A 42,543-nucleotide genomic window follows, 5' to 3' on the forward strand; every position below is an offset into this window, starting at 1 on the left:
CTGGCGCGATGTTTTGTAAGCAGGCGCGATGTTTTTTAAGCAGGCGCGATGTTTTGTAAGCAGGCGCGATGTTTTGTAAGCAGGCGCGATGTTTTGTAAGCAGGCGCGTTGTTTTATTAGCAGGCGCGATGTTTTGTTGGCCGGCGCGATGTTTTGTTGGCAGGCGCGATGTTTTATTAGCGGGCGCGTGCGCATATATATAAGGTAGGGCCTCCGCATCCCCAGGTTCCGGCTTCTTCCTCGATCCCCGGCCCACCCTGAACTGCCAGTTCAGGAATCCTGACATTCAGTTCAGGGTACCCGTGGCGATCCTTCCCAGCGAAGAACCTAACTCGTTGATAAATATAGTTCGGCCAGACCCTGCCCCATTTGGCACGGCGGTTGCGTTATAGGAGCCCGCGAGACGTGATCTCGCAAAAACAAACTTCACAGAAAGAGGAAAAAAACATGGCTACAAAGTCGAAGATTCTGAAATTGAACATTGTTCATCCGTCCCCGAGAACGAAGGTCGCGGACTTGTTGTCCCGCGGTCACTCGGTTTTCACGGACATGGGCGTCAAGGTTGACGTGTTCGGGACCCCGCCCCTTCCCTTGACAACGCTGAAGCAGGACCTGGACAACCTGACCACGTCGTCTGCGGCTGCAAACGATGGCGGCAAGAAAGACATTGCGCAACGGGATAAGGACCGTCAGGTGGTCGAGCAGGATCTGGATCTGCTCTCCGCCTGGGTGCTGAAGATTGCCAATGGCGATCCGGCCATCGTCACATCCAGTGGCTTCATGCTGGCTTCGCCACGTGCGAAGTCCTCGCCTGAGCCGCTGCCGCAGCCGGTGGTGGATTCCGTCACTCAAGGGGTGAGCCGCCAGCTGCTGGCTGAGATTTCTCCCGTTCCGAAGGCGCACGGTTACGTTTTGCGTATTGCACCGCTGACAAACGGGGTCCCCGACACCTGGACCGAAGTCACCGTGACCTCCACCAAGGGCGCGGTGGCGTTCAACGACCTGACGCCGGGTACCATCTATGCATTCCAGGTTAAAGCGCTCGGTAAAGCGGGCTTTACGAACTGGAGTGATTCCGTTACACGCATGTGCATCTAGCGTGATGGCCTGGGCCTGCCGCGAAAGTGGCAGGCCCGCATTTCAACCTTTGCATTGTCCCAGCTTGACCACCCCGTCTGCTCGCAATAAGGTGGCTTCGCGACTATCTTATGGAGCTCGCATCCACCCCTCCTGTGTCAGGAGGGGAGTTGCAGAACTGCACTACATCTTGTGCCTTTTGTGCTTCTTGTGTTCCGTTCTTTGCTTGTTGCCAGATTTGTTCACACCTTATAAGATGCCCGCCCCATGGGCGCCAGACTTAGAGCGATTTCGGGACCGCTGGAAGGGAAGGAGTTTCCCTTCTTAGACAAGGAAACCACCGTCGGCAGAGGTGCGGAGAACCATATCGTCCTGAAGGATCCGTTGGTGTCCAAGCTGCATTTTGCGTTCTGGAGCGAGAGCGGGAAGTATTACTTCCGCCACGTCGGCACGCGGAATGGCGTCCGGGTCGACGGTGAGGTGAGCCTCCGCGGTCCGCTGAAGGAGGGCAGCCGGATCGAGTGCGGCACCACTATCTTTGTGGTTCTGATTCAAGACAGAGTGCCGCAGAAGTTTCTGACCGTGATCGACGGCGAGATCGCGAAAAACCAGGCTCTCGAAACCTTGCGCGTGGATTATTCCTCGATCGCGGACCTGACGTCCTACTATCGTGGGGGCATGGGGGCGGCTATCCAGATGGGCAGCTGTCTGAAGGCGATTCAAGATCCGCTCAAGCTGCTGGCGCACCTTCTCGATCTGATTTTCCGTATCATTCCTGCCAAATGCGGAGCGATCCTGATCAACGGCAAGCACATCGGGCCCGAGCCGGGCGATTTCGTTCTTCAGATCTATCGCGACTCCCGTTCCGGCCGCATAGAGCCCTTTCCTTTCAATACCCGGCTTGTGGCCGAAGTCCAGGCAACGCGCGAACCCCGCATGCCGAGCACGATCGTTCCTCCCACGATTTGCGTTCCCTTGCTTTCCGGCGAACAGCTCAAGGGCGTCCTTTATCTGGAAGGTGTCCGGGGCGCGGCCGCCTTCGAGCCGGAGCATCTGCAATGGGCCGAGCAACTCGCGGATATGCTGGTCACGGGGCTCGGTGAGTCGCGGCAGGTCGAAACCATCCGTCACGAAAGGGATGTGTTGAAAGCGGGGCAAGGGACCGGCCCCGAGCTGGTCGGAGAAAGCGAGGCCATCCAAAGCGTTCTCGAACGGATCGAAGTTGCAGCAGGCTCGGATATCCCGGCTCTGATCACAGGCGAGACCGGGACCGGTAAGGAGGTCGTCGCCCGGATGATTCATGCGAGGAGCAACCGTGCCGCTGAACCTTTTGTCGCTGTCAACTGTCCGGCCGTCCCCGAAACGCTCTTCGAAAGCGAGCTTTACGGGCACGTCAAAGGTGCCTTCACCGGCGCGACCGAATCCCGGGACGGCAAGTTCAAGCTGGCGGACCGCGGGACGCTGCTGCTGGACGAGATCGGCGAGCTGAAGATGGAGATGCAGCCGAAACTGCTCCGTGCCCTGGAGCAGTTCGAATTCGAGCCGGTCGGCTCTAAACGAACCGTGACAGTCGACGTCCGTGTGATCGCCTCCACGAACGTGGACCTGGAAGAGGCGGTCCGCCATCACCGCTTTCGCGAGGATCTGTATCAGCGCCTGAAGGACCTCATTATCGTCCTGCCGCCTTTACGCGAGCGGCGCGAAGATATCCCGCTGCTGCTCGATCATTTTCTGGGCCGCTTCGGGACCGGCGCCGGAGTCAGCGGGATCGCGCCGGACGCCCTGAAAGCCGTGCTGGCCTACGATTGGCCAGGCAATGTCCGGGACCTCCGCGGCATGGTCCGGTCCGGAGTGGCGTTCGCGAAGGCCGGCGGCTCGCCTGTTATCCGGATGAAAGATTTGCCTCCGGCACTGCTGGAGCCACGGAGCGCGGCTGCCGCAGCCGCCGCACCTGCACCTGCACAAAGTAACGTCCGAAAGAGCGCCCGCGAGATCGCGCTCGACATCGTGACGGCCGAGATCGAGAGGGTTTATGCCGAAACCCGCAATAAAGCGGAAACGGCGAGACGCCTCGGCTACAGCGAACGCTATGTGTACCGGAGGCTCGAGAGCGGAAATAAGGACCGATAGCTCGGTGGCGTGGACATTCCCCGCCTTTTCAAGGCGGGGTGCCCGAGCGATCAAACGTTAGAACGCTCGGGCGGGGCGGTTATCCACGAACCGCGCAGCGCACCTTATTTTGTTGGAAGTTACTAACCGCCCCGTCTGCGCCGCTAAGGAACGGAACCATTTTATTTGTGGCGCATCCACCCCGCCTTGAAAAGGCGGGGTATATACCTATACCGGACGCCGTATAATGCCGCTACTCGAAATGAAGAGATACAAGCTGGAACGGGAACTCGGGCAGGGAACCGCGGGCATCGTCTATAAGGCCTTAGATACACTCACGGAGCAGATCGTCGCGGTGAAAGTGTTTCACGATTTCCTCGGCGTCCCGGTACGCGAGCTGGAGATCGCCCGCCGGATCCGGCATCCCAACGTATGCTGCGTCCACGAATATCATGAAGAGGACGGAGTCAAATTGCTGTCGATGGAGTACATCGATGGCCTCACTCTGGCGGAGCGGCTCCCTGAAGGGGCGCTTTCCCGGAGCGAAATCCTGACCATCGCCGGCGAATTCCTCGACGGCCTTGAAGCGATCCATAAGATGGGTTCCATGCATCTCGACCTGAAGCCTGGAAACCTCATGCTCACGCGAGATGGCCACGTCAAAATCCTGGACTTCGGACAAGCCCGCCGGATCGATCCCGATGATTACGAAACCGGAAACGCCCCGGGCGGCACTCCCGCATACCGCGCTCCCGAACTGTCAACTGGCGCGCCGCGTGATCCGCGCGCAGATATCTATTCCTTCGGAGTGATTTTCGCCGAGATGCTTTGCGGCGAGCACCCCAGACCGCCGGTTCCGATCGATTTTCCCGCCGATGTGCGGGGCGAGGTCCGATCCACGATCGAATGCTGCGTCGAGATGGATCGCAACAAGCGCTTCAACTCGGTTGCGGATGTTCGCAACGCAGCGGCCCTGAACGCGCCACAGCTGCAGCCGTCCCGGGGCCGCACCGCGTTTCTAGCCGCCGCGGCCGCCGCATTAATTCTGATCGCAATCTACTTTTTCTCTTCTGTCGGCGCAGTAAAGAACGCCGCAACATCCGGACAAGGGACGAAAACGGTTGTGAAACGGGAGCAGAAGACGATTGACCGCGTCGCCGTCCTTAACTTCCACAACCTCAGCGGCGACGCCGCTCTCGAGTCTTACACGGCCGGCATTGCAGAAACCATCACCGCCGAGCTCGCGCAGGTCAGCGGGCTCATTGTCGTCGACCGCGATCGCGTGCTCAGCGCCGCCCACGATATCGACATCCCGAAGTTGGATATCATTCCAGCCGCCAACGCCGCAGAGATCGGCAAAGCCATCGGAGTCGACGCGCTGATTACCGGAAGCATCCAGAAATCCGGCACGGACGTGAGGCTCATCGGACGTATCATCGATTCCGCTACCGGCCAGGTGTTCGGCTCTACGCCCGCTATTGACGGCGCATTCCAGGACCTCTTTAAACTGCAGGCCGATCTCGCCGGGCAATTAGTCGCCCTCATTCACGGCACTCCCGTCGAGCGTTCCCAGAAAGCGCCTCGCGACGCGCACAGCAGCGAAGCCTTCCAGGCGTTCTCGAGCGGCGTCTACTACCTGGAGCACGATCTTCCCGCCGATGCCCTCAAAGCCTTCGACCGAACGCTCGCGATCGATCGGCAATATCCCGCCGCCAACCATTACCGCGGTCTGACGCTCGCGAAGCTGAACCGCCTCGATGACGCAAGCGATGCTTTCAAGCGTGCCCTTCCGCAATCGAAAGCCGAAGAAGACCGTCACCTGGAACTGGCGTCCGGCCTATTCCAGCTCCGTCAGCGGCATTGTCCGCGCCAATGACACGGTGTGGCGCCACTTGCAACGGGATCTGTTCGCTCCGCACCGGCCGACATCCCTGCAGCGTGCCGCCTACGGCGAAAGCAACGGCAAGTCGACCGTCCTGCAGTTCGTGGATCTCGCCAAGCGGGGGTTCCGCCGGGTGGAGGTCGCGGATGAACACATTCTTTTGAACGCGAATGCCTACGGCAACGACAACCTGACGATCGTGCCGTCGATCGATCCGAAGGCCTCGCCCGCGCAACAGAAGATCGGCTTATATGCCTTTTCAAAAGACGGCAGCCTGGCCTGGCATGCCGGACTCGCCGATTTCGGCAAGGACATGCCGCGCTACGCACCCATCGGCGGCGCCGTCTACATCTATTACCCGGCGTTGCGCCGCTTCGATCTGCTCGACGGCCGCACGGGTGATCGGCTGTGGGAGAGGGATGGTCTCGCATTGGACGGCGTCGAGGCGCCCTGGACCGCGAGCACGAAGGCTTACGGCGACATTTTCATATTGAGATCGGAAGGCGTCTATCACGCCATCCGGAAATCGAATGGAAGCGATGCCTGGACCGTGCGCGTTCAGTCGAAGCAACCGTCGGAGCTGCTGACGACCCGGGGTCTGGTGGTCTTCGAGCCCGAACGCCGGATCTTCATTGTCGATCTTGAAACCGGTAAGACGACGGGCGAAATCGCGATCGAGCAATTCGCGGATACGTTGCGGACGGCGGCCGGGCCGCAGTACCTGGTGAGCGCTATGGCGCGCGGCAGCGTCCTTTATATGATGGCCCGAAACCTCGATTTCTGCGCGATCGACCTGGCGAGGGCAGCCATCCTCTGGCGCACGCCTTTGAAAAGGACCGTGCAACATATTCGCGTCCTGGGCAACCGCCTTTACCTCGGTACGGCGCAGGGCGACATCGTGGTGCTCGATTCTGCCTCCGGCGCCGTGATTCGTACGATTCAGGTATCCGCCAAGGGCGTGCTGCTCGATAGTGTCGGCGATAATGGCCTGATCGTGCGGGCCGACAAGACACTCTACAGTCTGGCGCTTGACGGCACCAAAAACTGGGAATACCCCGGCGTGGACATGGGGCCTGCCGTGACGTTTGTCGATGGCGCCGCGGTTTTCTATCGGTCTCCGCTGCAGATTTCGGCCATCGATACCGCAACCGGAAACCAGCTCTGGCAATACCAGGGCACCGGAACGACGCCACCATCGGTCCTGTCCGACAGCGGCCGGCTGTTCATTATCGATGACACGGGCGTGAAGCAGTACCGGACTTCCGGACCCGCAACCGCCGTGACCGAGATGACCACGCTGACCGAGCTGGCGCGAACCTATCGCGCGAAGCACGACTTGAATCAGGCGCGTGCGTTTGCCGCGCAGGCGTCGGTGCTCGATCCGGATTATCCGCCGCTGGTGCTGCTCGAGGCGCGGCTGTCGCAGGCGGCGGGCAACGCGGCAGAGAGTGGAAGGGAACTGGCACGCTACGCCGATCTGGTCGGGCTCGATTCGAACGATGGGCGGCGGACGATCGACGAATTGAAGCGCGATCACGGGTTGTTATGGGTGACGCAGATCGGGACGGATGTCGCCGGCGAGCCGGTGCGAATTGGAGAGCGCCTCGTGAGCATCGGCCGGAAATCCGCGCAGGATTCGGAGGGTGTTCCCATCGATCGCACGATCATGGGCCTGGATCCCGAGACCGGCGCGATCGCCTGGCGCTTCGCCACCGAACGGTTCATCGCCTCGGTCGCCGTTCCGGAACCGCAACCTTGTATATATTACGTGGCCGGAAGTCAGGCCGACCTGAACAGCTTCTATCTCTACCGCGTCGATGTGCGCAGCGGTGACCGCAAGCAGGTCGCCGTGTGGAAAGGCAAACAGCGTATCGACCAGGCCTGGATCGCGTTTGTCGGGAGCCGCATCTTCGTAGCCAGTGTGGTGCCCGATATCAACACCCACACCGTTCAGGTCTTCGTCGACGCCTTCGACGCAGCCTCCGGCATGCATGCCTGGACGCACAACCAAACCCTGAAGATCGGCGACCGCGACGCCGGCGAACCGATCCGCATGTTTGTCGCGCGCGACAACCTGGCCGCGTACTCCGCCGGCGGGCAAACCTACGCGCTCCGCGTTGCGGATGGCTCGCTCCAGCCGGCGCCAACCTGGCCTATGCCTGCTGTCGAGTCCCGCGCACGCAGAGACTTACTCTGGCCGTCTTCAACGACGTTCATCGACGGCCGCCGGCTGTTCGCCTTCACGGCCCACGGCCACGCCTTCGCGATCCGGACCAGCGATTGAAAATGAACCCGAGCAGCCGCAGATGACGCGGATGACGCAGATGGGCTGTGCGCATTTTTACTTCCCATCACGCGCACTTCGGCGTCACACTCTTGGGCAGAACGTCGTTGGAGAAATGTGATGAGAAGAATTCACTGGGCGTTGTTGCTGGTGGCGACTGTGGGCAGCGTTGCTGCGACGAGAGTAAGGCCGGTTTCGGCTCAGGGTGCAGCTACCCCGAAATTCGATGTTGCTTCGGTGAAAGCGAACAAGTCCGGGACAACGCAGGCGAATATTACTTCACCGCCGGACGGCATCATCATCGTCAATCTTCCGTTGCGCGGCATCATCCAACTGTTTTTCCAGATTAACCAGCCATCGAAAGTGATCGGCATTCCCGATTGGACCATCACCGAGCGGTTCGATATCAACGCACGCGCGGCAGGACCGATCACGGCCGATGAGCGGCGCGCGATGGTGCAGGCGTTGCTCGCGGACCGATTCAAGCTCGTGGCGCGGCGCGAGAAGCGTGAAGTCACCGTTCTGGCGCTGATGCTCAATCGAGCCGACGGAAAGCTCGGCCCCAATTTGATCGAGAACAAGGTCTGCATTCAACCGGGCGCTGCGACCGCTCAGGGCGAAACGGCGGCGGGCGCTCCACCGCCTGTCTGCGGTCCGAAAACCGGCGGCGCCGGCAGATTGCTGCTGGTCGGCATGCCGATGCAGGGATTCACCAGCCTGCTTGCCCTGGTGCTTGGCGGCACGGTGGTCGACAAGACGGGGCTGACCGGCCGCTACGACATCGACCTCAATTACGCACCGGAGCGGCAGCTTCCCCGGGGTGCGGAGATCCCAGGGACGCCTGCCGATCCCAATGGACCTTCCATATATACCGCCGTTCGCGAGCAACTCGGACTGAAGCTTGAGCAGCAGCGGGATCAAGAGGAAGTCCTGGTGATCGATCACATCGAACGACCGGGCGAGAACTGACATGCGGGTTGCACCAATCCTGCTTGCCACGGGAATTGTCGTTCTGGCGCTGTGCCTGCAATACGCAGGCGCGCAATCCGCCCGCCCGCAATTTGAAGTGGCTTCGGTGAAGCCGAACAAGTCCGCGGCGACTTTCAGTGATGAAACGTGCCACGGAACGGATTCAAATTACAGTCCCGCAGCCGAGGTGCCGCCGTTGGGCCGCTGCAGGGTTATTCACTCGTCCCTCAAACGCATCATCAGCTATGCCTATTTAGGCAGGCTTTTACCCCCGCAAATGAAGCAAAGAATCATTGGTGGCCCGGGTTGGATGAGTAGCGACAGATTTGATATCGATGCAAAGGCTGAGGACGCCTCGGTAACAACCGGGCAACTTCGAGAGATGCTCCAGACTCTTTTGACCGACCGATTCAAGCTTCAGTCGCACTTTGAAACGAAAGAGACGCCGGGATTCGCTTTAACGCTGGCAAAAGGCGGCTCCAAACTTGTCGAATCGAAGTCTCAGGAGGAACGGTCCAGTACGATGGGTAGTCCGGGCCAATTATCTACAGAGAATACGAAACTCTCGGAATCGTTGGTGCGGTTCCTCAATTCCGGGACTGCCCTGGACGGCCCGGTCGTCGATCAGACAGGCTTGATCGGGAAATATACCTTCACCTTGAAATGGTCCCCGGAATCCGGCGCTCCAGCAGGTGCCGATCCGTCCGGCCCATCGTTGTTCACCGCATTGCAGGAGCAGCTTGGCCTCAGGCTGCAGCCAATAAAAACGACGATTGAAATTCTAGTCATCGACCACGCTGAAAAGCCTGGCGAGAATTAAGTCCCGCGATGCTGCTGCCTGCCGGATAACCTTCGGAAGAATCCTGCTCCCATTAGCGTGCAGATCACGCCGGCGATGTTCCCGCTGAAGGCAATCAGCCATGTTGGGTAAGCGATGGCCGCCGGGCTCCGGCTCAGTGTGAATATCGTCAAGGCCAAAGCGGCGAGCACTGTTGCGCTGAAAGCAAGCACCATCGCTTTCTGGTGCGGCTGGTAAAGACGATTCAGAATCCAACCAATGCCTGCCCAACCCGACCATGATAGCGTCAACGACAATCCGATCAGCACTCCTGCGGACAAATGTGGATACGCTGGAAGAAGTATGGATGTCCACCGATATTCCAACCTGAGAATGCCGTTGACGTAGACAACAATCGTGCGAAACAAGAAGCCACTTGCCAGGAGTAACGTCCAGCCCGTGAAGATCGCACGAAGGGTGAGAACCTTCTGTTCGCAGATTTCCTGGACGGCGCTCGCGATAATCGCCAGGAGCACCTGTCTCCAGTACCAGAGGCGAGAGCGTCCTTGACGATAGCGCTCCTCCAGGTCACCTGCGACGGCTGCGTTATTCGCCCCACATCCGAATTGTTCCAGTAACCATGTTGCCGCCATTGGTGGCCGTGCGGATCTCATGCCTTCCCCCCTTGCAACTCCGGCAGCCCGTTCCATAATTTAACCAATGACCGCTGTGTCTCCCGCACTTCCTTCAGCCCACGCGCAGTCACATGGAAATACTTCTTCGCCCGACCACCACGCTCTGCTGTGGGCTCACCAAGCTCGGAGGTCACGAAGCCTTTATCCTCCAGCCGCTCCAGCGCCGCATACACACTGCCGATGGCCACATCCCGGCCCGTGCGCTTCTCCAGCTCTTCAGAGATGGGAACGCCATAAGCCTTATCGCCCAGGCGGATGAGCACAAGGATCACCATCAGTTCAAAGCTGCCGAGTTGGTCGCGCTTGGTCATATATCTTCAAGTATAGCGAATAACATCGGCAGCGCAAGAAAAACCTCGGCAGCCGCTTGCTCGTGCTCGCTGGCGGCGTTTTTTATCGCCCCGCCTTGTTGGCAGCCGATTAAAACTTTCGTTGCCGGACCGGCAGCCAAGCCGGAAGCATTGAGATGAGTGCCGTGTCTCTCAAAATGAAATGATGGTAGAGCGCAGCGAGTGCATGGAACACCCCCAACCAGATAATCGCATCCCCCAGCCAAGTGTGAAGACGGGACACCGTCACGCCTGCGTCATGTGAAACTATGGGCAGAGCGGGAATGGACCATCCACCGAGCAGCATCAACGGATGTCCTTCGAGCCAAGCGCCTGCAATGGCTGTGAGTGGAACTGCGAAAAGCAAAAGATAAAGTCCGGTCTCGACGCCCCTTCGCGCCCTGCGCATCCACGGTGCGGCTTCGAGCGGGTCCGGCCGTCTTTCCCCCAATCTCCACAACAAACGGATCGTGACAAGCGCGAGCACACACAGCCCCACGGTTTCGTGAAGCTGCCGTTGGAAATCGCGGGAACGCAGGTAAACGCGTCCCTCCGAGCCCCCGAGTCCATTGCTGAACGCGTACACGACGAGAATTGCCGTCACCCAGTGCAGAAGTTGAGCGATGCCGCCGTACCGCTCGATCCGTTCCATGGAGAAGCACCTTAACACAGGACGCGCACAACGCTAAAAGGCTACTGGGTCGTTGCCTCTGCCGCCGGCAGGTTACGGTCTGGACTTCTTGGATGGCTTCACCGGTTGTGCCTTCTTCGGCGGCGCGGGCTTGCGAATGCGTTCGACCTTCCAGGTACGAATGACTTGAGGATGGCGCGACTTGTCCATTTCTTGCTCCTTGCACGGCTTTGGCGGTTTTTGTCGTCGCCCTGCGCGGCTACTTCCCACAGGTGCGCGTGAAGACTGCCTTGCTGAAGCGCGGCAGGCCATTGGCATCGTTGCCGTCGGAGAGGTAATCCTTCGAGAAGCAGTCCGTTCGGATGTACTTCTTGCCATCATACCGGTACCATCAGTTCAAAGCGGCCGAGTTGGTCGCGCTTGGTGATTTCATTTAGGATAGTGAATAAATATGGGCGTATGCAACTATTTGTCAAATCCGTGTTGCTGTGCGTTACTGTTTAGAAGGGCCGAGCCCGTGAGCCAATCAGCAGACGATCACTTTCCAACCAGCGTCTTCGCTTTCAGTGGCCGAGCCGTGCTGGCGTTGATGTTATGCGTCCTGGCTGGTGGCGTGGCCTGCTGGCTTCCCACCGTCATTGTACAAGCGGTCGCGTTTGCGCTCATTCAAAATACGGACATGCAGACTGGGCAACAGCTTGCGGTCCAGGCTGCACTTGATCTCGTCGCTCCATAGCTCGTAATTACGCTTTGCAGTGGCGTAAGTGAGACCGATCTTCTCAGGGGCTTGCGTGGGCTGCATGGCGTCGTCGGTGAAGGCTCTCTTGAGCTGCGCCAGTTTGTCAGCGGGAAGGTGTGCCATTTATCGACCTATTCAGGCCCGTTTCGGCCAATTGCTCATGGACGTTTCAAAAATCTGAAGTAGAAGGCTGCGAATATTAAGACGATACCTATATTCACTGCCAGCCGTTCCCAGAACTGGTTCTTGAAAAACAGGAAATCTACTGCGACCACAACGGCTATCATGAGCAGGACGTAAAGCGCGATAGTCACTTGGTTTCCCATTTCAATCCCTCATTAAATCTATTGTAGTGTTATCGCCCTGGGTAATGTGGTGGGGCGCACGTGCTGAGGCAGTTGGGCGGGTGAGATGGTGGGCAGGTTCGCTAGCTGGGTACCCGTAGGTAGCTGCTTGTCGCTGTCTCGAAAAAGACCCTGAGCTCCTTGCGATAGAAACAGGATATGTATCCCCCGAATCGCGCTTCCGGGTGGCCGCGTCGACGCCTATCCGCGCGGGAGCGTGTTCTTCCAGATCACGCCGTCCTTGACGATCACCACGAGGTTGCGGTCGAAGTCCCGCAGCAGGTCGATATTTTGCGTCGGGTCTTCGTCGACGAGCAGCATGTCCGCCCAGGCGCCGGATTGGATGACGCCGAGCTTTGCCTCCTTGTACGGATTGCGCAGGCCGCTCATCGAGAACAGCTCGCAGTTAGGGGATGTCGCAATCCTGAGCGTTTCCGAATTGCTGAACACCTGCGCGAAGCGTGTCAGCAAGAGGTTCTGGTTCTTCGTGCCGGCCGGCTGGAAGAGCATGTCGGTGCCGAATGCCAACTTCGTGCCCTGCTCCTTCGCCCACGTCGCGACGCGCTGCCAGTGGCTCGTCGGTTCGGCTTTCGCCACCTGCGCTGGCGTGAGCGGGTTATCTCCGGCTGGAATGGCTGGAGGCTCAGCCACACGCTCTTCTCTGCCATCACCTTCAGCGATGACGCCACCGCCGAGCGCGACCGGCCGGTCGTAGTCCGGGCCGAAGTCGCCATGCCCCGCCGTCTGCGAAATGAGAGCGCCACTCGGGTAGACGCGCGGCCCGGGGATCACGCCGCTGTCGATCGCCTGCTTGAGGCCGAACGTCGGCCCGCCGGTGTCGCGGATCGTCGTGAATCCGCGCATTAACGTGCGCTGCGCTTCCGCAACGGCGTTGGCGTACATGAGTCCGGTGTCGGCGGCTTCCATGTTGGCCAGCGTGTTCGGCGCAAACACCATGTGCCAATGCGCATCGGTGAGTCCGGGAATGAGCACCCGGTCGTGCGCGTCGATCACCGTCGCGCCGTCGGGAGGTGCGACAGCACCCGAGGTGATGCTGGAAATCTTGTTGCCGCTGATCAGCACGCTGCCTGGCCTGAGCCGGCCCTTCCACCAGCGAGATGCGGCGCGAACCGCGCGCGACTCGCGGCAGTGCCAGCGCAGCCACCCCGCCTGTTATGGCGCCGATCGCGGCTCGCCTCGTCATGTCCATTGTCATGCGATACCTCACTGTGCGTTCGGGCTCAACGAATACCCGCCACGCCGTGTTCAGCAGCGCCGAAACATTTCGGCCTGTCCATGCCGTCCTCTCTACTCCGCCCGCCAGCCGAACCGTTGCAGCGACCAGACGTATCCATCGCCGCTGATTGCGCGTAATGCGATGTTGCTGACGGCGGCGAGCGGCGTTTCGAAGCGGAACCATTCCCAGGGAACCGAAGGAATGCCGAGCAGATGCGTGAGGAGTACGGAATTCGTGCCGCCGTGCCCGACGATTCCAATGCGGAGGGTGTGCGCTCTGGCCGGCGCGCTCCAGACCGTGAATTCGCCTTTCGTTTGTGGATGGACGCCGTAATGCGCCAGAACGGACTCGATGGCGGCGGTCACGCGGCCGTGAAATTCGTGAAACGACTCGCCGCCGGGATAGCCCGCCCAATGCTCCTTTAGCGGCCGGCGGGCGGCCGCGGCGAAGTAGGCGTCGACTTCCGTCTGCGAGGCGTACTGCAACACGGGCACGCGGATTTCTTCCAGACCGTCAACGATCTGCGGTGTAAGGTCCTGTTCTTTCGCGATGACGCCGGCGGTTTCCCGTGTTCGTTGCAGAGGGCTGCAGTAAAGTGCAGCCAATGGCCGTTCTTTCAGGTACGCGGCAACTCGCAGCGCCTGCCCGTTTCCGAACGATGTTAATCCAGGATCGCTTGCCGTTTCGAAGGCTCGATCCCAATCCGGCTCCGCGTGCCGTACCAGCACCAGTTCGACCGGCTGATTTTCGCGCACACGCGCTTCCCGCAGTTCCTGTGACATGACAAACCCCGATGAATCAGATAGACGCCAACCGTCCGCCATCCATGGGAATGATGGCGCCGGTGACGTAGCTTGCCTGTTCGGATGCGAGAAAAAGCACGACGCTGGCAACTTCCTCCGGCTTGGCCAGACGTCCGAGCGGAATCCGTTCTTCGTTGCGGCGCTGCGCTTCCGCTTCGGTAATGCCTTGTTTTTGCGCGTCGAGGCGAAGCGCTTCCTGCAGCCGTTCGGTCAGCGTGTTTCCGGGATTGACCGCGTTCACGCGAACGCCATATTTGCCGAGCGCGTTCGCCCATCCGGCGGTGACCAGCATGAGCGCCGCGTTGGCGGCTCCGCCGGACATGTGCATTGTCGATGCGGCCTTTCCGCCGAGCCCGATGATATTCACGATGGAGCCCTGCCGCCGCTCGATCATTCCGGCGCGGACGGCATCCATCGCATGGACGTACGTGAAGTATTTCGAATCCATTCCCTGGTGCCAGGCTTCCGAATCCAACTTTTCCCAGGGCCGGCGTTTCGCCGCGCCTGCGCTATTAATAAGGATGTCGATCGGACCGAGGAGCTTTTCGGTTTCCGCAACTGCAGCCAGAGTCTCCTTCGGGCTTGAGAAATCGGCGCGGGCAGTTACAACCTTGTGGCCTTCCCTGGCCAGGGCGCTCTTTGCCTGTTGCAGATTACCTTCACTGCGGGACGCGATCGATACCAGCGCGCCTTCGGCTGAAAAAGCGCGCGCGCAAGCGAGGCCGATTCCTTTGCTGCCGCCGGTGATGAACACAATTTTGTTTTCGAGTCCAAGTTTCATGATCACGAAATGTAGCATAATCCGCAGGGGAGATAACCTTGGCTCGCATCATTCTCGGAATCGGCACCTCGCACGGACCGATGCTATCGATCGCGCCCGAGTTGTGGCCGGAACGCGTCAAAGCGGACCGGACGAATCCGCAACACTTCTATCAAGGCCGGACCTATACGTTCGACGATCTGGTGGCCCGGCGCCGGAATGAAAATCTGGCGGCGCAATGCACGCCCGAAGTGCGCCGCGAACGGCATGAGCGATGCCGGCAGGCGATCCTGAAACTTGCGGATATCTTCGATCAGGCCAGGCCGGACGCCGCCGTCGTGGTGGGGAACGATCAGATGGAGGTCTTCACCAGCGAGCACGTGCCGGCCTTCGCGGTTTTCTGGGGCGGCTTTGTGGAAGGCATTCCACGCACGCCGGAGTTTCTGGCGAAACTGCCGCCGGGAATCGCATCTGCCGAAGCCGATCGAACGCCATCCGAATACACGCAGTACCCAACGCTGCCGGAGCTCGGACGGCACATCATCGAAAGCTCGATGCAGGAAGGCTTCGACGTCGCTCAGCTCACCAGGCTGACGACCGGAGAAATCGGCTCGAATGCCGTACCGCACGCCTGGGGTTTTGTTTACCGCCGCATCATGCGGGACAAGGTCGTGCCCCATGTACCGGTTTTCGTGAACACGTTCTATGCGCCGAACCAGCCGCCGGCCCTGCGATGCTTCAACTTCGGGCGGGCGATTGCCCGAGCCATCTCGTCATGGGCGCCACAGAAGACCGTTGCGGTGATCGCCTCGGGCGGTTTGACGCATTGGGTGCTGGATGAGCCGTTCGACCACATGGTGCTCGAGGCGCTGAAGCGCGCAGATGCCGCCGCACTGGCGCAAATTCCCGAGTCAATGTGGCAGGCCGGCACCTCGGAAATTAAAAACTGGATAACGGTGGCCGGCATTATGGCCGAGACACGCTTGAAGATGGATGTCGTGGACTATGTGCCGTGTTATCGGTCGGACGCCGGCACCGGCAATGCGATGGGTTTCGCGTCCTGGAGTTGATTGGCAATTTTCAATGGAAAGCAAGTTTGGCCTTCCGGTCTTCTTCGGCCTTGATCCCGGGGCCGTATAGCTGTTCGAAGAAGCCTTCCTTCACGAGACGCGCGACGATGCTGTTGTCGATGACGGAGCGAAAGTTGAATGCTTTCATCTGTGCCCCGACCTGAGCGTCCGAGGGATGATCGAGAATGTATTGCACCGCGGCCGTCAGGATGTACGGGACCCGTTCGTACGTGTTGATTTGCGAGTAATGGTCGTAGACGCGCTCCATGTCTGCCGGGTCCTGCTTGTCCCAGGCGAGATACGCCTTCACGGCGAAGGCCTTGTCATCATAGAAGCGTTTGATGGCCTCCGCGTGCGCTTTGATCAGCGCTTCGGGCAGCTTCGGGTTGGAAGCCACGAGGCTCTTCTTGAAGAGATAAACCGAGGGCGCATAGATGTCATCGTAGTCGCTGATATTGGCGAGGCTCTTATAACCTTCCTGTTCCAGCTTGAAATAAACCGGCGCGGTGATCATCGTCGCATCGACACGATTTGCCACAAGCGCGGCCGCGCGGCCGGTAACGTCGGTGCCGACGCTGAGCCATTGCACATCGCGCTGCGTCAGGCCGGCTTTGGCCAGAAGGCCGATCGTGTAGTTGTAGGGCGCGTCGCCGATCTGGCTCACACCGAGTCGTTTGCCTTTCAGATCCTTCATGCTGGTGATGGTCTTGTTCGCCATCAGCGCGAAAAGGCTTTTCTTGAAGGGACTGCCGACCATGACGAGGGATGCATCCTTCGAACTCGCCTGCATGGCCTGTTCGAGAGTGTACGGAGTCATCGCCGCTTCACCGCTGACGATCATCGCGATGCCCGCCGGATGCACACCGAAGGCCAGTTTCACGTCGTAACCATACTTGGCGTAGTAGCCGCCTTCTTTCGCAATGTATAGCGGCCAGACCTGCCCGGTGCGTGTGGGATAGTTGATCGTGATCGGCGTCAGTGGCTGCTGCGGCAAAGACACCAGGGTTGAAACACTCAAGACCAGCGCGGCGATAAACATTCTCATGCGGGACTCCTGTCGCCAAAGAATATGCGAAATGAGCGGCATGTCGTCAATATTTCGAACACCCTTTGGAAAACGAAGACTACCTCAAGGGGCTCGAAAATCTGCGGCTGTTGAGTGGCCTGATTCCTGAACCGCGCGTTCTCTGTTGCGCTTTTGTGCCTTTGTGGCTAATCCCCCTCTATGGCGGTTTCGCCGGCCGTCTCCAATTGGAAAAACTCTATCAGGAGCTCGGACACCTTTGCCGGCTCCTCGTGTCCAAGCCAGTGAGTGGCATCGGGGAAGGGGAAGAATTCGGCATGAGTGCAATAACCCAGGCTTTCACGGGCCATTTCCAACAGCAGGAAATTGTCGCGTTCTCCCCACAGGATGCGCGTGGGCACACGCACGGTGCGGTCGGCAAAGCCCGTCCGGTAGCGCACGGCGGCGCGATACCAGTTGATCATGGCGGTGGGGGCGCCGGGCTGCGACCAAGCCGCGCGGTATTGCGCAAGATCGTCGGCAGAGAACGTGCCAGGACGGCTCGAGCGAAGCAGCGCGCGCCTGCCAGCGTAAAAATCAAATGCCGGCAACAATCGTTCCGGCAACCAGGGAATTTGAAAGAAAAATATGAACCAGCTTCGCATCATCTGCCGCGCCCGCGTACTCAGAAAACGGCGCATAACCGAGGGATGCGGCACATTGACGATGGCGAGCTTTGCAATGCGCTCAGGATGGAAGACGGCTGTGCTCCAGGCGACAGCGCCGCCCCAATCGTGACCCGCAAGAAAAATTCTCTTCTGTTCCAACTGATCGGCAATCGCGATCACGTCCGCAACGAGCTCGCTCAGCGCGTATGAAGCCACGCCTCGGGGCTTGCTGCTCAAATTGTATCCGCGCTGATCCGGCACGATGACGCGAAAGCCAGCCTCTGCCAGCGGTTCGATTTCTTTATACCAGCCATACCAGAACTCGGGGAAACCATGGAGAAGCACGGCGACCGGTCCATCCTTTGGTCCTGCCGCCATGGCATGCAATACCACACGGCCGTTCTCAAAAAGAATTTTCTCGAGAGGCGTTTTCATCGAAGCACCGGTCTTTAGTCGGCATTGAGTGAGAGCCGGCGGACGGCCTTCGAGCGCTTGTCCGCGGCGAAGACGCGGATGAAGTCGCCGTCGTACTTGCTCGCTTCCCAGATCGGCGGGCTGGTCGAGAGCATCGTCAGGAGCGTCATCGTCGGCGACGCCCGGAGCATCGCGTCGAGCGAGATCCAGCGGACGCCGACGCCAATCGCGTCGCTCAGGTTCTCCACCTGGTGCCAGAAGAACGACGGGTTGTAGAGGATGTCGCCCGGCTCGAGCGTGACTTCGAAGCCGTCGACGAAGGGGAACATCGCGTAGCGGTTTTCGTCCGGCTTGTCCGGATCGAGATCGGTCATGAAATATGGCGTCCGGATGACGGAGGCATTGATCGCCGGGTTCAGCGACGTCGGGTAGATCCGCCAGTGCTTCCGGCCGTGGACCTCAACGAAGAGGTTCTCCGCCCCGGCGGCGTGCAGGCTCGTCTTTGTGTTTTTGCCGCCGAGGAACATGTTGAAGGTGAGGTGGCCCCCGATCTTCGACTTGAGGCTCGAGAGGAACCTGACGTCGAAGTCGTCGACGAGCTCAGGGTGCTTCTTCAGCAGCGGATGAAAGCGGGCGTATTTCTTCCCCCCAGCCTGGAGGCTGCGGACGACCTCACGAAGGGTCGTCATCTGGACCTCGTGGCCGAACTCCTTGCCCGGCTTTCGTTCGCCGAGGAGCGCCTCATCGTCACCGTACTGATCGGCGATGAAGTCGGGCGTCCACTTCGACGTGCACGGCCAATCGAGGGCCGCACCCTCGAAGACGACCGGTATCGACCGGTCGCTATAGCGTGACTTGAAGTCCTCCGCGCTCAGGTTCCGGACCTTGTCGACCGAAACGAGCTTCCCCGTGGGCCGGCCCTGGACACGTGTGAGCATCCGGTCGGCGAGCCGTTTTCGCAGCGGGCCGACCGCGGTTCGGCCGAGGCAGTGCTCGCCCATCCAGAGGGCGTTGAAGAGGGCTTTGTCGATACGTCTGAACGTCGATTCGCCGAGCATGAAAACCTCTGCCATTTTATGTGATGCTCACAGGAATCCGGGTTCGTCGCCAGGGTTTGTTGCCAGGACGTCGTCAATAGAGCGCCTTTGTTCCACGCCGGAGGTTCGAAATCGCAGGATCCGGAGTTGTTTCAGCAGCCAGATGAGCGGGTATGCCGGATCGAATTCAAACCAGCGTACCGCGAAATGCGGCCGCATCGGATAGCGATGATGGTTATTCTGATAGAGTTCACCCATCATCAGCAAATCGACGGGAAGCGTGTTGCGTGACCGGTCGCGCAATGCAAAGTTCCGGTATCCATAGCAATGACCGCACCAATTGACGATCGCGCCATGGACCACGCCGATCAGGAAGTGCAGCGGCAACAAAGCAAACATCCACAAGGATGTCGCGAACTGCCAGTAAAACCAGAAGTAAAGAACTCCCCACGAGACCCGCGTGTACATGGAATCGCCAAAACGGTCCAGCGCTTCCCATTCCGGCACATCGCCCGTAAATTCGACGGCCGGCTCGATTTTCCGTTGGACCAGGCCGGCATATGTCCACTTCGTCTGCCACATCATCCGCGCCGGATTTGTGAAAAAATGCGGTGAATGGGGATCGCGTTGGGTATCGCTGTAGGCATGATGCATCCGATGCAGAATTGCGTAAGCTCGTGGCACCAGAAACGACGCGCCCTGGCTAAGAAATGTCAGCAAGTAAAACACTCGCTCGGCGGGACGCGAGAGCGTAAACATCCGGTGCGCGCCGTAGCGGTGCAGGAAAAAGGTTTGTGAAAACAGGCTGAGGAACCAGTGGATGGTGAGGAAAATGAATATCGGCACGGTTGCGGCGAGACCTCAGTTCGTGTTGGCGGATCGCCGCCGCACCAGCTTTAACATCAACGTATTGTCCTCCGGCAGCAAGGTCACCCCGAGGTGGAGGCCGGGCGTCATCTGCGGCGGCGCAAAGTTAAACTCCTGCAGGATGCGGGAAACGACGAATCTGCTTTCCACCATTCCGAAAGTATTGCCGATGCAGGTCCTTGGTCCGCCGCCAAACGGGAAATAAGCAAAGTGCGGCAAACGCGAGATAAAATCGGGGCTCCAGCGCTCCGGGCGAAACTGTTCCGGCTCGTCATAGTAACGCGGCGAGCGATGAACCGCCCATTGCGGAATCACAAGCTCGGCGCCGGCGGTTACCTTGGTGGCGCCCAAGTGACAGGTCTCCACGACAGTCCGGCTGATGCGGTATGCCGGCGGATAGAGCCGCATGGCTTCGCGCAGGACCTGCTCGATCATGCCGCTTTCGCTGCCGTCCTGAATGTGATGCCGCAGCCTCTCGGTGATTTCCGGATGTCGGGCCAGCAGATAGAACGTCCAGGTGAGGACGGCTGCGCCCGTTTCGTGTCCGGCGAAAAACATCGTTACGACTTCGTCCCGGATCTGGCGGTCGCTCAGAGGGTGTCCCGACTCATCGCGAGCCGCGAGCAATAATCCCAGCAGATCAGGTTGCAACGGCTCCTGGCGTTTTCGCTTGATGATTTTGTTTACCGCCTGATCCAGTAGAGCGACGGCATCACGAAAACGTTTTGCGTACCCGGTCGGCAGGATGCAGGGATCGATGACAAAATCGGGGCGTCCCAACCATGTCGCGACGGTGCGAAAAGCCGTGAAAAACAGACCGCCAAATGAGCCGATCCATTCCGAGTAGTGATCGTGAAACGCATGCAGCGCCTCGGCCGCCTGCGCCACGAGCCGGCGTTCGCCCATCATGTCTTCTCCGAACAGGCTTGAGGCCAGAGCTTCGAAACAGAGGTCCGTCATGTCGCAGTGAATGTTGCGTTCGCCTCCATCTATGAACCCCGCGAGCAGCCGTGCGGTAGCGCGCTGCATACTGCTCTTGTATTGATCGACGCGCTGTGCCTGAAACGCGGGCTGCATGATGCGCCGCTGTTGGCGCCACAGCGGGCCGTCCGCTGTCAGCAACCCCCGGCCGAAACCGCGCTGGGTTGCGCGCAGTCCCGCGGATTTCATGAAGCAGCGGTGTTTCCGCACCAGCACATCCTCGATCAGCGATGGCTCCGTCACGACATAGACCGGCAGCCGCCAGACGTGCGTTTTCACCACTCCTGCCCGGCGTTCGCAGTCCGAATAGAATTCGAGCGCACTGCTCCCCAGAGCGAAGGCGCAGCCGCTCAGCCATGACACGGACGGGTTCTGTGAAATTACACAAGTACTTGCACTCATACAAATGGGATTCGGCCTTCGCACTATACCCTGTGGACCGGAAAACTCATACGGGGGAAACTATTGCCGTTGGAAAAGAATTCGCAGCAACTGTTCCTTAAAGGTTGGGCTGGCTTCAATCGCGATGTGAAAATCCTCTTTACCCAGGGTATAGAGTTCGGTATCGGTGGTAGCCATCACCGTTGCGTTACGGGGCTCGCCGGTAACCAGAGCCGCTTCACCGAAAAATTCCCCTTCGCCTAAGGTGGCCACCAGAACTTTCTGGCCGCCCTCCTCACGATAGACGGCGGCGGATCCTGAGCGAATGATGTAGAACTTATCGCCTTGATCGCCTTGACGGACGATGGGGGCGCCGGAAGGAGTCCATTCGTGTAACACTTTATCGGCAATATCTGAAAGGCCGGTTGCACTAAGCGAGGAGAAGACCCGGCACTTCGTCAGGAACTCGCAGATTCTGACCGATTCGGCGACTTGAACGTCCGAGAAAATACGGCCATCCACCATATTGATAATACGGTCGGCAGCATCAAGGATGCGGTTATCGTGTGTGACAATTAGAATAGCGCAGCCACGCTGCCGCGCAAGTTCCTGGAGTAGCTGGATGACCTCCCGGCCCGAGTCCTTGTCGAGGGCTGCGGTCGGTTCGTCCGCCAGGATCAGACGCGGCCGATTGATCAATGCCCGAGCTATCGATACGCGCTGACGCTGGCCGCCCGACATGGCTTCCGGTTTTGCGTCAATGCGTTTTCCCAGGCCGAGCCGCTCCAGCATTTCCCCGGCCTGCCGCCGCATTTCCGGCCGTCCTGAGGGCTTTAGTTCCAGTGCCATCATCACGTTTTCAAATGCAGTGAGCGATTCAAAGAGGTTGTGCAACTGGAATATGAAACCGATTTCGCGCCGTACCCGAACCCTGGCGGCCGCAGCCAAACCGTTTAATTCGTGGCCAAAAACCCGAATGCTGCCTTCCTGGATCGACCGCAGAGCACCGGCAAGCGTGAGTAAGGTCGTTTTTCCGGAACCCGAGGGGCCGGTGAGAATGGCAATCTCGCCTGCATCGAGTTTCAAGCGATTATCGAAAAGCACTCTGCGCCGCGCGCCGCCCTCTCCGAAATAGTGCGACAGCCCGTCGACGTGAAGAATCGGCGATTCGCCGCTCATTTGAATACCTCGGCAGGGTCGGCGGTGAGCGCTTTATGAATCGCGACCAACGCCGCCACTATCGACATCCCGGCTGTGAAGGCCAAAACAACCAGTATCCGCGGGAAAGTAAGCACCATTTCGAAGTTAATAGTCGTGACAAGCAGGTAATAGAGCCCCCACGCAACGAATACACTCGGAATGAATGCGAGCAACGACAGGAGGAGTGCCTCGTGGGTCACCAGGCGAATCAGATACGTGTTCGGATAACCGATCGCCTTCAATGTGCCAAACAGGGGCATTCGATCCACCACGCTCGTATACAGAATCTGACTGCAGATGACGACGCCGACAATAAAGCCAATCATCAGACCCAATTTGAAAATGAAACCGATTGGTGTATAGGACAGCCAGAAGCGGGATTCCTGGTCGATCAGCTCGGGTTTTGTCCAGATGCGCACATCGGGAGGCAAGGTCTCCTGCAGTGCTTTCCGCACCTCGGCAACCGGCTCGCCCGGGGCCACGCGGAGCAGCCCGAATTCGACCCTGCCCGTCGCCGGGCCTATGGTTCGTCGTTCGGGAAAGTACTTGAAAAAATTGGTCTCACTCATCATCAGCGTGCCATCGGACTCGAAGTCGGTCCCTAAAGAAAACGTCCCGGCTATATGGACCCGCCGTCCGGCGAGTTCCGTCTGCACACCAATTGTCAAAGGACCGAAGAACCGTCGCGAGCGGCGGTCCGCCCAGGCCGACTCGGGTTCCTGCAAATCCGCCGGCACTACCATGAATTGCGGCAAAAAGGCAGAGTCCTGAATCGGAAGACCCACGACACGGATAATCCGCGACTGGTGGGTTTGTGGATTTCTCCAAAACGACAATTGCGACTCTACGTAAACCGGAAGCGCAGCCGTCACGCCATTCACGGAAAGCGCCTGTTCGAGCCGCCTGTAAGGAAATGACTCATGAATACCCAGGTGATGCTTCGAACTGTTGGTGATGATCAGATCGGCATTGAACCAGCGAACCAGCTTGATCTGACCATCGACCACGGCATTCAGGAATCCCATCTGCATAAACATCAGAACGGATGAGAACATGATCCCCGCAATGGCCAGAATCATTCGTTTCTTATCATGAGTGATACTGCGCCAGGCTAAAGGAACGCGGCGGGAAAACATTTCAGTACAGTACGGCAGGGTCTGCCTGGCGCAGCTTGCGCATGGCGAGCAGTCCGGCCGACCAGCACATGAAAACGGTAAGGATCAGAATCAACGCCGCACGAGATACCGGCATCGTCATTGGGAGGCCTGTGTTATCACGAACCGCCTTGTAGAGGGCCACCGAAAGGATCCAACCGAAGCCGAATCCTACGACTGCGAAAATCGATACTTCTTCAAAAACGATCCATTTCAGCGTTGCGTGATCGTAGCCGAGTGCGAGCAGGGTGGCGTACTCCCGCATCCGATTAGCAATGTCCGTCGCCATGACCTGATAGAGAATCACGACTCCGACCACAAGCCCGAGGCCCGCGCCCAAGGCAAAGACCGGACCTATGGAAGTCTCCCTGGCCCAGAAATCATCTTCCTGAGCCATCATCTCCGCACGGGTCAGCACGCGTGTATCTGTTGGAATAATTGTGCGCAGTGCAGCAGCAGCGGCTGCCACGCCTGCAGCCGGGCGGACATGAACGAGGCCGAGGCTGACTTGTTCCGGACTCCCGCTTTTATGCAGGCTGAGGAACGTATCCTCGCTCGTGACCGCCGCGCCGTCGGTGGCGAAGCCGGGCCCGATCCGATACTGGCCGGAGATCTGGATACGGTAGCCGCCAATCTCCGTTGTCGTGCCTGGATCCTGAGGGCCAAAGTGCGGACGGGATAATGAATCGATGAGGATTCGCCCATCGGTCAACAATTTCATCGATTCCGCCGGCAACTGCAGCGGATTCTTGGAAGGATCGAAGCCGAGAAGCAAAATCTGGTAGCGCAGGCGGCTCACAGGATTACGCCACTGTTGTGTATCCGCATAGAAGGCGACGGCGTCGGTGACTCCGCTGACGCTTTTGGCCTGGAATAGGCGCGTCCTTGGAATGGTACCGGTCTGGCCAAGATATTGATACTGAGGTGAGATCAGAAAAATATCGGCGTCGGTTGCATCGTAGACTGCCGTTGCCGAGCTCAGAATGGCCGCATGAAAGCCCAACTCCATAAAAATGAGGAGGACCGAAAAAGTCACGCCGGATAATGCGACAAGAGCGCGTACCTTCCTATGGGTCAGATTCCGCCAGGCGAATGGAGTGCGCGATCGCATCTGAATCCTATTTACTCGTGTCGATTCGGACCTCGACCTGTAGACCGACGAAGCGAGACGCTTCTTCACTATCCGCCAAGCGCGCACGGATTTGTACGACGCGTGCATCGGCGTCTTCTTGTGGATCTATGCTCCTTACCTGGCGTTTGAAAACGCTGGTACCTATTCGTTCAACAACTCCGCTCTGTGTTTTGGAAAGAGCCGGACTGGTGACGTGCACGCCCTGACCCACTCGGACCCGGGCGACATCGGTTTCATACACCTCCGCCATCACGTACATTTGGCCGACATCTCCCATCCTCAAAATGACGCGGCCCATGACAGCTTCACCGGGACTGGCGGCAATCTCGATAATTTGTCCATTGGAGGGGGCGCGGACAACGGATTTTTCGAGTTCAACTTCCGAAACATGCACCGCTTGCCTTAACGATTCCAACTGCCCCGACGCCTGAACGCTCTGCAACTCGGCCCGCCGGGTTGCCAATTGAGCTTCAGCCAGCCATCGATCCGTCTGCGCCGCTGCCTGCACCTCGCTTAGCGTTGCCTCTTCCGCTTCGATGTTGGCCTTCAGGCGGTCTAACTGTGATGCCTGCCGTTCCGACTCCTGGCGCGTGCCGACACCAGACCGTTCCAAACCGCGAATACGTTCCAGTTCGGTGGCCGCAAAAGCGAAATCCGCACGGAGAGCGCGGAGCTTCGCCTGCTGGGCCTCAATTTTGCGCATCGGTGCTTCGCTAAGCTGCTGAAGCCGGACGTTAGCTTCATGGATTCGCGCTTGAGCCGCTTCGGTATTGGCCCGTAATTGCGCCTCGGCATCGCGAAGTTGGCTGGCAGCGCGATCCCGCGCTGCCATGCGGGTTTTGTAGCTTTCGACGTAGGCGAGTACCTCTCCGGCTTTGACGAACTGACCTTGTTTCACCAGCAGTTCTTGCAGCCGCTCGTCACCGGCAACACCGATTTCAACTACTCTGTTTTCCGGCTCGAGACGACCCAGGGCTACGATATCGCGCGTCCGCGGTGGATTGTCCGGGTTCGCAGACGGTTTGGTTTGCGGCTGACATGCTGCGCCGGCAAGGCCGAAAAGGAGCAGAGCGCATGCTGTCAGAGGCGGATTCATGTGAAAAAAGTCTAACATGGAGGAGAATAGACGAAGCACGACGGGCAATACGAAAAAATCCTATCGGGCATTCAACTCTTTTGGCCCGCGGGGCGTCTACTAAGTGACAGCTGCAAACCCTCGAGAACGGAGAGATGATGCGCGCATTCGCATCGTTATCCTTGACTGTCACTCTGGCCATCGCCGCGTTTGGTCAATCGGCGGAGACTCCTGCTTCGTTTGAAATTGCAGACATCCACTCGAGTACTCGAACGAGCACTTTATCTTTTATGCGGACGACGAATCGGCCCGGCCGGTACGAGCTGGATAACGCCTCGATGCTGGAACTGATACGGACTGCATACACCTTCGACGCGAATAAAGTCGTCGGCGGGCCAACCTGGCTGGACTACGACCGGTTCGATGTCATCGTCAAGACGGCAGCGAAAATGCCGGACGCCGAAACTCTAAAACTAATGCTTCAGAACCTTCTGGCGGACCGCTTCAAGCTGGTGGTTCATAAGGATATCCAGCCCGTCACGGGTTGGGTTCTGGCGGTGGGCAAGGGCAAGCATAAGCTGAAGGAATCGGATGGGAAGGGCGAAACGGGGTGCAAGCTTCAGGCGCAAACGTCCACTCCGGTTCAGATCACGGGTGGCGTTTTCAACGTTCCGACACGCTCCTTCTCCTGCCGTAACATCACGATGGAGAAATTTGCCGAAGAACTCCGCGGGATGGCGCCTGGAGACCTAACGAACGCCGTCGTGGATTCGACTGGATTGAAAGGCGCCTGGGATTTCGATCTCAAGTGGCAGCAAGGGGGAATTCTGCAACTTCTGGGAGCCTCAGCGGATGTCGTCACGCTCCCCGCCGCGATCGATAAGCAGCTCGGCCTCAAGCTCGACGAGCAGAAAATTCCGACGGCCGTCCTCGTCGTGGACAAGGTGAACGAAAAGCCAACAGACAATGCAGCGGATATCGCCATAAAGCTGCCGCCTCCTCCGCCGGTCGAGTTCGAGGTAGTCGATATCAAGCCGAGCATTCCGCTCACCGCGGCAAACGTTCAACAAGCCATCGCCGGAGCGGGCAGGGCCGGCTTCTTTCCAGGCGGCCGGGTCAATTTGCCTCGCTTTAATCTGAGGACCGCAATCCTCTATGCCTTCAACCTGGTAGCCGTCGACGACATCGCTAATGTGCCGAACTGGTTCACAACCACCAACTTCGACATCGTTGCAAAGGCGCCGGCTGAAGTCTCGCCGGTCAGCGGTCATGCGCCCATTCAGGATCTTGGCCCGATGTTGAAGGCGATGCTGATCGATCGTTTCAAATTGAAAGCCCATTTCGAGGACCGGCCGGTGAATGCCTACACCCTGCTGGCGCCAAAACCGAAACTCAAAAAGGCGGATCTCACGCGGCGAACGGGCTGCAAGACGGCAAATGCTTCAAATTCAAATTCGAACTCCAGCCCGTTTGGATTCCTCGCGCTGCCGGACCGAATCGTTACATGCCAGAACATCACAATGGCGCAGTTTACGGATCAGTTGGAAGTCCTCGCTCAAAACTACGTTCACTATCCGGTGACAAATGGAACGGGGCTCGACGGAGCCTGGGATTTTTCGTTCACCTACACGCCATTTATCCTCAACCAGGTCGCGGGGGCGCGTGGAGCGGCGCCTCCCGGCGCCGGGCCAGAGGCTCCGGCCGCGGCTGAGCCTGGTGGTGGGACCACTCTCTTCGATGCGGTGGATAAGCAACTCGGGTTGAAACTTGAAATGCAGAAGCATCCGTACCCGATTCTGGTTATTGACCACATCGAGGAAAAGCCGACGGAGAATTGAACGCTGTCGTGCTCACGAGAAAACCTGAATTCGCACCGCCCGACTGAGCGGCGGCGAGCGGGGCAATGATGACGATAAAGACGACAAATGATGGCAGAATAGCGCGCATGTCTTACTGGCTGATGAAAACGGAGCCGGGCGCCTTCAGCGTCGAAGACCTGGAGCGTGCGCCGAACAAGACCACGGCATGGGATGGGGTTCGCAATTATCAAGCGCGGAACATGCTGCGGGATCAGATGAAGCCCGGAGACGCCGCTTTTCTTTACTACTCCAACTGCGAAGTCCCAGGCATCGTTGCGATCGTCGAAATTGTGGAGGAAGGTTATCCCGATCCGACGGCCTTTGACCGCCGGCATCATCATTACGACCCGAAGTCCGATCCCGCCAGTCCGCGGTGGTTCATGGTCGACGTGCAGCTAACGAAACGACTCGCTCGGATCATCTCTCTCAAGGAGTTGCGTGAGCATGCATCGAAGGAGCTCGAGGGGATGATGTTGCTTCGGCCCGGCAACCGGCTCTCGGTGACGCCGGTCAGCGAAGCCCACTGGAAATTCATTCACTCTCTTGAGCGGCGCAAACGCGCTAAGGCGAGGAAGTAGGCTCGATTCGTCCGTCGGCAACTCACCGTCTTGGTTCAAAGACTGATCGCTGAATCGGTTTTGCGGACCCGGCAATTTGACAGATTCCGGAGGACATCTCCAACATTAATAATCTCTACCTTGAGACTATTTGCGCCGCACCGCCATTCCCGATCGCGCCGCGCGCGCCGTGCGTTTGCCCTGATCTTTGCAACCGAGGTCGCAGGTTTGCAGTAGTTCAATCAAATGCGACCTGGGCGGCTAATTTCCTCCTACCAGAGAGTGTGAACCTGCGAATAGTTTCGAATCCTTCGATCCTTCGTTATCAAGACGGCTGTGTAAGTTCGCGCGGTCGACACAATGATTTGGTCGGCAGGATCGCCATGAAACGGTTTGGGCAAGCGGCAACTCTCGACGAGAATTCGCCGGTCGAGTTCCACCAGCTGCAGCGACCCCGGCGTCAGGGCCAGATCGAGCCAGTCGTTGAGGTCGCGATCAAGCGTGAGTTGTCCTTTTTCAACCTTCTTTGCCAATTCCCATATCGATATCATCGAGAGAAGAAGGTCCCTGTCTTCCACCGCCCGCGAAATCTCGGCTTTTGCCTTTCGCGATAACCGGGCGTCCTCGGTAACCCACCAAATCCAGGCATGCGTATCAAGAAGTCTCGGCATTCCACTCTTCCCCCGTACTGAAGGGGTCGCCGGACTCTTTCAGGATGCTGCCGGCAAGTGATTTTGAGGGGCCAGGCTTCAAATAGGGAACAAGACGCGCAATCGGCCGTCCCCTCTTCGTAATGACTACCGATGATTTTGTTTTTGCCACCTCATCGAGCGTCTTCAAGCAGGTATTTTTAAACTTACCTGCGGCAATCGTTCGCATGAGATGAATATAGCCACGACGAAATGGCCATGTCAATCCGGGATCAAGGGGAATCGCTCGTCTAAAATCCTGCGCGATATCTGCTGGTCGCGGCATTCTGCCACCTACCGGCCTGCGGCTTGTTCCTCGAGCCATTTGTCATAGCTGCGCTTGGGAAGAGCGAGAGCGGCTACGCTGAGAGCCGAGTCTGACCGCTTTTTCGCCACATACCAGAGGAAAGCAGCGGGAGTTTCGATCACGGCGCTGACGTCGCCCGGCGCGCGCAGCTGGACGCGCAGGACGTTCTGTAACTGGGGAGGCAGATCGGCGAAGTAGAACTTCGTGTCCTGGCCGCGGGGTGCAGAGAGGATCTGCGCGTTGGGGCCGAACCGTTTCTGAATTTCGATCTCATCGGCGCCGGGTGTGGGCTGTTGCGTTGGCGGCTCGCCAAACTGCCAGGTGGTTTCAATGACCGCGCCGGGATAGCCGCGTTTCAACAAAGCCAGCATCCGGCCCTAAGGCTCGCCGCGCTGCTTTGCGGAGAGCAGATCGTTACGGGCTTGTTCGGTGCGCCGGCGCGCTGAGAAGCATGAAGGGCGTCGTCGTTATCGAAGCGCTCGCGCAGCAGGCGCTCGACCACGATGGGCTTGACGAAAGAATTGGCGAAGCGAGAGTCGTCATTGCCCAGCGCGGCTTTGATTGCGGCAAGTATCTTCGGGGCGCGCGTGGTGGTCTCGATCCGTTTCACCTCTGCATCCAGCATTGCTGTCGTTACCTCGACCTTGTAGACCCGCTTCAGGGCGGACTCTTTCCTCAAATCGACCTGCACGAGATTTCGAGGGCTGCCGCAGGCAGCGCCTGCTCGAACGGCGGCTTCTGACCGGTGCGGTGGTTGTAATACACGCGCTCGATGGCTGCCCTGTCGGCGCGGATAGAATAGGTGAACGCAGTCCCTTGGGCGTGAAGCGGCACACCATTCAGCAGGCAAAGAATGACGAGTGACGCGGATGACGCAGATGGGGCGCCTCAAAAGTTCGTTTTTGCGCCCCATCTGCGTCATCCGCGTCATCTGCGGCTAAAAAAGTTTGATTGCGGCATAGCCGAGTTATGCCTTTTGTGGCTATTCTCTTTTCCATGCTGAACGCGGAAAGGCGCCGACAATTCCTGGACCTGATGGCGGAATCCGGCTGGGACACACTGCTCCTGTACGGACATAGCTGGCGAAAAGACTTCTTCCGCTGCCTGATTAATTTCAATTTCTTTGGACCCCACGCATTGGCGGCGCTCACGCGATCGAATGAACTTTCTGTGGTCCTGGCGCATCCGTGGGATCGGGAACGCCTGTCGGGGAAAGTGGATGCGAATGTGACCTGGCAATCGGACTTCACAAGCGCGGTACGCCAATGGACATCGGGCAAGACGGCAATTGCAGGCAGGGAGTTCATGGAGGCGCGGTTTGTCGAGGAAAGTAGCGTTTCTGCGACGTCTGCCGTGGAGGCCATCCGGCGCTTCAAGACCCCCGAAGAAATAGAATATGTCAAGCAGGCTGCGCGGCTGGCCGACGCCGGTTACCAGCATTTTGTCGATACGGCTGAAGTGGGCATGGCGGAGTACGAGCTTGTTGCAGAGGTCGAGGCCTTTCTGAAAACGAATGCGGCCGAAGATAACTTCATGCTGATCGGTTCGGGCGGAACCGAGGTCTTCGGGATGAGGCCGCCGACGGAGCGGAAATTCCAGAAGGGCGATAACATCACGACCGAGCTGACGCCTCAGGTCAACGGCTACTATGCTCAGATCTGCCGGACCCTCGTTCTGGGCGAGCCGAGCGACAACCAGAAACGATCATTCGCCATCTTTCAGGAGGCGCAGGCCGCCGCCCAGAATTTCGTCAAGCCGGGCGTGAACGTGAAAGATGTCGCGAGGGTGCAGAACGATGTGTTCCGCCGCGAGGGTTACGCAGAATACACCGGCGCGAAATATACACGGGTCCGCGGGCACAACCTGGGCCTCTATCCGGACGAGAATCCGTGGGTGCTGGAAGATGTCGATTGTCTGGTCGACAAGGGAATGGTCGTGATCGCGCACCCCAACACCTACCTGCCGTTGTCGGGATACATGGTGTTCGGCGACACGCTTCTGGTGACGGATAACGGCTGCGTGTCCTTGAATAAGACCGAAAAGAAACTTTTCAGCAAAGAGGTGTGATTGAAACGAGGGCTGATCACGTGGGATAAATCGGAAATACCGCCAACGGTGTTTGAGCAGCGGGTGGATCGTGTGCGCCGCGTTCTGGCCGAACGCGAACTCGCGGCGCTGGTGGTTTATTCGGAATTGTGGCGGTCGAATCAGGCGCGCTTCTTTTGCAACTACATGCCGTATTTCAATCGCGCGATCCTCATCATTCCAAGGGATGTGCCTGCGACGCTTCTATGCGGGCTGTCGCCGCGCGTGTATGGATGGATCCGGTCGGTGACGACCATCGAAGATGTCCGCCCGGCAGGGAACTTCGCGAAGCCGCTTTTCGAGATTGCGACCGAGCGGAAGTGGACACGCATCGGCGCGCTGGATTTACCGCAATTCCCGTACGACATTCACGAGGCTTTGCAGTCTGGGCCGATGGAAGTTGCGAATGTCGAGTCGGCGGCGGTCTATCTGCCGGCTGAAGACCAAAGCGAAATCGCGATGCGGAAGAAAGCCTCTGAAATGCTGACGCGTGTTCTCGAAGAAGAGGTCCCGCGCGGCGTCGGTAAAGTGGACCACTATTTTGTCGGACAGCTCGAAAGGCGGCTGCGACGGGCGGGCGCGGAAGATCTAATTGTGCTGCTGAAGAACGGCGAAACGGTTGCGGCTCCGCCCAATGGAGCGGTGCTTAAAGAAGGGTATTCGGTCAGCCTGGCGCTGGAATATCGCGGACATTGGGTGCGGGTTCCGGACAATGACGAATTCATGTGGGGATCGTATCCATATGAATGTTATTGAGAAGATCCTCGCGAAGGCGAGCGGCAGGAAAGAAGTGGCGCCCGGCGAAGTGATCATCGCCAATGTCGATTTGATGGTGATGCATGACCTCAGCGCGAATTTCGTCATGCGTGTTTTCCGGGAAGAGTTGGATGGCGGGACGATCCTCGATCCCTCCCGGATTGCGATTGTCTTCGACCATAACTTTTCGCCTGCCACCGAAGAGGCCGCGCGGACGTTGCATAAAGTGCGCCGGTTTGCCGCGGAGCACGGGATCCGGAATCTATTCAATGGCGGCAACGGCAGCCTTCATCATGTGATCATCGAAAACGGTCTGTGGGCGCCGGGACAAGTCATCATCGGCTGCGATTCGCACACGCCCGTTTACGGAGCCCTGGGAGTGTTCGCGACCGGTGTCGGGAACAACTCGATGGCGGCGCTTGGATTCCAGCATGGAAAGGCCTGGTTCAGGATTCCCTCCACGATGCAGGTATTTCTCCACGGCAAGACACGCGGCACCGTGGCGCCCAGGGACGTTGCTCAGTACGTCGTTGGACATCTTGGAGAAGACAGCGCGATCTACCGGGCGCTGGAATATGCCGGGCCTTACGTCGAGCAGCTCTCGATTGAAGACCGCATGCTGTTCCCGCTGATGTCGATCGATCTCGGGGCGAAGGCGTCTTTCATTAATCCGGACGAGAAGACTGCTGCGTATGCGCGAGCATTCTCGAAGATCAAAGACTTCGAGATGTTCACGAACGACGCGAATGCGAAATACGAGCGAATCGTCGATATTGACGTCTCCCAGCTCGAGCCTCAGGTCGCCTGTCCGCCGACCGTCGGGAATGTAAAGGGATTGTCGGAAGTCGAAGGCACCCATATCGACCTTGCGGAGATCGGCGGCAGCACGGGAGGCCGCCTCGACGACCTTCGCGTGGCTGCAGGCATACTGAAAGGCTGCCGGATCGATCCCGGCGTCCGCCTTCAAGTCGTCCCGGCAAATCGCAGTGTCTATAAAGCGGCGCTTCAGGAAGGATTGATCGAAGCGCTGCACGATGCGGGGGCCGTTATCTTCCCGCCCAGCGCCGGATCCAATCAGGCGGTCAACATGGGCGCCATGAGCGAAGAGGAAGTGATGATCTCGAATCAGGCGAGAAATTTTCCGGGCCGCAACGGTCATCCGAAAGCGAAGCATTATCTGGGTTCAGCGCGGACGGTTGCTTCGTCCGCGCTGAACGGAAAGATCAGTGGTTAACCTTTATACCGAATCCGCCAGATACGGTTTCCGCCGTCGTCCGAAACCAGCACGGAACCGTCGGGCGTAACCGTCACGCCTACCGGCCGGCCCCATTTGTCGTTCTTCTGCGGATCGACGACAAAGCCCGTCAGAAAGTCTTCGACGGCGCCAGGCTTGCCGTTCTGGAACGGAATAAAAATCACCTTCGCTCCATTTGTCGTCGAGCGATTCCATGATCCGTGAAGTGCAACGAACAGGCCGTTTCTGTAGTGCTGCGGGAATTGCGAGCCGGTGTAGAAGGCAATGCCAAGCGGAGCAGAATGCGCGGGAATCAGTACATCGGGAACGATCGCACGTTTGACGAGATCGGGTTCCTTCTGTGGGACGCGAGAATCGACGTGGCCTCCGATATAGGAGTACGGCCAACCATAGAAGCCGCCGTCTTTAACCGACGTCGTGTATTCGGGCGGCGTATCGTCACCAAGGTTGTCCCTCTCATTGACTGCGGTCCAGACCGTATTGGTTCCCGGCTGCAAAGCCAGACCCACCGGGTTACGCAGTCCGGAGGCGAAGACGCGGAAGCCGGTTCCATCAGGATTGTATTCCTGAATCATCGCCCGGTGTTCGTTGCCGGTGCCTTGCTCGTCGATGTTGTTTAACGATCCGACGGAAACATAAAGTTTCTTGCCGTCGCGGCTGAAGAGGACGTTCCGCGTCGAGTGATTACCGAATCCTGAGAGGTCGGCGAGCTTCTCGGGCGGTCCTGAAGCCTTCGTGTCGCCCGTCTTGTACTTATAGCGCACAAGGCTATTCGTGTTTCCGACATACAGATACCCTTCATGGAAAGCCAACCCGAAGGGCTGAGTCATCTCGCCATTGCTTGCGGCCGGAGCCGCGCCGCGGCCCTGTCCGCCGCGCCCTCTCTGGGGCGGGGTGCCCTGCTCGAAGGTGAAACGTTGATCGGGAAGTCCGTTCTTGGTCGACGAGCGCAAAATCACGACCGCATTTTGAGAGGGTTCGGAGACGAAAAGATCGCCGTTAGGCGCATAAACCATCATGCGGGCATTCGGAACATTATCGGCAAAGAGCTCCACTGTAAACGCTGCCGGAACTTTAGGCATCGCATTGTCGGGTCTGGGAACGACGCTGCCTGGATTCGGTTTGGCAGCCATCACGGGCGGTACCGGCGGCACATTCTGCTGAGCGGCAATGACCGCGGAGAGACTGGCAACTCCGAGGCAAAGAAGAATCAGGATTCGGGATCTTTTCATTTGAACTCCACGCAGAGTTTTAGAACGGTAGGTATCGTAGCGTACCGGCGGCGCGGGAGGAAAGTGCATATAAAAAGGCCCGCCTTTGCGGGCCTCTTATCAGTACGAGTTTAAACAGTGTTCCTTTATTGGCTAAATTACCTCCTGCGAGGCATGGTCTAGCACCCCTCGATCCAAATTTGCTGTGAGGTGTTTAATTCCCCTCCTTTTCAAGGAGGGGAATTCGCGATATCAAAAGAAAACGGCGCGAAGCGACCTTATTCATAGCGAACGGGGTGGTTAAGATCGAATCGCGAAGCGCACCTTATTTTGTTGAACTTACTAACCGCCCCGTCTGCGCCTCAGAGGAACGGGCCTATCAATTGATGGCGCAGCCACCCCGCCTTGGAAAGGCGGGGAATATCGCTGACTCCAGCTGATTGTTTTTCGATAGCGATTCCCGCTTACCAGAACGTCGTACACTCCACTTCATGGATGTTTTCCACGATTCGATCCGCCGTCACGTTTGCATTCCCCACTTTCGGACTGTGGCGTTTTCGATGGTCTTGAAAATCAGGTTCTCCACAATCAACCCCAGCAGAATGACGGTCAGCAACCCCGCGAACACGTTGGCGATCAAGAGTTGATTCTTGTTTTCGAAAATGTACCAGCCAAGGCCTCCCGACCCCGAACTCACTCCGAAAACCAGCTCCGCTGCAATCAGGGTTCTCCAGGCGAAGGCCCAGCCGACCTTCATGCCTGTCAGAATGTTCGGGAATGCCGCGGGAACGAGAATCCGTGTGATGTAGCCCGCTTTGGAGAGGCCATAGTTCTGGCCGACCATTCTCAGCGTCGCGCTGACTCCGCGGAATCCCGCGTAGGTGTTGAGCGCAGCGGACCACAGCACCGCATGAATCAAAACAAAGATGATGCTGTTATCGCCGAGTCCGAACCAGATCAGCGCGATAGGCAGCAAGGCAATCGACGGCAGGGGATTGAACATCGAGGTGAGAATCTCGAGCAAGTCCGATCCGATCCGGCTGGCGCTTGCAAACGCCGTCAGTACGCCGGCCAACAGCAACCCTGCAAGATATCCTTTCAGGAGAAGTGTCAGAGTAAATGAGACGGCTCTGGGAAGCTGACCGGAAACGATCGAGGAAGCCAGGGCGCGGACGGTCTGGACGAATGTGGGCAGCAGCAGCGGGTTGGAAAGCCACCTTGCATATCCTTCCCAGACAACAGCAAGGGCCATAAGCACGATGAGTTTTCTAAGCATGCATCGCGCCTCCGGGCGCGGTTGCATCGAACAGCATTTCGTGAACGTGCGCGGCCTCGAGGTTTACATTTTCGAGCTCGGCTTTGACGCGGCCGGGTTGTGCGCTCAACAGGAGAATCCGCGTGCCGAGCCGGATCGCTTCGGGAATGGAGTGCGTGACAAAGATAACGGTGAAGCCGGACTCGGCGCAGAGCTGGAGCAGCTCCTCCTGCATTTTCGTGCGCGTCAGCGCGTCGAGTGCCGCGAAAGGCTCGTCCATCAGAAGGATTTGCGGGTTCATCGCCATCGCTCTTGCAATCGCCACCCGCTGTTTCATGCCGCCCGATAAGGTGTGTGGATAATTTTCTGCGAATTTAACGAGGCCGACTTTCTCGATGAACGTATCCGCTCTCGCGCGAGCGCCGGTTCGGTGCAGTTTGCCGCTCGCCGTCAGGGCGAAGACGATGTTTTCCCGAACGGTCTTCCACGGTAGCAGTTGATCCATTTCTTGAAAGACGAAGATGCGGTCGGGACCGGGATTCTGAATGAGCTTGCCGTCCAGCAGGATTGTTCCTGCGGCGGGCTGAATATATCCGCCGATCGCGCGTAGAATCGTGGACTTTCCACATCCGGAGGGTCCGAGAATGACATATCGATCTGAGCGGGAAACTTGAAAGCTGACGCTTTCTACAGCTGTGAGGGACTGCTTGCCGTTGCCGTACTGCAACGTTACGTCGTCCACTTCGAGGAGATGCATCAGCTTCCCGGGTTGCTCTGAATCTCCGGGAAGAATAAATCCTTCCAGGAGCCGGGACGCGTGTTGATCGAACCAATGTCATGCATGAAGGTGGCGTACTTCATGATGTTTTCGGGAGCGGTCGTGAATTTCACGCTCGGGTCGTTAAGGACGTCGAGGATTTCCTGCCGGGAGAACCCGATTTCGCCCGTCGCTTGAAGGAGGATGTCCGCCGCGCTTCCTTTGTCGCTGACGATGAGGCTGATGGCCTGTTGCAACGCCTTCAAGACGGCTGCATACATTTTCGGATTGTGATCTCGAAAAGCCGACGTGGTGGAAAGCATCGTAAAGGTTGTGGAGCCGCCCATGACATCATCCGATGTCATGACGGTGTGAATGTGCGGGTCTTTCCTCTCGCGTTGATGGAACGGCGGCGAAGTGAAGTGCGCGTCGACGGTGCCCGACCCAGCCAGCAGCGCGACGACGCCGTCCGGATGCGACATCGTAATGGTAAACCTGTCGAAGTGCGACACGTCGCCGGCGCCGAATTTCTGCCGCGCGTACATCTGCATGACGATGGACGGAATCGACACCTTTACGGCGGTCACTGCAATTTTGTCCCGATCTGTGAAGTCTTCCAGTTTCTGTAAGTGGTCGGATCTGGCATTGAGATACATCGGCAGCGATGACATCGCCGCCGCGCCCAGGACCTTTGCCGAATCGCGCGTTCTGTCCCAGAGGATAAGAAAGGCGGGAGGGCCCGCGGCAATGAAGTCCACGGAGCCGGAAAGCAGGGCGTCGTTCATGGCGGATGGACCGCCGAGGTCGATCCATTTCACATGCATGTTTGGTATGCCGGCGCTCCGAGCCTGTTCTTCAACGAGGTGATTCCGTTCCATGACAAGAAGCGGAAGAAACCCGACCCCGCCGGCCCCGCGTGGGATGCGAACTTCTGTGACTTCGCTTCCAGGAGGAGTTGCAGGCTTGCTGCACGCCGCGAGCAGAAAGAAGAAAGCTACAGCCGCGGAGCGGCGAAAGAGCTTAGCCACGGCTTGCACAGCGGAGATTGAGCGGTGTGTTTGACGGACTGGCATTCCCCTCCTTTTCAAGGAGGGGTGGCTGCGCCATCAATGAAATGGTCCCGTTCCTTCGCGGCGCAGACGGGCGCGAAGCGCGAGCCCGATAAGGCCGAAGCATTAAAGTGGTTAGTAAATTCAACAAAATATGGTGCGCTTCGCGATTCCTGGATAACCACCCCGTCCGCGCGGCTAACGATGCTGCGCAACATTTTTTGAATCGCGCGGCCACCCCTCCTTGAAAAGGAGGGGAATGTCGCTCGATTTCCGTATTGGGAAACAGCCCAGAAGGCCGGGCGAACATCATGGCGTTGTCGCCCTGATGACATCGTTGACGTCCGCGAGTTGATCGAAGCGCCAGCAGAGATCGATCAGTCGGTCTACCTGTGCTCCGGAAAGGCGGGGAAGCGCCTGATCCCGGAACTTTTCTTCAAGTTGCCGGTCGCTCAGTGGACGCCGCAGATTACCCAGAGATTGTTCAACAAAGCGGGTGATCGTGCGGCCGTCCGTCAGATCGACCTCGATGTGTGATTGGTCTTCAGTAATCGAAGCGTCCCCAGTGGGACTAACCTTTTCGCGGACGTTTCTGATCGACGGATCATTCACAGCCGCGTCGGTAAATTCCTGCAAACCTCCCTTACCCCGAACCAGGCCGATCGCCGCGGCATGATAGATCGAGTATTTGCTGTCGAGCCCTCGCATAATCTCCCGCTTATTGCAGAGATCCAGCACCAGCGGCGCGACCCGGACACGAACCGCTTTGATGGCATCCGGTTCCGGGCGGTAATCGCGATGCAGATCGATACAGCCGTCGATCGTGGGTTGCACGACGATACCGCATGGATAGGGCTTGTAGGTGTTGTAACGGATCTGGAAGTCTTCGCCAAGCCCGGCTGTAATTTTCGAGAGGTCGTAATCGGAGGCCAGAACCGCCGCAAAACCGCGCGGGCTTTCTATAGCGTATTCACCGGCCGTGAAGTTTTCCTTCGCCATGATGGCGGCAAAGTAGCCGTTGCGCGCAGCGTGGCCGGCATGAAACGACTTGGCCATCGATCCGAACATCTCTCGAATACCGGAAGCCTGGGTTGCCGCGAGACCCATTGCCCATATCATTTGCTGCGTTGAAAGGCCGATCAGCTTTCCGATCGCGGCCGCGGCGCCGAATACTCCGGCAGTTGCTGTAATGTGCCAGCCGGCATTGTAGTGCGCGGGATACACGGCATTGCCGATCCGCGACTCGGTTTCGAAACCTACCAGAAAGGCGTGCAAAAAGTCCTGCCCGCTGATGGGCTTGGTGCTTGCATATGCAAACAACGCGGATGCTACCGGAGGCGTCGGATGGATATAGTTCATCGGAGTCGTGTCGTCGTATTCAAACACGTGGCCGCTGATGCCGTTGATCACAGCCGCATATAGAGGATCGAATCGCTCGGCTCGTGCCAGCAGCGCTGCAGTGCGCTCGCCGGAGAAAGGCGAGAGCGCGCGTATCGCAATGTCGACCGCCGGTTCGCGGCTGCCTCCGACGGCACAGCCGACGAAGTTCAGGAGGGAGCGCCTGGCTTCGTGTATAACGTCGTTGGGAATCTGTTCGTACCGGCTCGACACGACGTAGGACGAGAGTGTTTTGGTTTGGGACATCGCGGATGATTGTACACTTCCCCATTCATGAAAGGAGCTGTCTGTGGATAAGGAAATGTTTGAAAAGGGCCTGGCGATCAGGCGTCAGGTTCTCGGAGCCGATTTTGTCGATAATGCGTTTGCAACGGCGGATGATTTCAATCGTCCGTTGCAGGAATTGGTCACGCAATACTGCTGGGGTGAGGTCTGGGGCCGGCCCGGGCTGGATAAGAAGACCAGGAGTCTGTTGAATCTCGCAATGCTGTCCGCTTTGAACCGCCCGCATGAGATTAAGGTTCACGTGAAAGGCGCGCTGGCGAACGGGCTGTCCAAAAATGAAATCATGGAGGTATTTCTCCAGGTCGCGATCTATTGTGGCGTGCCCGCTGCAGTAGACAGCTTCCGGATTGCGAGGGAAGTGTTCAAGGAGTTGGAGAAATGACGGATCGCAGCCTCGGCTTTATCGGTGTCGGACGGATGGGCGGACGTCTTGCGCGCCGGTTGATCGATGCGGGCTATCACCTCACCATTTTCGACACCAGTGCCGGCATGATGCGGCCGTTCGTCGAGCAAGGAGCAACGGCCGCCGATTCGCCGGCGGCTGTTGCGTCTGCTTGCGAAATCGTGATCACGTGCCTGCCGACGCCCTCGGTCGTTCACACCGTTGCGCTTGGGAATTCCGGGATTGCCGATGGCAGCAAGGTCAAGATCTTTATCGATATGTCGACGACCGGCGCCACTTACGCAAAGCGCATCGCCGAAGGTCTTCGCGCAAAGGGCATCCAGTCGGTCGATGCTCCGGTGAGCGGGGGACTGGTAGGGGCGGAGAAGGGAACCCTCGCCGTTATGGTGTCGTGCGACGAGGATCTGCTGCCACGAATCGCTCCAATCATCGAAGTGTTCGGAAAAATGTTTGTCCTGGGACGCGAGCCGGGAATGGGGCAGACGATGAAGCTTCTGAACAATCTTCTTTCCGCGACAGCGATGGCCATCGCCTCGGAAGCGGTCGTGATGGGAATTAAAGCCGGCCTCGATGCCAAACAGGTTTGCGAGGTGATCAACGCCGGGACCGGCCGGAATAGCGCGACCGCGGATAAGATTCCGAGATGCGTCATTCCACGGGCCTTCAACACGGGCTTTTCGATTGCCCTGTTGAATAAGGATGTGCGGCTCTGCCTGGAGGAAGCCGACGCGCTTGGCGTGCCGATGATCGTCGGAAATGCAGTGCGCCAGTTGCTGCAGATTACGATGGCCAGCGAAGGGCCGGATGCGGACATGACCGAAGTTGTGCGTCCACTCGAAAAGTGGACGGGTATCGAGGTCAAGTGAGGGAAATTAGCCACAAAAAGCACAACAGGATCCTTTTTGTGCCTTTTGTGGCTGATTCCCCTCTTATGCAGGTGACGAAAGACCAATGGGGCGCCTTCATGGCCGTCTTCCTCGGCTGGATCGTCGATGCCTTCGATTTCAACATCCTCGCCTTCATCCTGATCGATATCGAGAAAAGCTTCACCGTGGACCGCGCGCTCGCCGGCGCGCTTGGCACCGTCACGCTGATCATGCGGCTGGTGGGGGGAACGGCGGCGGGCGCAGCGGCAGACAAGTGGGGGCGCAAGTACCCGCTGATGCTTTCAGTGCTCTGGTTCTCGCTGTTTGCATTTCTCAGCGGCTTCTCCTCGTCCTACGCAATGTTGTTCGGCTTGAGAGCCTTATTCGGAATCGGAATGGGGGGCGAGTGGGCGGCCGGCATGCCACTGGTTTTCGAGCACTGGCCGGCGAAGCTGCGCGGTACGGTTTCCGGATTGATGCTCGGCGGATGGTATTGGGGATACCTGTTTGCGGCGATCACCTTTCAGTTCGTTTATCCCCTGTTCAGCGGCCATCCGGATCTTGGCTGGCGGGTCATGTTCTGGATGGCGATCGTTCCCGCGCTGTTCACCTTCTGGATTCGCTCGCGCGTGTCCGAAAGCCCGGTGTGGCTGGAACGGCAGCAGCTTCTGAAGCAAGCCGCGAGCACGCGAGCCATTGATAAGGTTTCAGTAGGAAGAATTTTTCAGCGCGATTTGATTCTCACCACGTTACATACGACGGCCATCATCGGTTCGTTCATGTCCGTGTACTACTCGGTGAACTTCTGGTATCCGACGTTTCTGCGGGAGGCCGGCCGTCCCACGCTTCCGTATCTGGCGGCTTTCAACTTCGGAGCCATCATCGGCGTTGCGGCATGGGGCCGTTTGTCGGAAACCCGGCTTGGGCGGCGCGGCGCCGTCACCATTACGATCGTGGTCGGCATGGCGTCGTTGCCTTTATATCTGCACGCGACGACGTCTCTCACTCTCGGTTTGGGTGCCCTGCTCATGGGCGCATTCGGGATGGGGATCTGGGGAATGGCGCCTGCCTACACCAACGAACGCTTTCCGACAGCTGTTCGGGGTGTTGGTCCGGGTTTCTGTTATCACGCAGGCGCCGCGATTGGAGCCCTGATGCCGTTGGTGCTGGGCCGTCTGCAGGACCGTGGCCTGCGTCTGACCACGGCGATGTCTCTGGCGATGCTGGTTTCCGGTGTTCTTTCCGCAACGTTGATCTGGCTTGGGCCGGAAACTCGCGGCCGGGAATTCTCCGCAGACGACAATTAAGGGAATGATCCTGACGATGCTTGCGAGGGTGAGGCGCTCAGTCGAGCCGGACGACCCAACCTTTCAGCTCTCCGGCCGGTGAGGGATATCGTGCAGCAACCAGGGGATCATGTCCCGGTATGACGTGCTCGCGTGAACTCGCCAGCGCATATGCGCGACGGTAGCCTTCGCCGACCTCCGCAAGATTGAACGCCACAGGATAGGGAATTCCACGCTCGATATTGGCGTACAGGTGGGATGCGTCCGATGCGAGGACGACGCTTCCGCGCCGTGTTTCGACCCGGACAATCTGCATACCCATCGTGTGGCCGCCGACATGATGGACACTGAGGCCGGGGGCGACTTCCTCGTCGCCGTTGTGAAAGACCAGGCGTCCAGCGAAGAGCCGGCGGATCATGGCGGAGACGTCTTCGGCATCGAAGGGCCAGCGCATGAAGGCATGCGACATATGGCGGCCCGTGCAGAACTGCATCTCGCGGTCCTGGATGTGAAAGCGGGCGTTAGGGAAGAGGTCGTGGTTTCCGGAGTGATCGTAGTGCATGTGCGTGATGATCACGTCCTCGACCTTGGACGGTTCGATGCCGATCGCGCGCAGGCCGTCCTCGGGACTTTTTATGAATGTACGGCCGCGCTTGCGGGCCGTCGCTTCGTCAAACCCGGTATCGATGACGAAGGTCTGGCTGCCGGACCGGACTGCCCAGACGTAGTAATCGAGCGGCATCGGCGAATCGTCGTGCGGATCCGAGACGACAAAATTCTCCCGGGCGGTCCGCTCGTGGTGCGCGTACCGGACAGCATAGATTTCCCAATTGCCCATAGATGTTGAGCCGCAGATGACGCGGATGGCGCAGATGAGCGCATCAAGAATCTTTTAAGGCATCCATC

The 42,543-nt window shown here is 58.5% G+C and carries 42 protein-coding genes; 16 read left to right on the forward strand and 26 right to left on the reverse strand.

Translation table 11 applies throughout. The features are described from left to right. Positions 1–286, reverse strand: a 286-nt coding sequence (locus tag VGK48_22300; GenBank protein ID HEY2383917.1) for a hypothetical protein, incomplete at its 3' end; no start/stop codon positions are given. A 161-nt stretch (positions 287–447) separates the two neighbouring features. Here VGK48_22300 and VGK48_22305 point away from each other — a divergent pair. From VGK48_22305 to VGK48_22330, 6 genes are all read left to right on the forward strand, one after another. Then, positions 448–1,098 carry a fibronectin type III domain-containing protein gene (locus VGK48_22305; GenBank protein HEY2383918.1) on the forward strand — a complete coding sequence of 217 codons (651 nt, stop codon included), beginning with the start codon at positions 448–450 and terminating at the stop codon, positions 1,096–1,098. A 246-nt stretch (positions 1,099–1,344) separates the two neighbouring features. Continuing rightward, positions 1,345–3,207 carry a sigma 54-interacting transcriptional regulator gene (locus VGK48_22310; protein HEY2383919.1) on the forward strand — a complete coding sequence of 621 codons (1,863 nt, stop codon included), beginning with the start codon at positions 1,345–1,347 and terminating at the stop codon, positions 3,205–3,207. Between the two features lie 226 nt (positions 3,208–3,433). Next, positions 3,434–5,062: a serine/threonine-protein kinase gene (locus VGK48_22315; GenBank protein HEY2383920.1), complete on the forward strand. Its 1,629-nt coding sequence runs from the start codon at positions 3,434–3,436 to the stop codon at positions 5,060–5,062. Further along, a complete protein-coding gene (locus VGK48_22320) occupies positions 4,944–7,352 on the forward strand; it encodes a PQQ-binding-like beta-propeller repeat protein (protein ID HEY2383921.1) in 2,409 nt (802 codons plus the stop codon). Before VGK48_22315 ends, VGK48_22320 begins: the two co-directional genes overlap by 119 nt. 120 nt (positions 7,353–7,472) lie before the next feature. Continuing rightward, entirely contained in the window at positions 7,473–8,321 is an 849-nt protein-coding gene (locus VGK48_22325; protein HEY2383922.1) for a TIGR03435 family protein, read from the forward strand. Position 8,322: 1 nt separating this feature from the next. Then, the gene (locus tag VGK48_22330; protein HEY2383923.1) at positions 8,323–9,141 is read left to right on the forward strand and encodes a TIGR03435 family protein; all 819 of its coding nucleotides are present in this window, start codon (positions 8,323–8,325) and stop codon (positions 9,139–9,141) included. On the opposite strand, the gene VGK48_22335 is transcribed toward VGK48_22330, so the two are convergent. The 7 genes from VGK48_22335 to VGK48_22365 all read right to left on the reverse strand — a co-directional run bounded on the left by VGK48_22335 (position 9,138) and on the right by VGK48_22365 (position 14,658). Then, entirely contained in the window at positions 9,138–9,773 is a 636-nt protein-coding gene (locus VGK48_22335) for a hypothetical protein (GenBank protein HEY2383924.1), read from the reverse strand. The genes VGK48_22330 and VGK48_22335 overlap by 4 nt on opposite strands. Then, positions 9,770–10,105: a helix-turn-helix transcriptional regulator gene (locus tag VGK48_22340; protein ID HEY2383925.1), complete on the reverse strand. Its 336-nt coding sequence runs from the start codon at positions 10,103–10,105 to the stop codon at positions 9,770–9,772. The genes VGK48_22335 and VGK48_22340 overlap by 4 nt, the downstream gene beginning before the upstream one ends. Positions 10,106–10,214: 109 nt before the next feature. Beyond that, the gene (locus tag VGK48_22345) at positions 10,215–10,775 is read right to left on the reverse strand and encodes a cytochrome b (GenBank protein HEY2383926.1); all 561 of its coding nucleotides are present in this window, start codon (positions 10,773–10,775) and stop codon (positions 10,215–10,217) included. Positions 10,776–11,346: 571 nt separating this feature from the next. Further along, positions 11,347–11,616 (reverse strand): hypothetical protein, encoded by a 270-nt coding sequence (locus VGK48_22350; protein HEY2383927.1) that lies wholly within the window; start codon positions 11,614–11,616, stop codon positions 11,347–11,349. 422 nt (positions 11,617–12,038) lie between these two features. Beyond that, complete coding sequence (locus tag VGK48_22355) at positions 12,039–12,920, reverse strand: amidohydrolase family protein (protein ID HEY2383928.1); 882 nt, start codon at positions 12,918–12,920, stop codon at positions 12,039–12,041. A gap of 225 nt (positions 12,921–13,145) precedes the next feature. Continuing rightward, positions 13,146–13,856, reverse strand: coding sequence for a histidine phosphatase family protein (locus VGK48_22360; GenBank protein HEY2383929.1), 711 nt, complete (start codon positions 13,854–13,856; stop codon positions 13,146–13,148). A gap of 16 nt (positions 13,857–13,872) precedes the next feature. Further along, positions 13,873–14,658: an SDR family oxidoreductase gene (locus VGK48_22365; GenBank protein HEY2383930.1), complete on the reverse strand. Its 786-nt coding sequence runs from the start codon at positions 14,656–14,658 to the stop codon at positions 13,873–13,875. A gap of 38 nt (positions 14,659–14,696) precedes the next feature. On the opposite strand from VGK48_22365, the gene VGK48_22370 reads away from it, so the two are divergent. Then, entirely contained in the window at positions 14,697–15,707 is a 1,011-nt protein-coding gene (locus VGK48_22370) for a protocatechuate 3,4-dioxygenase (protein ID HEY2383931.1), read from the forward strand. A 10-nt stretch (positions 15,708–15,717) separates the two neighbouring features. On the opposite strand, the gene VGK48_22375 is transcribed toward VGK48_22370, so the two are convergent. From VGK48_22375 to VGK48_22415, 9 genes are all read right to left on the reverse strand, one after another. Next, on the reverse strand, positions 15,718–16,752 hold the full coding sequence (locus tag VGK48_22375) for an ABC transporter substrate-binding protein (GenBank protein HEY2383932.1): 1,035 nt from the start codon (positions 16,750–16,752) through the stop codon (positions 15,718–15,720). 167 nt (positions 16,753–16,919) lie between these two features. After that, positions 16,920–17,813, reverse strand: coding sequence for an alpha/beta hydrolase (locus VGK48_22380; GenBank protein ID HEY2383933.1), 894 nt, complete (start codon positions 17,811–17,813; stop codon positions 16,920–16,922). A 14-nt stretch (positions 17,814–17,827) separates the two neighbouring features. Continuing rightward, positions 17,828–18,865, reverse strand: a complete 1,038-nt coding sequence (locus VGK48_22385) for a cupin-like domain-containing protein (protein HEY2383934.1) — start codon at positions 18,863–18,865, stop codon at positions 17,828–17,830. Positions 18,866–18,877: 12 nt separating this feature from the next. Next, a complete protein-coding gene (locus tag VGK48_22390) occupies positions 18,878–19,675 on the reverse strand; it encodes an acyl-CoA desaturase (GenBank protein ID HEY2383935.1) in 798 nt (265 codons plus the stop codon). Positions 19,676–19,690: 15 nt separating this feature from the next. Further along, positions 19,691–21,079, reverse strand: coding sequence for a cytochrome P450 (locus VGK48_22395; GenBank protein HEY2383936.1), 1,389 nt, complete (start codon positions 21,077–21,079; stop codon positions 19,691–19,693). 60 nt (positions 21,080–21,139) lie between these two features. After that, on the reverse strand, positions 21,140–22,237 hold the full coding sequence (locus VGK48_22400; protein ID HEY2383937.1) for an ATP-binding cassette domain-containing protein: 1,098 nt from the start codon (positions 22,235–22,237) through the stop codon (positions 21,140–21,142). Next, positions 22,234–23,394, reverse strand: a complete 1,161-nt coding sequence (devC, locus tag VGK48_22405) for an ABC transporter permease DevC (GenBank protein HEY2383938.1) — start codon at positions 23,392–23,394, stop codon at positions 22,234–22,236. Before devC (VGK48_22405) ends, VGK48_22400 begins: the two co-directional genes overlap by 4 nt. A gap of 1 nt (position 23,395) precedes the next feature. Beyond that, a complete protein-coding gene (devC, locus tag VGK48_22410) occupies positions 23,396–24,523 on the reverse strand; it encodes an ABC transporter permease DevC (GenBank protein ID HEY2383939.1) in 1,128 nt (375 codons plus the stop codon). Positions 24,524–24,530: 7 nt separating this feature from the next. Then, on the reverse strand, positions 24,531–25,640 hold the full coding sequence (locus VGK48_22415) for an efflux RND transporter periplasmic adaptor subunit (protein HEY2383940.1): 1,110 nt from the start codon (positions 25,638–25,640) through the stop codon (positions 24,531–24,533). A gap of 137 nt (positions 25,641–25,777) precedes the next feature. Between VGK48_22415 and VGK48_22420 the strand changes: the two genes are divergently transcribed. Beyond that, a complete protein-coding gene (locus VGK48_22420; GenBank protein ID HEY2383941.1) occupies positions 25,778–27,457 on the forward strand; it encodes a TIGR03435 family protein in 1,680 nt (559 codons plus the stop codon). Positions 27,458–27,564: 107 nt separating this feature from the next. Beyond that, complete coding sequence (locus VGK48_22425; GenBank protein HEY2383942.1) at positions 27,565–28,056, forward strand: EVE domain-containing protein; 492 nt, start codon at positions 27,565–27,567, stop codon at positions 28,054–28,056. 251 nt (positions 28,057–28,307) lie between these two features. Here VGK48_22425 and VGK48_22430 read toward each other — a convergent pair whose 3' ends face one another. The 3 genes from VGK48_22430 to VGK48_22440 are packed head-to-tail and all read right to left on the reverse strand — an operon-like array spanning position 28,308 to position 29,402. Next, on the reverse strand, positions 28,308–28,706 hold the full coding sequence (locus VGK48_22430; protein HEY2383943.1) for a type II toxin-antitoxin system VapC family toxin: 399 nt from the start codon (positions 28,704–28,706) through the stop codon (positions 28,308–28,310). Then, on the reverse strand, positions 28,690–29,010 hold the full coding sequence (locus tag VGK48_22435) for a type II toxin-antitoxin system Phd/YefM family antitoxin (protein HEY2383944.1): 321 nt from the start codon (positions 29,008–29,010) through the stop codon (positions 28,690–28,692). Before VGK48_22435 ends, VGK48_22430 begins: the two co-directional genes overlap by 17 nt. Positions 29,011–29,018: 8 nt before the next feature. Further along, positions 29,019–29,402 carry a hypothetical protein gene (locus VGK48_22440; GenBank protein ID HEY2383945.1) on the reverse strand — a complete coding sequence of 128 codons (384 nt, stop codon included), beginning with the start codon at positions 29,400–29,402 and terminating at the stop codon, positions 29,019–29,021. Positions 29,403–29,482: 80 nt separating this feature from the next. On the opposite strand from VGK48_22440, the gene VGK48_22445 reads away from it, so the two are divergent. The 4 genes from VGK48_22445 to VGK48_22460 all read left to right on the forward strand — a co-directional run bounded on the left by VGK48_22445 (position 29,483) and on the right by VGK48_22460 (position 33,106). Then, entirely contained in the window at positions 29,483–29,773 is a 291-nt protein-coding gene (locus VGK48_22445) for a hypothetical protein (protein ID HEY2383946.1), read from the forward strand. 236 nt (positions 29,774–30,009) lie between these two features. Next, positions 30,010–31,098, forward strand: coding sequence for a Xaa-Pro peptidase family protein (locus VGK48_22450; protein HEY2383947.1), 1,089 nt, complete (start codon positions 30,010–30,012; stop codon positions 31,096–31,098). Further along, positions 31,099–31,872 carry a hypothetical protein gene (locus VGK48_22455; protein ID HEY2383948.1) on the forward strand — a complete coding sequence of 258 codons (774 nt, stop codon included), beginning with the start codon at positions 31,099–31,101 and terminating at the stop codon, positions 31,870–31,872. Further along, positions 31,859–33,106: an aconitase/3-isopropylmalate dehydratase large subunit family protein gene (locus VGK48_22460; protein HEY2383949.1), complete on the forward strand. Its 1,248-nt coding sequence runs from the start codon at positions 31,859–31,861 to the stop codon at positions 33,104–33,106. Before VGK48_22455 ends, VGK48_22460 begins: the two co-directional genes overlap by 14 nt. Here the strand turns inward: VGK48_22460 and VGK48_22465 are convergent. The 5 genes from VGK48_22465 to VGK48_22485 all read right to left on the reverse strand — a co-directional run bounded on the left by VGK48_22465 (position 33,103) and on the right by VGK48_22485 (position 39,043). Further along, a complete protein-coding gene (locus VGK48_22465; GenBank protein HEY2383950.1) occupies positions 33,103–34,359 on the reverse strand; it encodes a sorbosone dehydrogenase family protein in 1,257 nt (418 codons plus the stop codon). The genes VGK48_22460 and VGK48_22465 overlap by 4 nt on opposite strands. Positions 34,360–34,858: 499 nt before the next feature. After that, positions 34,859–35,614: an ABC transporter permease subunit gene (locus VGK48_22470; protein HEY2383951.1), complete on the reverse strand. Its 756-nt coding sequence runs from the start codon at positions 35,612–35,614 to the stop codon at positions 34,859–34,861. Beyond that, the gene (locus VGK48_22475) at positions 35,607–36,350 is read right to left on the reverse strand and encodes an ABC transporter ATP-binding protein (GenBank protein HEY2383952.1); all 744 of its coding nucleotides are present in this window, start codon (positions 36,348–36,350) and stop codon (positions 35,607–35,609) included. Before VGK48_22475 ends, VGK48_22470 begins: the two co-directional genes overlap by 8 nt. Next, complete coding sequence (locus tag VGK48_22480; GenBank protein ID HEY2383953.1) at positions 36,350–37,378, reverse strand: ABC transporter substrate-binding protein; 1,029 nt, start codon at positions 37,376–37,378, stop codon at positions 36,350–36,352. The genes VGK48_22475 and VGK48_22480 overlap by 1 nt, the downstream gene beginning before the upstream one ends. Positions 37,379–37,708: 330 nt before the next feature. Next, positions 37,709–39,043, reverse strand: coding sequence for an MmgE/PrpD family protein (locus VGK48_22485; protein ID HEY2383954.1), 1,335 nt, complete (start codon positions 39,041–39,043; stop codon positions 37,709–37,711). A gap of 43 nt (positions 39,044–39,086) precedes the next feature. On the opposite strand from VGK48_22485, the gene pcaC reads away from it, so the two are divergent. The 3 genes from pcaC to VGK48_22500 all read left to right on the forward strand — a co-directional run bounded on the left by pcaC (position 39,087) and on the right by VGK48_22500 (position 41,658). Next, a complete protein-coding gene (pcaC, locus tag VGK48_22490; protein HEY2383955.1) occupies positions 39,087–39,464 on the forward strand; it encodes a 4-carboxymuconolactone decarboxylase in 378 nt (125 codons plus the stop codon). Next, positions 39,461–40,351, forward strand: a complete 891-nt coding sequence (locus tag VGK48_22495) for an NAD(P)-dependent oxidoreductase (protein ID HEY2383956.1) — start codon at positions 39,461–39,463, stop codon at positions 40,349–40,351. The genes pcaC and VGK48_22495 overlap by 4 nt, the downstream gene beginning before the upstream one ends. Before the next feature lie 65 nt (positions 40,352–40,416). Further along, positions 40,417–41,658 (forward strand): MFS transporter, encoded by a 1,242-nt coding sequence (locus VGK48_22500; GenBank protein HEY2383957.1) that lies wholly within the window; start codon positions 40,417–40,419, stop codon positions 41,656–41,658. Between the two features lie 37 nt (positions 41,659–41,695). Here the strand turns inward: VGK48_22500 and VGK48_22505 are convergent, their stop codons facing one another. After that, on the reverse strand, positions 41,696–42,475 hold the full coding sequence (locus VGK48_22505) for an N-acyl homoserine lactonase family protein (GenBank protein HEY2383958.1): 780 nt from the start codon (positions 42,473–42,475) through the stop codon (positions 41,696–41,698). Between the last annotated feature and the right edge of the window lie 68 nt (positions 42,476–42,543).

Source organism: Terriglobia bacterium, assembly GCA_036496425.1.
In the GTDB taxonomy this organism is placed as follows: Bacteria; Acidobacteriota; Terriglobia; order 20CM-2-55-15; family 20CM-2-55-15; genus 20CM-2-55-15.

What these genes read in the sequence shown, in the direction of transcription:
- VGK48_22465 (HEY2383950.1), bottom strand. Translation starts at nt 34,359, where the DNA reads ATGAAAAGATCCCGAATCCTGATTCTTCTTTGCCTCGGAGTTGCCAGT.
- VGK48_22320 (HEY2383921.1), top strand. Translation starts at nt 4,944, where the DNA reads ATGACGCAAGCGATGCTTTCAAGCGTGCCCTTCCGCAATCGAAAGCCG.
- VGK48_22505 (HEY2383958.1), bottom strand. Translation starts at nt 42,475, where the DNA reads ATGGGCAATTGGGAAATCTATGCTGTCCGGTACGCGCACCACGAGCGG.
- VGK48_22345 (HEY2383926.1), bottom strand. Translation starts at nt 10,775, where the DNA reads ATGGAACGGATCGAGCGGTACGGCGGCATCGCTCAACTTCTGCACTGG.
- VGK48_22485 (HEY2383954.1), bottom strand. Translation starts at nt 39,043, where the DNA reads ATGTCCCAAACCAAAACACTCTCGTCCTACGTCGTGTCGAGCCGGTAC.
- VGK48_22325 (HEY2383922.1), top strand. Translation starts at nt 7,473, where the DNA reads ATGAGAAGAATTCACTGGGCGTTGTTGCTGGTGGCGACTGTGGGCAGC.
- VGK48_22425 (HEY2383942.1), top strand. Translation starts at nt 27,565, where the DNA reads ATGTCTTACTGGCTGATGAAAACGGAGCCGGGCGCCTTCAGCGTCGAA.
- devC (HEY2383939.1), bottom strand. Translation starts at nt 24,523, where the DNA reads ATGCGATCGCGCACTCCATTCGCCTGGCGGAATCTGACCCATAGGAAG.
- VGK48_22395 (HEY2383936.1), bottom strand. Translation starts at nt 21,079, where the DNA reads ATGAGTGCAAGTACTTGTGTAATTTCACAGAACCCGTCCGTGTCATGG.
- VGK48_22430 (HEY2383943.1), bottom strand. Translation starts at nt 28,706, where the DNA reads ATGCCGAGACTTCTTGATACGCATGCCTGGATTTGGTGGGTTACCGAG.
- VGK48_22440 (HEY2383945.1), bottom strand. Translation starts at nt 29,402, where the DNA reads ATGCTGGCTTTGTTGAAACGCGGCTATCCCGGCGCGGTCATTGAAACC.
- VGK48_22495 (HEY2383956.1), top strand. Translation starts at nt 39,461, where the DNA reads ATGACGGATCGCAGCCTCGGCTTTATCGGTGTCGGACGGATGGGCGGA.
- VGK48_22385 (HEY2383934.1), bottom strand. Translation starts at nt 18,865, where the DNA reads ATGGCAGAGGTTTTCATGCTCGGCGAATCGACGTTCAGACGTATCGAC.
- VGK48_22310 (HEY2383919.1), top strand. Translation starts at nt 1,345, where the DNA reads ATGGGCGCCAGACTTAGAGCGATTTCGGGACCGCTGGAAGGGAAGGAG.
- VGK48_22335 (HEY2383924.1), bottom strand. Translation starts at nt 9,773, where the DNA reads ATGAGATCCGCACGGCCACCAATGGCGGCAACATGGTTACTGGAACAA.
- VGK48_22350 (HEY2383927.1), bottom strand. Translation starts at nt 11,616, where the DNA reads ATGGCACACCTTCCCGCTGACAAACTGGCGCAGCTCAAGAGAGCCTTC.
- VGK48_22380 (HEY2383933.1), bottom strand. Translation starts at nt 17,813, where the DNA reads ATGAAAACGCCTCTCGAGAAAATTCTTTTTGAGAACGGCCGTGTGGTA.
- VGK48_22460 (HEY2383949.1), top strand. Translation starts at nt 31,859, where the DNA reads ATGAATGTTATTGAGAAGATCCTCGCGAAGGCGAGCGGCAGGAAAGAA.
- VGK48_22360 (HEY2383929.1), bottom strand. Translation starts at nt 13,856, where the DNA reads ATGTCACAGGAACTGCGGGAAGCGCGTGTGCGCGAAAATCAGCCGGTC.
- VGK48_22475 (HEY2383952.1), bottom strand. Translation starts at nt 36,350, where the DNA reads ATGCATCTCCTCGAAGTGGACGACGTAACGTTGCAGTACGGCAACGGC.
- VGK48_22435 (HEY2383944.1), bottom strand. Translation starts at nt 29,010, where the DNA reads ATGCCGCGACCAGCAGATATCGCGCAGGATTTTAGACGAGCGATTCCC.
- VGK48_22420 (HEY2383941.1), top strand. Translation starts at nt 25,778, where the DNA reads ATGCGCGCATTCGCATCGTTATCCTTGACTGTCACTCTGGCCATCGCC.
- VGK48_22445 (HEY2383946.1), top strand. Translation starts at nt 29,483, where the DNA reads ATGAAGGGCGTCGTCGTTATCGAAGCGCTCGCGCAGCAGGCGCTCGAC.
- devC (HEY2383938.1), bottom strand. Translation starts at nt 23,394, where the DNA reads ATGTTTTCCCGCCGCGTTCCTTTAGCCTGGCGCAGTATCACTCATGAT.
- VGK48_22415 (HEY2383940.1), bottom strand. Translation starts at nt 25,640, where the DNA reads ATGAATCCGCCTCTGACAGCATGCGCTCTGCTCCTTTTCGGCCTTGCC.
- VGK48_22470 (HEY2383951.1), bottom strand. Translation starts at nt 35,614, where the DNA reads ATGCTTAGAAAACTCATCGTGCTTATGGCCCTTGCTGTTGTCTGGGAA.
- VGK48_22400 (HEY2383937.1), bottom strand. Translation starts at nt 22,237, where the DNA reads ATGAGCGGCGAATCGCCGATTCTTCACGTCGACGGGCTGTCGCACTAT.
- VGK48_22365 (HEY2383930.1), bottom strand. Translation starts at nt 14,658, where the DNA reads ATGAAACTTGGACTCGAAAACAAAATTGTGTTCATCACCGGCGGCAGC.
- VGK48_22375 (HEY2383932.1), bottom strand. Translation starts at nt 16,752, where the DNA reads ATGAGAATGTTTATCGCCGCGCTGGTCTTGAGTGTTTCAACCCTGGTG.
- VGK48_22500 (HEY2383957.1), top strand. Translation starts at nt 40,417, where the DNA reads ATGCAGGTGACGAAAGACCAATGGGGCGCCTTCATGGCCGTCTTCCTC.
- VGK48_22340 (HEY2383925.1), bottom strand. Translation starts at nt 10,105, where the DNA reads ATGACCAAGCGCGACCAACTCGGCAGCTTTGAACTGATGGTGATCCTT.
- VGK48_22315 (HEY2383920.1), top strand. Translation starts at nt 3,434, where the DNA reads ATGCCGCTACTCGAAATGAAGAGATACAAGCTGGAACGGGAACTCGGG.
- VGK48_22305 (HEY2383918.1), top strand. Translation starts at nt 448, where the DNA reads ATGGCTACAAAGTCGAAGATTCTGAAATTGAACATTGTTCATCCGTCC.
- VGK48_22330 (HEY2383923.1), top strand. Translation starts at nt 8,323, where the DNA reads ATGCGGGTTGCACCAATCCTGCTTGCCACGGGAATTGTCGTTCTGGCG.